A 55655-nucleotide genomic window follows, 5' to 3' on the forward strand; every position below is an offset into this window, starting at 1 on the left:
CGCTCGGCGTGGGCCCGCGCCCCGCGGTGCCCGCCTCCGTCGGCGCGCCGTCGCGCGTGGGCGACGGCGCCGGTCGCGCGCCCGCCGCGGCCGGCGCCGCCGTGCCAGGCGCAGGGCGCGCAGGCACCTGCGCCGTGCGTGTTGCCTCGCTCTCCCGTTGCGCAGCATCCGGGCCGGCCGCGGGAGCGGCGACTTCACGCGCACGCACGGCCGGCGGCGCTGCGCGCAGTTCGGGCGACACCTCCACGCGCACCGGCACTTCCGGCGTCGGCAAAGGACGTGCCGGCTCGCTCACCTCGCGACGGGTCACGGCGGGCGCGGCCGGCTCGAGTTCGGGCGTGGGCAGCGGCGCCGTGGGCAGATCGCGCTGCACCGGCGTGACCGGCGCGACCACCTCCGCCTGCGCGATCTCCGGCACCGGCACGCGCAGCTCGGGGGCCGGCGTCGGCAACCGGGGCTCGCGCGCTGGCGTGGGCGGCGGCAGCACGAAGTCCTGGTCGGGCTCGGCCACCTCGGTCACCTGCAAGGGCTGCGGCGCGCGCGCGGGCGTCGGCTCGGCGATCTCGCGCTGCGCGACTTCCGGTACCGGAACCTGGAGCTGCGGTGCGGCCGGCAGCGGCAACGCGATCGCGGGAGGCTCCACCGTCGGCGCCCCGGACTCGACCGCGCTCGACCGGCGCGGCTCCCGTTCCACCCGCGGCGTCACCGGCGCGGCCCCGGCAGCCTCCGGCGCACCGCCGGTCGTGTCGCGCGCGCCGACGCCGACGTATTCGACCTGCACCGTCGAATCGCCCTCGGGCGGCACCGGCGGGATTGCAAAGCGCACATATGACAGCCACAGCAGCAGCACCGCGAACACCAGGTGCAGCAGCACGGTGAAGATGCCCGCGACCCAGCGTTGCCCGCGCTCCTCCGGCGGCGGCGGATGCCACTGCTGGCGCCACAGCGTGGCGAAGGCCTGCCAACGGGTCAGCGTGGCGGCACGGTGCGGCGGAATCCGCAGCGGCCGGCGCAGGAAGTCGGCGATGAACGCTTCGGGCGGCGCCCCGATGACGTCGCCGGCATGCGCCGGCATGGCGTCCAGCCATGCCTGCCAGCCGGGCGGCAGCTGGCCGGGGACTTCCGGACGGATGGACTTGAGCGTGCGCCGCCGGCGCAGGACTTCGATCAGGTCGGCGGCGGTGAACACGCGCGCCGCGGTCCGTTATGCGGCGTCACGCGGGATGTACGGGGACGCGCCGCTGGCGTGGTCGGTCGCGTCGCGGACCGCGGTCACCCCCGGCACGCGTTCGAGCAGGGTGCGCTCGATGCCCTGCTTGAGCGTGACGTCGGCCATGCCGCAGCCATGGCAGCCACCACCGAAACGCAGCACCACCACGCCCTCGGCGGTCACTTCCTGCACCGCGACGTGGCCGCGGTGCATCGCCAGCTGCGGATTGATCTCGTGCTCGACCACCCAGCGCACGCGCTCGACGAGGGAGGCCGCTTCACCCGGCGCCTCGCCCTTGATCTTCGGCGCGCGGATCTGCAGCTGGCCGCCGGTGGGCTGCTGCACGTAATCGATCTCCGCCGCGTCGAGGAACGGCACGCTGGGCGCATCCACCCACAGGGTGAAGCCCTCGCAGTCGATCGCCCACTCGTCACCGTGCAGGTCGCCCGGTTCGGCGAACTCCAGGCGCACGTCGGCGCGCGCGGTGCCCGGATGCAGCGCGGACAGGCGCACGCCGAGGCCCGGCAGCGCCTCGCGTTCGATCAGGCGGCGGAAGTGGGCCTGGGCAGCTTCGGAGATCTGGATCATGCGGGCTATTCTACCGGGCGCAGCCGGGCCGATTCCCTGTACCGCGCCTTGACGCCCGCCTGAGACCCGATCCGATAGCTTCCGTTCCGCGCCGCCCCCACGGAGTTGCCATGGCCGCCGACCTCGTCCCGCTCGTCCAAGCCCACTGCCTGCCGCGCCGCGGCAGCGAACACCGCCTCAGCGAAGCCCGCATCCGCGAGCTGCTGCCGGAGGTTCCCGGCTGGGAACTGGCCGAGAACGGCCATGCGCTGGTCAAGACCTTCCCGTTCAAGGACTACTACCGGACGATGGCGTTCGTGAACGCGCTGGCGTGGATGGCGCACCGCGAGGACCACCACCCCGACCTCGGCGTGCACTACGACCGCTGCGTGGTGCGCTACTCCACCCACGACGTCGGCGGCCTGTCCGAGAACGACTTCATCTGCGCGGCCAAGGCGGACGCGCTTGCACAGGGAGCCACCGTATGAACGCCATGCCCCGTCTCGTGCCCGCGCTGCTCGTCCTGGCCCTGGCGGCCTGCGGCAAGGACGCCCCGCCCGCGCCGCCGGCTCCGCCGCCGCCTCCGCCGACTCCGCCGGTCGCGCTCGACACGCCGCCGCCGGAGTACCCCGAGGAGATCGCCTGCGACGGCATCGGCGGCGAAGCGGTGCTGCTGGTGACCATCGGCCCCGACGGCACGATCGTGGCCAGCAAGCTCGAACGCAGCAGCGGCCATGCCACGCTCGACGCCCTCGCCCAGGAGTCGGTCAAGCGCTGGCGCTTCCGCCCCGCCACCGCGGGCGGCAAGCCGGTCAAGACCCAGCTGCGCGTGCCGATGCGCTTCACCCCGCCGGATCCGCCGCCGCCGCAGTGCCTGATGCTCGAGGATCCGCTGCGCCGCGGCCAGGCCGGCGCCGACTGACGCACCGCCGGGCGTTCAGCCGAGCCGGTCGAGCACCTCGGCCAGCTCCGCCGGCAGCGGCGCATCGAGCAGGTACGGCGCGCGCCCGCCGTCGAGCGCGAACTCGAGCGTGGACGCGTGCAGGAACATGCGCCTGAGCCCGGCCTGCTCACGCAGGCGACGGTTGGCTTCGGGGTCGCCGTACTTCTCGTCGCCCGCCACCGGATGCCCGATGTGCGCCGCATGCACGCGGATCTGGTGGGTGCGGCCGGTCTCGATCCGCACCTCGCAATAGGAATGCCCGCCGCGGCGTTCGATCACCCGGAAGTGGCTCAGCGACGGCTTGCCGGCGGCCTGCACCTGCACGTGCCGCTCGCCGCCCTGGCGCAGGCCCACGTGCAGCGGCGCGTCCACGCTCATCACCCCATCCGGCATGCGCCCGACCAGCAGCGCCAGGTAGCGCTTGGCGATCCCGCCCTCCTCGCGCATCAGCGCCTGCAGCTCGGTCAGCGCCGAGCGCTTCTTGGCGACCACCAGCAGCCCGGAGGTGTCGCGGTCGAGCCGATGCACCAGCTCCAGCGTCTGCCCCGGGCGCAGCGCGCGCAGCGCCTCGATCGCCCCGAACGACACGCCGCTGCCGCCGTGGCTGGCCACGCCGGCCGGCTTGCCGAGCGCGAGCAGGCGCGCGTCCTCGTACACGATCGCCGCCTCGATCGCTGCCAGCAGCCCTTTCGGCGGCGGTCCGCGCTCACCTTCCTCGGCCAGGCGCAGCGGCGGGATCCGGACCTCGTCCCCGCCCTCGAGCCGGCGATCGGCCTTGGCCCGGCCGCCGTTGACCCGGACCTGGCCGGAGCGGACCAGCTTGTACACCAGCGACTTCGGCGCGCCCTTGAGCTGGCCGAGGAGGAAGTTGTCGAGGCGCTGCCCGGCGCGATCCTCGGGCACCCGCACGATCCGGGCGCCGGCACCGGGGCGCTCGGCTGAGACTGAACGGGGCATCGTCGGGCCTGATCTGCTACACTCGGCTGGCGAGATAAGGGTTTGATTCCGCAGGGAGATTGTTCCGGGCCGAAAGCCCGCCTCCCGCGAACCCGACGCAGCGCGCGACCACCGCCCCCGGGGCGGCCATGTTAGCGGCTCGACGGCAGGCCCGGCCATCGCGGTGGCTCACACCATCTGATGAACACGACCCGCGCGTCGCGCCGCAAGCGCGACGCCGGCCCGCAACAGAACGACAAGCGCTCCCGCGGCCCGCCGTGGTGCGTAGCGCTGGAAGACTTGACGTCGCCCCGGACGCGCCTGCGCGCCGGAGCGGCCGGCGGTATCCAGAGGCAAGACGCCCAGGCGTTGCCGCGCGCCTGCTTTCGGGCAGGGAGAGCGCGCGAGGAACGCAGACAATGAAGCGCATGCTGATCAACGCCACGCAAGCGGAAGAACTGCGCGTGGCGATCGTGGACGGCCAGACGCTGTACGACATCGACATCGAGCAGCCGTCGAAGGAACAGAAGAAGTCCAACATCTACAAGGGCCGCATCACCCGGCTCGAGCCCTCGCTCGAGGCGGCGTTCGTGGACTACGGCGCCGAGCGCCACGGCTTCCTGCCGCTGAAGGAGATCTCCCGCGACTACTTCCAGGCCGGGGTGGACCCGCACAAGGCGTCCATCCGCGAGCTGCTGAAGGAAGGCCAGGAAGTGGTCGTGCAGGTGGACAAGGAGGAGCGCGGCAACAAGGGCGCCGCGCTGACCACCTTCATCTCCCTGGCCGGTCGCTACATGGTGCTGATGCCCAACTCGCCCACCGCCGGCGGCGTCTCGCGCCGGATCGAGGGCGACGACCGCGCCGCGCTGAAGGAGGCGCTGGACAAGCTGAACATCCCCGACGACATGGGGGTGATCATCCGCACCGCCGGCGTCGGCCGCGACGCCGAGGAACTGCAGTGGGATCTCGACTACCTGCTGCAGGTGTGGAAGGCGATCGCCGAGGCCGCGCTGAGCAAGCCGGCCCCGTTCCTGATCTACCAGGAGTCGCGCCTGATCATCCGCGCCCTGCGCGACTACATGCGCGCCGACATCGGCGAGATCCTGGTGGACACCGAGGAGATGTACCAGGAGGCGCGCGAGTTCATCGAGCAGGTGATGCCGCACAACCTGCGCAAGCTCAAGCTGTACAAGGACTCCACCCCGCTGTTCAACCGCTTCCAGATCGAATCCCAGATCGAGAACGCCTACGAGCGGATGGTACGCCTGCCCTCCGGCGGCGCGCTGGTGATCGACCAGACCGAGGCGCTGACCGCGATCGACGTCAACTCCGCCCGCGCCACCCGCGGCGGCGACATCGAGGAGACCGCGTTCCAGACCAACCTCGAGGCGGCCGAGGAGGTCGCCCGCCAGCTGCGCCTGCGCGACCTCGGCGGCCTGGTGGTGATCGACTTCATCGACATGTCGTCGAACAAGCACCAGCGCGAGGTCGAGAACCGGCTGCAGAACGCGCTGAAGTACGACCGCGCGCGGGTGCAGATCGGCCGCATCTCGCGCTTCGGCCTGCTGGAGATGAGCCGCCAGCGCCTGCGCCCGAGCCTGGGCGAGGCCAGCCAGATCGTGTGCCCGCGCTGCGAGGGCCACGGCCGCATGCGCTCGGTGGAGTCGCTGTCGCTGTCCATCCTGCGCGTGGCCGAGGAGCACGCGATGAAGGAGAACACCGGCCAGGTGCTGGTGCAGGCGCCGCCGCAGATCGCCAACTACCTGCTCAACGAGAAGCGGCGCGCGCTGGTGGAGATCGAGCAGCGCCACGACGCGCCGATCGTGATCGTCGCCGACGACCAGCTCGAGACCCCGCACTACGAGGTCACCCGCATCCGCGAGAACGAGCTCGGCGAGGAGACCAGCAAGCCCAGCTACCAGCGCACCACCCCGCGCAAGCTGCCGACCATCGCCCTGACCAAGGCCAACCTCAACATCCCGGCCGCGCCGGCGGTGACCAACGTCAAGCCGGCGCAGCCGGCGCCGATCCGCGAGCCACGCGAGGACGCCGCACCGCCGGCCATGCCGGCGCCCGTGCCCATGACGGCCTCGGTGCCGGCACCGGCCACGCCGACCCATTCGGTGGGCCTGGTCGAGCGCATCCTGCGTTTCTTCCGCGGCGCGCAGCCGGCGCCCGCATCCGTGGAGCCCGTCCGGGAAGAGCGTCGCCCCGAGCGCGGCGGCCGTGGCGAGCGTCGCGAGGGCCGCGAACAGCGTGGCCGTCCGCAGCAGGCCCGCGAGCAGCAGCGCCGCGAGGAACGTCGCGGCGGCGCGCAGGCGCAGCAACCGGCCCGGTCGCAGCAGCAGCCTGCGCGCAACGAACAGACGCCCGTCACCCAGCCGCAGAAGCAGACGCCCAAGCCTCAGAAGCAGACTCCGCAGCCGGCCAAGGGCGAGCCGCAGCGCGCCGCGCAAACGGCAGCGCAGGCCGCCGCCGCACCCGCGCAACCCAAGCTGGTGTCCGCAGCGCAGGTCGAGCCGCGTCCGGCGTCGACACCGGCTCCCGAGTCCGCCCCGCCGAGCGACTCCGGCGATGTCGCCACCGCAGCCGCCGTAGCGGCGGCCGTCGTCGCCCCCGGCACGCCCGCGGCCACCACGCCCGAGGCGACCGAAACCGCGGGTGCCAGCACCCAGGAAGGCGGCCGCCGCCGGCGTGGACGTCGCGGCGGCCGTCGCCGCCGTCGCGGTGGTGCCGAAGCCGCGGCCGGCGCCGATGCGCTGGCGCACGAGGCCGATGCCGGCGAGGGCGACGAGCCGGCCGCCCCGCACGGCGCCCAGCCCGAGTTCGACTTCGAGGATGAAGCGCAAGCGGCACCGGCGCGGCCGGCCGCCGAACCGGCCCTCGTCGCGCCTGCGGTGGCCGCACCCGTCACCGTCGCACCCTCTGTCAGCGCTCCCGTCGAACCGGCCCGGGAACAGCCGCCCGTGACACCGCCTCCGCCCCCCGCGGACACGCAGACGCCCGCGTCCGTCGAGCCGGCACCCGCCCCGTCCGCACCCGCCGTCGCGCCCCAGCTTGCTCCGGAGCGGCCTGCCGCAGCCGATACGGCGGCGCCGGTCAGCGCCGAAGCGGCTCCCGCCCCCGCAGCGCCGACCGCTGCAAGCGCCATGGTCACGGCACCCAGGCTGGCCCCCACGGCGTCGAACGCGCCCGCGGAACGGTTGGTGGATGCTCTCGCCTCGGCGCTGTCCGAGCCGGCGGCGCATCCGGCCGGCCTGGAGCCGCTGCGCGAGCCGACCCGGCTGCAACCGCCGCCGTCGCTGGCGACTCCGGCGCCGTTGCGCGAAGTCGCCGCCGGCACGCGCGCGGCGCCTGCCCCTGCGGCGGCCGCGCCGGCGCCGATCCCCGTCGCGACAGCGGCCGACCTGTTCGCGCCGCCCGCCGCAGACACGCCCGCCGCAGACACCGCCAAAGCGGCCGCCGACGCCGGGACGGACGGGGCCGCCGCCCCGCTCCCCGCGGAGCGGCCCGCCAAGCCCGCCGGCGGCGACGCCGGCGAAGGCGAGCCGGCCCGGCCTCACGGCGCCTGAGTCCGGATCGCTGCCGCTCCGGCCGACGTCCCCGGACGATGCCCCCCGGCCGGCATGCTCCGCGCATGCCGGCCATCACCCCGGCGGGGGCAGGCTCACAGGGCGCACGCCCGCTCGGTCAGCCCGTGCTGGCCGAGCAGGCGCGCGAGCGCGATGCAGTCGCTGATGCCGAGCTTCTCGAACAGGCGCGTCTTGTGCGTGTTGACCGTCTTGGCGCTGAGGTTGAGCCGGCGCGCGATCACCGACTGGCGCAGGCCCTGGTTGAGCAGCAGCGCGATCTCGAGCTCGCGCGGCGACAGCGCGTCGAACGGCGACGCCTCGCCGCGGATGCCGGACAGGGCCAGGTGGCGCGCGACCCCGCTGGCGAGATAGCGCCGGCCCAGCGCCACGTCCCGCACCGCCCGCAACAGCTCGGCGGCATCGCCGCCCTTGCCGACGTAGCCGCTCGCCCCGGCTTCGAGCAGGCGCCGCGGCAACGGCCCCTCCTCCAGCACCGACACCGCGATCACCCGGGTGCCGTGGTTGCCGCGCACGATGCGCTCGGTCAACTCCAGCCCGCTCACGCCGGGCAGGTGCAGGTCGCACAGCACGATGTCGGGCTTCAGGCGCCGGATCTGCGGCAGGGCCTCCTCGCCGTTCTCGGCCTCACCGACCACCGCAATGTCGGTCTGCGCCGACAGGATCATGTGCATGCCGGCCCGCACCAGGGCGTGGTCGTCCACCAGGAAGACGCGAATCGTCACGAAAACACCTCCGTATGTTTCGTGATGCACAGCCTACAAAGGCGTGCGGCGGCAGCACAACCTCCCGCCGCCGCACCACCGTGTCAGAAAAATCTGACAACCCGGATCACTTGGCCTGGCAGCCCTCGAGCATCAGCTGCTGTCCCGGCCGGATCAGGTAGCGCGGGCCGTCCAGTCCGTTCGCGCGCGCCAGCTCCATCGGCGCGCACTGGAACTTGCGGCTGATCGAGAACAGGGTTTCGCCGCGCTGCACCTGGTACTGCTGCGGCGCCGCGGGCGTGGCGGCCGGGGGCGCGGCAGCGTCCGGCACGCGGGTGACCTCGCCCACGCGCACGATCGCCGCGTTCGGGTCGCTGCGCACCAGTTGCGCGGCCAGTTCCGCGCGCGGGCCGCTGATGCAGTAACGGTTGTACAGGCCGACGATCTTCGCAGTCGCATTCAGCGGCGTGCCGGCGGGGATCCAGGCGTCGGCCTCGAAACGCGGGTTGAGGTTGCGCAGCACGCGCATGTAGCCCTCGCGCTCGCCGCGGTTGCCGAGGCAAATGGTCAGCTCGTAGATCGAGGCGGTGCGCGCCAGGCGCAGCGTCGCCGGGCGTGCGTCCACCTTGGGGAAGCTCAGGCCGTATTCGCGCGGATGCAGGTACAGCCAGGCCGCGGCGATCACCATCGGCACGTAGTCGCGGGTCTCGGCCGGGAACTGCTCGTACACGTCGGCATCCCAGAAGCCGCGCCCGCCGCTGGCGGTGTGCACGCGCAGGGCGCGGCCCTCGCCGCCGTTGTAGGCGGCCAGCGCCATCTCGATGTTGCGGTTGAGCTCGGCCATGCGCTCGTTGAGGTAGCGCGCGGCGGCCTGGGCCGAGGCGTAGGGGTCGTAGCGGGTGTCGAAACCGTTGCCGTCCGGCCCCAGGCCGAAGCGGCGGCCGGTGGCGTACATGAACTGCAGCGGCCCGGCGGCGCCCGCGCGCGAGGTGGAATGCACGCGCCCGTTCGACTCCTTGGCGAGGATGCCGAACAGCAACGCCTCGGGCAGGCCGGAACGCTCGAAATGCGGCCACATCAGGTGGCGCATGTACTGGTAGTTCTCGTAGCTGGTGATCAGCGCGCCGCGCATGTCGGTGAGCCAGCGGCGGATCGCGGCCTGCACCGCCGGGTTGTACTGCACCATCTCGTCGAAGCGGTGGCCGGGCGCGAGCAGGTGCGCGGCGCGCGCGGCCTCCGGCACGTCGGCGGCGATCGGCGAGATCGCGCCTTCCCCGTCCTCCGCTTCCTCCTCCTCGGCGTCTTCCGCCGCGGCCGCGTCGGCGTTGGCCTTCAGCAGGCGCTTCCACCCGGCGAGCATGTTCGCGACGTGGCAGCCGCGCTGCTTCAGGCAGGCGGCGACCACGTCCTCCATGTCCTCGAGCGCCGCGTCGGCCTCGGCGGTGCCCGCCGGATCGGCGTTGCCGATCTTCACCAGCGCGTCCTGGTAGCGCTTCTCGGCGGCCGCCATGCGCTGCTCGAGCGCCTCGATCGCGGCCTTGTCGCGGCGCGACTGGGCGTGTGCGTCGAGCGCGGCAAGCAGGGCCAGGGCGAGCGTGCAACGGCCCGCGAGCGCGGCGATCGTGTTCATGCAGGTTGCGATGCGGCGGGGGAAGCCGCAGGGTAGCGCCGCACGCGCGAGCCCGGCAAGGCGCGCTCGCCGGGATGCGCAGGCTGTGTCTAGAATCGGCCCGTCCCCGTCAACGTCCGCAGCGGAGCGCGCACAGTCCGGTAGTGCGCAGTCGGTGGCCGCACTCCGGGGCGCTGCCGTGCCTGACACAGGAAGGCTTCGCCACGGACCGCCACGGATGATCACGGATCAAGCTTCTTCGACAACGACACGGGAACCGCCAGTCATGTCTTCGAAAATGCCCGCCTTCGCTGCTTTCCTGCTGCTTGCGCTCGCCGCCTGCCAGCGCGAAGCGCCGCCGGCGCAGGAGGCCGGGGCCGATCCGGCCTCCGCCACGGCAACACCGGCCCCGGAGGCCGAGACCGGCGCCACGGCCGCGCTGCCCGCCCCGGCCGATGCAGCCGCGCCGGCCGACGATCCGCTCGCCGGCACCGACGCGATCGCGGTCGAGGACCACGGCAACGCGGCCAGCGCCGGCTTCGACAGCAAGGGCTTCGCCGGGATCTTCCGCGGCACCCTGCCCTGCGCCGACTGCCCGGGCATCGAAACCCGGCTCCAGCTCGAGGCCGACGGCAGCTACACGCTGGAGGAGACCTATCTCGAGCGCGGCGGCCCGTACGCCAGCAACGGCACCTGGACCGCCGAGGAGAACGGCAAGCGCCTGCGCCTGGATCCGAACGGCAAGGACCAGGACGACCGCCTGTACGCGATCCTGTCCCAGGACCGCCTGCGCCTGCTCGACACCGCCGGCGGCCCGATCGAGAGCGGCCTGCCCTACGAGCTGGCGCGTGCCGCACAATAACGCGCCCGTCCTCCGGCCGGGACCGCGCCGCAACGCCGGTCCCGGCCGCCCGATGCACCTGTCCGCACCATGGGCCGCTGGCGACCCCCTCCCGAGAAAAGCACCGCGCTGATCACGCGCGAAGGCCACGAACGCCTCAAGGCCGAGCTGGACGAACTCTGGCGGGTGCGCCGGCCCGAGGTGGTCAAGGCGCTCGCCGCCGCGGCCGCCGAGGGCGACCGCTCGGAGAACGCCGAGTACGCCTACCGCAAGAAGCAGCTCGGCGAGATCGACCGCCGGGTGCGCTACCTGACCAAGCGCCTGCAGGTGCTGCGCGTGGTGGACGCCGCGCCCGCCGACCGCGAGGCGGTGTTCTTCGGCGCCACGGTCGAGATCGAGAACCTCGCCAACGGCGAGCTGAGCTGCTACCGGATCGTCGGGCCCGACGAGACCGACGCCCGCCGCGGCTGGATCAGCATTGACTCCCCGCTCGCCCGCGCGATGCTCAAGAAGCGTGTGGACGACGAGTTCGAGGCGATGCTGCCGGCCGGGTTGACCCGGTTCGCGATCGTGGAGGTCCGCTACGGCGCCTGACGGGCCGCCTGCGCGCGTTGCGCCTGTCCGGAGGTCGCCTGCGACGCCACCGGCGCGTCCGGCAGGCCCAGGCGGCGACGGAAGTCGGCGTAGCGGGGATCGGCGCGCAAGGGCGCGTAGACGGAATCCACGTCCACCACCAGCAAGTAGGCGTCGCGTTGTTCCAGCGCCTGCTCGATGGCGGCGAAGGCCGCGTCGAGATCGTTGGCCGCGACATGGGTTTCGATGCAGTACGCAGGAGGCATCGCCCCGGCCCGGCACTGCTCGATGGACTGGGCCCGCTGAAAGCGCAGCAGCCCCTCCCCGCCCTGCGTGTCGAAGATGCGTCTGACCTCGCGCGCACGCTCGGCGTCGCCGCGCAGCAGCGCGGCGCGCTCCCATTCCCGCGCCCACTCCCGGTCCATGCGCTTGCGGGCGTAGGCGGTCCGCAGGAAGCTCGACGCGGGCCAGAACAGCGGGTCGAGCTCCAGCGTGTGCCGGCAGGCCGCGATCGCCTCGTCCAGGCGGTCCACGAACACGTAGTGGCGGCACAGCCCGCCCTGCACGAACGGCGAAAGCGGGGCCAGCGCCGCCGCCTGCCGGATTTCCGCCAGCGCCTCGCGGCGGCGCCCCGTCGCCAGCAGCAACAGGCTGTAGCGCTGGTGTGCCAAGGCATTGCCTGGATCCAGCGCGAGCGCCCGGCGCAACCGCTGCTCGGCCGCCGTCCAGTCCCAGTCGTAGGTCGCGTGGATCTGCCCCAGCGTGCTGTGCGCATCGGACAGGCCGTCGTCAATCTCGAGCGCGCGCATCACCGCCTTGCGGGCCAGCGGAACGACCCGGTGATGCGGCTCCCCGCCGAAGTTCGCCATGGCCAGATAGGCATCCGCGAGGCCCACGTAGGCCGGGGCGAATTCCGGATCGAGCGCAATCGCGCGCTGGTAATGGCCGATGGCCGTCGCCAGCGATTCGTCGGTGAGCTTGTTCCAGAAGTGACGACCATGCAGGTAGGCATCGTAGGCGGCGGGATCCACCGGTTTCGGCGGGGGCGGGGCACGCGAGGGGGCGACCTCGGCCACGACCTCGCGGGCGATCCGGCCGGCGATGCGTTGTTGCAGGCCGAGGATATCGCGCAGGTCTCCTTCGTAGGACTCGGCCCAGAGGTGGGTGTCGCGTGCGTCCACGAGCTGGGCGGTGATGCGGACCCGGTTCCCCTGGCGGAGCACGCTGCCTTCCACGAGCACGTCCGCATCGAGCTCCCGGGCGATCTTCGCCAGCGGCCGGTCCGGCGACCGGTAGCCGAGCATCGTGGTCCGTGACAGCACCCGCAGCCCGTCCTGCCGGGCGAGCTCGGTGATGAGCGCGTCGGTCATGCCGTCGGCGAAGTACTGCTGTGACGGGTCGTTGGACAGGTTCGCCAGCGGCAGCACGGCGATCGTGCGCGGCACCGCGGATGCGCGCGGACGCCGGTCGGGGCCCAGCCCCACCAGCGCGGCCATGGCCACCGCGACCATGCCGGCCAGGGCCAGCCACGCGACACGACGGCGCCAGCGTGGAGACGCACGCTCACCCCCCGCATCGGCCGTCCCGATCATCGCCGATGCGCCCCCCATGGGCTCGGCGATCCGCACGACCGGCACCAGCAGCCGGTACCCGCGGCGCGGCAGCGTCTCGACATAGCGCGGCGTCTCGCTGTCGTCGCCCAGCGCCGCGCGCAGTTTGCGCATGGCCGTGTTCAGGCCGACGTCGGTGTCTATGAAAGTCCTGTTCGGCCAGAGGCAAGCCTTCATGGCCTCGCGCGTGACCACCTCGCCCGCATGGGTCAGCAGCAGCTCCAGCACCTGGCAGGGATGGTCCTGCAGGTGCACGCGCTCACCCGATCGCCACAACTCGCCGCTGGCGGGATCGAAGTCGAAATCACCAAAACGGAGCAGCTCGCGCGACGCCATGGGCACTCGCCTGCCCGGGAAGGGGCCGGAACAGCGACGGGACAGCCACAGGACAGACAACGTCCATGGCACGGCGGACGGGCCAGCCACACAGTGGGCCACCGTCCGCCGTCAGCCGGCCGCAGGGGAAGTCGCTGGACGGCGTCCTTCGCGCCCGGCAGGCCGGACGGGATCGGATCCAGACCCACCAGCTACAGAGGACACCCGCCATGATCACCCGCCTGGCCATCATCGGCACCTGGTTCGCGGCGCTTCTCTCCGCGCCGGCCCTGGCCCAGTGCCCGTCCCCGCTCCCGCCGTTCCTGTCCTTCGGCATTGCCGACGAAGCACTGCACGAACACATCGTGATACCGCCCGCGAGACCCGGGGACGAGACCTGGCAGGCCAAGCTCCGCACCCAGGGAGGCACCGACATCTACGTCCAGAACGTCTGCCTCAATCCCGGTTTCAGCTCCGGCTGGCACCTCCACCCCGGCTTCCTGGTGTTGACCGTGGCGGAAGGGACGGTCCGGTCGAGTGGTACGACGAGGACTGCGTTCGGCACGTCTATCAGCAGGGCGACGTGTTCACCGAGAGCGCCAGCGCCCACAACGTGGTCAACTCCGGTACCGTACCGGCCCGCCTGACCGCGTTGTGGTTCATCCGCATGGGTGCGCCGCGCCGGACCAACGTCGCACCTCCGGCCTGCGCCACGCAGTGACGACCATGTCGGCTGCGGCGGGACGCAACGACGCGATCCCGCCCGCGGGCCTCACGGCTTCGCCTCGCGCAGCTCGATCACCAGCGCCTTGACCCGGGTGCCGCCGATGTTCTCGGCGGAATGGGTTTCGGCCGGCATCCACACGGTCTGGCCGACGGTGAACTCGGCGTCGCCCGGCTGGCCGCCGGCCGGGGTGATGCGCAGCTTGCCGGGTTCGAGCACGTAGACCAGGTGCGGCGGGTGCGAGTGGCTGGCGATCTTCTCGCCGGGCTCGAAGGTCACCTCGCACAAGCGCACCTGTGCGTTCTCGAACTTGCACTCGTAGATGTCCGGGGCGACCACGGCCGGATCCTGGGCGAGTGCGGGCAGGGCCAGCGGCAGCAGGCCGCCTGCGGCCAGCAGCCGCGCGACGATGGCGTTCATGGACGGTCTCCTCCCGGGGCGGAAGGCCCGGGTTGCACTCGGCCGAACGCCCGGGGCCGGCGCCTGCGGACAGCGCCAGCCCGCGGGGGGATGCAGTGTCCGACGAACGGCCTCAGGCCGGCAGCACGACCTCGCCGTAGAGGTCGTGCTCGTCGCTGCCCAGGATCTCCACGTCCACGAACCGGCCCGGCTCGAGGCCGGCCGCGGCACCGTTCTGGATCTGCACCAGGCCGTCGATCTCCGGCGCGTCGGCCATCGAGCGGGCCAGCGCGAGTTCGCCGTCCAGCGCGTCCACCAGGCAGCGCTGCACGGTGCCGACCTTGGCTTCGAGCTTCGCCGCCGAGATCTCCGCCTGGCGCTCCATGAAGCGGGCCAGGCGCTCCTGCCTGACCTCCTCCGGCACCGGGTCGGGCAGCGCGTTCGCGGCCGCGCCTTCGACCGGGGAATAGGCGAAGGCGCCGACGCGGTCGAGCTGCGCCTGGTCGAGAAATGCGAGCAGTTCCTCGAACTCGGCCTCGGTTTCGCCGGGGAAGCCGACGATGAAGGTGCTGCGGATCGTCAGCTCCGGGCAGATCGCGCGCCAGCGCTGGATGCGCTCGAGCGTCTTCTCCACCGCGCCCGGGCGCTTCATCAGCTTGAGGATGCGCGGGCTGGCGTGCTGGAACGGGATGTCGAGGTACGGCAGCAGCCTGCCTTCGGCCATCAGCGGGATCACCTCGTCCACGTGCGGATACGGATAGACGTAGTGCAGGCGCGTCCACACGCCGAGTTCGGCCAGCCCTTCGCACAGCGCCTTCATCCGGGTCTGCCAGGCGCGGCCGCGCCATTCGCGCTCGGCATACCCGAGGTCCACACCGTAGGCGCTGGTGTCCTGGGAGATGACCAGCAGCTCCCTGACGCCGCCCATCACCAGCTTCTCGGCCTCGCGCAGCACCTCGTCCACCGGGCGCGAGACCAGGTCGCCGCGCATCGAGGGAATGATGCAGAAGCTGCAGCGGTGATTGCAGCCTTCGGAGATCTTCAGGTAGGCGTAGTGCCTGGGCGTCAGTTTCAGTCCGTAGTCCGGCACCAGGTCGAGGAACGGGTCGTGCTTCGGCGGCAGCGCGGCGTGCACCGCGTTCATCACGCTGGCGTAGTCCTGCGGGCCGGTGATCGCCAGCACGTCCGGATGCGTCTCGCGGATCAGCTCGGCGCGCTTGCCCAGGCAGCCGGTGACGATGACCTTGCCGTTCTCGGCCAGCGCCTCGCCGATGGCGTCGAGCGATTCCTCCACCGCGGCATCTATGAAGCCGCAGGTGTTGACCACGACGACGTCGGCGTCGTCGTAGGTCTGGACGATGTCGTAGCCCTCGACCTTGAGCTGGGTGAGGATGCGCTCGGAATCCACCAGCGCCTTGGGGCAGCCGAGGCTGACGAATCCGACTTTGGGGTTGGCCAGGGACATGGATTCCGGGATCGCCGCCGGCAGGTCGCGGCGGGCGCGGAATTATAGGCGGCCGCTGCGGGGCGGCCCTGAACGCCGGCCGCCGGGCGGCCGCTGACGGCCCGTCCCGGTCGGGCGTAGGATGGGCCGCGGAGGTGCCGCCATGGGCGAATGGATCCCGTCATTGACCACGGCGTTGGGCCCGGTGCGGGCCTGGCGGGCGCGGCCGGAGCGGCCGTCCCGCGGCGGCGTGATCGTGGTGCAGGAGATCTTCGGGGTCAACCCGCACATCCGCGCGGTCGCCGAACGCTTCGCCGAGGCCGGCTTCACCGCGCTGGCGCCGGCCATGTTCGACGTGCTGCGGCCCGACGTCGAACTCCGCTACGACGACGGCGGCATCATCCGCGGCCGCGAGCTGGTGTCCGAGCTCGGCTTCGACGGCGCGCTGTCCATCGTCTCGGCCGCCGCGCACTGGCTGCGCGAGGCCGGGCACAACGTCGGCGTGGTCGGCTTCTGCTGGGGCGGCACGGTCGCGTTCCTGAGCTGCACCCGGCTGTCGCTGCCGGCGGTGGACTACTACGGCGCGCGCAGCGTGCCGTTCCTCGGCGAACCGGCGCGCGCGCCGCTGATGTGCCATTTCGGCGAGCTCGACGCCAGCATCCCCCCGGCCGACGTCACCCTGCACCGGCAGAAGCAGCCGCAGGCCCGGATCTTCGTTTACCCCGGCGCGGACCACGCCTTCAACCGCGACGTGGACCCGCGCGTGTACCACCCGCAGGCCGCCGCGCTCGCGTGGCAGCGGACGGTGGATTTCCTCGCGGAGCACCTGCGATGAACCGGCACCACCACGACCACTGGCAGCTGCACCCGCAGCTCGCCGACGACACCCACCCGGTGGCGCACTGGCCGTTGAGCGAGTTGCGGCTGATGGACGACGCCAACCACCCCTGGCTGATCCTGGTGCCGCGCGTGCCCGACGCGGTGGAGCTGGTGGACCTGGGGCCGCCGCAGCAGGCCGAGCTGATGCGCGAGATGGACCGGGCGAGCCGACTGCTGCAGAAAGCGTTCAAGCCGGACAAGCTCAACGTGGCCGCGCTCGGCAACCTGGTGCCGCAGCTGCACGTGCATCTGATCGCCCGCTACCACCACGACATCGCCTGGCCGAAGCCGGTCTGGGGCACCGCGACCGCGCGCCCGTACGCGCCGGAGGCGCTGGTGCAGCGCATCGAGCTGTTGCGGGCCGCGCTCGGGGCGTGAACGCGACCGAGGCCGACCTCCAGCCGCTGGCCGACGACGCCTGGCTGCTCCGCTTCGGCGACGCGATCGCACCGGCCACCCTCGCCCGCGTCCATGCGCTGTGCGCGCGGGTGCGTGCAGCGTCGCCGCCGTGGCTGCGCGACCTGGTCCCCGCCTACGCCAGCGTGGGCGTGTTCTTCGATCCCGCCGTGGCCGATGCCGAGGCCGTGCGCGACTGGCTGCGGCAACAGTGCGCGGCACTGGACGAGGATTCCGTCGCCGCCACACCGACGCGCACGGTGGAAATTCCGGTGGCGTACGGCGGCGAGTTCGGCCCCGACCTGGAGGCGGCCGCGCAGGCGCTCGGGATCCCGGCCGACGCGCTCGCCGCGCGCCATGCCGCCGGCGATTACACGGTGGCAATGATCGGTTTCGCGCCGGGCTTTCCCTACCTGGCCGGGCTGGATCCCGCGCTCGCCCTGCCGCGCCTGGCCACGCCGCGCACGCGCGTGCCGGCCGGCAGCGTCGCCATCGGTGGCGCGCAGACCGGGATCTATCCGCGCGAGAGCCCCGGCGGCTGGCGCCTGCTCGGACGTACGCCGCTGCGCCTGTTCGATCCGCAGCGCACGCCGCCGGCCCTGCTCGCGCCCGGCGACCGGGTGCGCTTCCGCGCGATCGGCGCGGACGAATTCGCCCGCCTCGCGGCCCGCGAATCATGAGCCTGCACGTGCTCGCCCCCGGCCTGCTGACCACGGTCCAGGACCGTGGCCGCGAAGGCTGGCGCCACCTGGGCGTGGCGCGCGCGGGCGCGCTCGATCCGTTCGCCGCCGCGCTCGCCAACCGTCTGGTCGGCAATCCGGAGGACGCCGCGGTGCTCGAGATCACCCTGCTCGGCCCGACCCTGCAATGGGCGCAGCCGCTGCGCATCGCGCTGTGCGGCGCGCCGTGGCCGATGCGGTTCGAGGCCGCCTCCGGCGCGGACTGCACACTGCCCACGGGCCGGCCGCTGGCGCTGCCAGCCGGAACCTTGCGGCTCGGTGCGGCACGCGAGGGCGCACGCGCCTGGCTGGCGGTGGCCGGCGGGCTGGACGTGCCGGTGGTGCTGGGCAGCCGCAGCACCGACCTGCGTGGCGGCTTCGGCGGCCTCGACGGTCGGCCCCTGCGCCGCGGCGACGTGCTCGGCCTGCTGGCGCCGCCGGACATCGCCTGCACCGCACCGCGCCATCCGGCCTGGTGGGTGGATCCGCTGGCCGGCGCGCCGCGCACGGCGCCGCTGCGCTACGTGCCCACCTCGCATCCCGCCGCCGCGCGGCTGGCCGGCCAGGATTGGCGCGTGCAGGCGAGCAGCGACCGCCAGGGCCTGCGCCTGGCGGGCGCGGCGCTCCCGGGCGCGAGCGGCAGCGCGATCTCGGAGGCGGTCGCGCCGGGCACCATCCAGTTGCCGCCCGACGGCCAGCCGATCGTGCTGCTGGCCGACGCGCAGACGGTCGGCGGCTATCCGCGGCTCGGCCACGTGATCGCCGCCGACCTGCCGCGCCTGGCGCAGCTGCGTCCGGGCGACGCGCTGCGCCTGAGCCCGTGCGATGCCGCGACCGCCCGCGCGCTGGCTTGCGCCGCGCGCGTACGGATGGCCAGAATCGGGCTCGCCGTCGCCAGCCGTCTCGCCTCGGCCTGATCCCGTCCACGCCTGCCTGGGAATCCCGATGAAATCCAACCTCACCGGCGCACTCGTCCTGATCGCGATCGGCACCCTGTTCCTGTTGCGCAACCTCGACCTGATCGACATGGACCTGGGCGACCTGATCTCCACCTGGTGGCCGGCGATCCTGATCGTGGTCGGCGTGGGCATGCTGTTGAAGCGCGACGCCGATTCCAAGCAGCCCTAGCCGCGCGGTCGCCGCCGTGCCGCACAGCCTCGACTTCAACTGCGATCTGGGCGAAGGCTGCGGCGACGACGCGGCGATCATGCCCTGGATCAGCTCGGCCAACATCGCCTGCGGCGGCCACGCCGGCGATGAGGGGAGCATGCGCGCGACGCTGCGCCTGTGCCGTGCGCACGGCGTCGCCGCCGGCGCGCATCCGGGCTATGCCGATCCGGCGCATTTCGGCCGCCGCGCCCTCGCCCTGCCGCCCGGGGAGATCGCGGCCCTGGTCCGCGACCAGCTCGCCCGGCTGGCGGCCATCGCCGCCGAGGAAGGCGTGCGCCTGACCCACGTCAAGCCGCACGGCGCGCTCTACAACGTGGCCGCCGACGATCCCGCGGTGGCCGAAGCGATCGCCGCGGCCGTGGCCGGGTTCGATCCCGCCCTCGTCCTGGTCGGACTGTCGGGCTCGCAGCTCCCGGCGGCGGGCGCCGCGGCGGGCCTGCGCGTGGCGCACGAGGTCTTCGCCGAGCGCGGCTACGACCGCCACGGCCGCCTGCTGCCGCGCGGTGCGCCGGGCGCGGTGCTGGACTCGCTCGACGCCGCCCTCGCCCAGGTGCGCGAATTCGTGCGCCACGGCCGCGTCATCGCCGCCGACGGCACGCCGGTGCCGCTGCACGCGGACACCCTCTGCCTGCACGGCGACCGCCCCGACGCGCCCGCCTTCGCGCGGGCGCTGCACACGGCGCTGGTCGCCGAGGGCCTGCGCATCCGGCCGCTGGCCGCCGCCTGAGGACTCCATCCGATGAACTACTGGCCCCTGCTCGGCGTCGCCTGGGTGATCGCCGGTTTCGCGCTGCGCTTCAATCCGGTGCTGGTGGTGGTCAGCGCCGGCCTGGTCAGCGGGCTGGCGGCGGGCAAGTCGCTGCCGGAGCTGCTCGGCCTGCTCGGCGAGAGCTTCGTGTCCAACCGCGCGCTGCTGCTGTTCGTGATGACCCTGCCGACCATCGGCCTGCTCGAACGCGCCGGCCTGCGCGAACACGCGCTGGGCTGGATCGCGCGCCTGCGCGGCATCACCCTGCCGCGGCTGCTCACCGGCTATCTGGCGGTGCGCCAGGGATTGAGCATGGTGGGCCTGATCGACATCGCCGGCCATGCCCAGACCGTGCGCCCGCTGCTGGCGCCGATGGCCGAGGCCGCCGCGACCAAGACCCATGGCGCACTGCCACGCGCCGAAGTGCAGCGCGTGCACGCACTGTCGGCCGCCACCGACAACGTCGGCCGCTTCTTCGGCGAGGACGTGTTCCTGGCCTTCGGCGGCGTGCTGCTGATCCAGGGCTTCTTCGCCGGGCACGGCATCGCCATGGAACCGCTCGAGATCGCGCTGTGGTCGCTGCCGACCGCGATCGCGGCGTTCCTGATCCACGCGCTGCGGATCGCGCTGTTCCAGCGCGGCCTCGGCGCCGCGGCACGCAAGGAGACGGCGCATGCTGCGGATTGAGGTCTTCTACTGGCTGCTGGCCGCGTTCCTGCTGCTGACCGGGCTGCGCAACCTGCGCGAGCGGCGCTACGTCCACGCCGCGTTCTGGAGCCTGCTGGCGGTGCTGGTGGGCGGCGGCGACGCGGTGCTCGCCGCGGGCAAGGCCGGGCACGCGCTGCCCGGGCAGCTGGCCGGCGCCGGCGTGATCGGCCTGGCCCTGCTCGCCGGCCGGATGCGGCGCGAGCACCTGCCCGAGGCGCCCGAGGCCGAGCGCCGCGCCTCGGCCGCGCGCCTGGGCCACCGGCTGTTCGCGCCGGCGCTGCTGATCCCGCTGCTCACCATCCTGGCCGTGCTGCTCGCGCCGCGGCTGACGATCGGCGGCGCGCCATTGCTCGGCGAAGGCAGTCCGACCCTGATCGGGCTGGCGCTGGCCTGCGTGGTCACCACGTTCGCCGCGCTCGCGGTCACCCGCGCCCGCCCGGCCCTGGCCGTGGCCGAGGGGCGGCGGCTGCTCGACACCATGGGCTGGGCCGCGCTGCTGCCGCTGACCCTGGCCGCGCTCGGCGGCGTGTTCGCCGCCAGCGGCGTGGGCGATGCGGTGGCGGCGATCGTCGCCGCGGTGATCCCCGCCGACGACCGCCTCGCCTGCCTGCTCGCCTACGGCCTGGGCATGGTCGTGTTCACCATGATCATGGGCAACGCCTTCGCCGCGTTCCCGGTCATGACCGCGGGCATCGGCCTGCCGCTGCTGGTGCAGCAGCACGGCGCCGATCCGGCCGCGCTCGGCGCGATCGGCATGGTCACCGGTTACTGCGGCACGCTGATGACGCCGATGGCCGCCAACTACAATCTGGTGCCGGCCGCACTGCTGGAACTGGACGATCCGCACGCGGTGATCCGGATCCAGATCCCCACCGCGCTGGCGCTGCTCGCCGCCAACCTGGTGCTGATGCATCTGCTGGTGTTCCGCGGCTGATCCCGGCCCGCGGCCGGGCCGGCACGCCATCCCCTCCCCAGGAGCCTCCCATGCGTCGAACGCTGCTCGCCCTCGTCCTTGCCGCCGCCACCTTCGCCGCCCACGCCGCCCTGTTCGGGAAGAAGCCCGAGGACGCCGCCGCCGAGGCCGCGCGCGCCGGCATGACCGCGGTGACGATCTGGGTGGACGTGAATTGGGGCTTGCGCACCCAGGGCGCGGCGAACGCGCTCAACCGCGCCCACCAGGCCTTCGCCGCCCACGGCTACCGCGTGCTCGACGTGGAGCCCTACATCGAGAACAACGACCTGGTGGGGTTCTTCGTCACCTACCAGAAGCCCTGAAGCCGCGCCTCAGGTGCGCGGCAGGGTCACGCCGGTCTGCCCCTGGTACTTGCCGCCGCGATCCTTGTACGAGGTCTGGCAGACCTCGTCGGACTGGAAGAACAGCATCTGCGCCACGCCCTCGCCGGCGTAGATCTTGGCCGGCAGCGGCGTGGTGTTGGAGAACTCCAGGGTCACGTGGCCTTCCCACTCCGGTTCGAGCGGGGTGACGTTGACGATGATGCCGCAGCGCGCGTAGGTGCTCTTGCCCAGGCACACCACCAGCACGTCGCGCGGGATGCGGAAGTACTCCATCGTGCGCGCCAGCGCGAACGAGTTCGGCGGGATGATGCACACGTCGGCCTCGACGTCCACGAAGCTGCCGTTGTCGAAGTTCTTCGGGTCGACGATGGTGGAATTGATGTTGGTGAAGACCTTGAACTCGCGCGCGCAGCGCACGTCGTAGCCGTAGCTGGAGGTGCCGTAGCTGACGATGCGGTGGCCGTCGGCGGCGGTCTTGACCTGGCCGGGCTCGAACGGCTCGATCATGCCGTGCTGCTCGGCCATGCGGCGGATCCAGAGGTCGGACTTGATGCTCATCTGCGCGTTCCTGCGGCCCTGGCGGCCGTGAAGCGCGCCATTGTACGGGGTCGCGGGAACGGCGAAGGCCCGGCGCGGGGCCGGGCCTTCGCGGGTGCCGCCGGGGACGGGATCAGAACCCGCTGGCGTTCAGGCGGCCGTTGCTGACCACCTTGCCGTTGCACGCGGCGGTCGGCACCGCCGCGCCCAGGATCGCGGCCTTGACGTCGGCCGCGGTGGCGCCCGGATGCGAGGACTTGTACAGCGCCGCCGCGCCGGTCACGTGCGGGGTGGCCATCGAGGTGCCGCTGTAGCTGGCATAGCCCGACACCACCTTCTTTCCCCTGCCGCTGGCCGGGACGGTGGACCAGATGCCCGAACCGGGGGCGCAGATGTCCACCGTGTTGCGGCCGTAGCTGGAGAACGAACTCATCGCGCCGCTGCTGGTGATCGAGGCCACGGCGATGATGTTGGCGTTCGGATACTCGGCCGGGTAGCAGCTCGAGCTGCTGTCGCAGTCGTAGGAGGAGTTGCCGGCCGCGGCGATGAACAGGATGTTGGCCGCATTCGCCCGCTCGATCGCATCCTGCAGCGCCTGCGAGAAGCCGCCGCCGCCCCAGGAGTTGTTGGTCGCCACCAGGTTCAGGCCGTGCCGGGTCTTGAGGTCGGTCATGTAATCCACGGCTTTGACCGCGTTGGCGGTGGTGCCGCCGTTGCGGCCCAGGAACTTGGCGTTGATCAGCTTCACCGACCAGCACACGCCAGCCACGCCCTTGCCGTTGCCGCCGACCGCGCCGATGGTGCCGGCCACGTGCGTGCCGTGGTCGTCCACCGTGCCGTCGAACACGGTGTTGTTGTTGCCGTCGAAGTCCCAGCCGTACACGTCGTCCACGTAGCCGTTGCCGTCATCGTCCACGCCGTTGCCGGCGATCTCGCCGGGGTTGGTGCCGGCATTCGCGGCCAGGTCCTCGTGGGTGTACATGTAGCCTTCGTCGATGACCCCGACCCACACCGATCCGCAGGCAGTGTGGCCGCCGTTCCAGGCCTCGCCGGCCTGCGAGCCGAACGGGTTGGCGGGGCTGGTGGCGTCGCCGTACATGCCCCACAGCGAGCCGTTGGTGTAGTAGGTGTCGTTGGCGGCATCGGCGTGGGTATAGAGCCAGTTCGGCTCGGCGTATTCGACCGCGGCGTTGCCGCTCAGGCCGCGCACCGCGTCGGCCACTGCCAGCCCGGGCGGCAGGCGCAGCAGCGCCAGTTCGCCACGTCCTGGTCCGCCGGCACGCACGGTGTCCGCCTTCTCCGCACCGAGCCCGCGACGCACGGCTTCCTGTGCGGCGGCGTCGCTGCCATCACTGAATTTCACCAGCAGCTCCCCCGGCGCATGCGGCACCCCGGCTTGCAGCCCCCTGGCCACGAGATCCGGGCGCCCCCCGGCCAGGGCGGAAGCGGAGCAGCCGAGCGCGACCAGGACGGCGCCAGCCAGGACGGAACGATGCGAGAACGTCTTCACGGTGCGGTACCCCCCATGGAAAAGAGCGGCCTGGAATGGCCGCCCGGGCAGCGTAGGCGCTTGCATAACGTGACGCATTTCGCATTGCAACATGAATGCGCGTCACGGATTCCGGCCTGCCATCCTCTAAACGACGAAGGCCCGGCCTTACGGCCGGGCCTTCGGGGCAACCGCCCTGCGGGCGAGGATCAGAACCCGCTGGCGTTCAGGCGGCCGTTGCTGACCACCTTGCCGTTGCACGCGGCGGTCGGCACCGCCGCGCCCAGGATCGCGGCCTTGACGTCGGCCGCGGTGGCGCCCGGACGGGAGGCCTTGTACAGCGCCGCCGCGCCGGTCACGTGCGGGGTGGCCATCGAGGTGCCGTTGTAGCTGGCGTAGGCCGAAACCAACTGGCCCTTCACGCTCTTCGGCACCGTCGAGTAGATGCCCGAGCCCGGCGCGCAGATGTCCACCGTGGTGGCGCCATAGCTCGAGAACGAGCTCATCGCGCCGCTGCTGGTGATCGAGGCCACACCGATGATGTTGGCGTTCGGGTACTCGGCCGGGTAGCAGGCCGAGCCGCTGTCGCAGTTGAAGGCGTCGTTGCCGGCCGCGGCGATGAACAGGATGTTGGCCGCATTGGCGCGCTCGATCGCGTCCTGCAGCGCCTGCGAGAAGCCGCCGCCGCCCCACGAGTTGTTGGTGGCGACGATGTTCAGGCCGTGCCGGGTCTTGAGGTCGGTGATGTAGTCCACGGCCTTGATCGCGTTGGCGGTAGAGCCGCCACGGCGGCCGAGGAACTTGGCGCTGATCATCTTGATCCCGCTCCAGCACACGCCGGCCACACCCTTGCCGTTGCCGCCCACACCGCCGATGGTGCCAGCCACGTGCGTGCCGTGGTCGTCGTTGGCGCCGCCGGAATTGATGTTGTTGCTGTTGCCGTCGAAGTCCCAGCCGCGGTAGTCGTCCACGTAGCCGTTGCCGTCGTTGTCCACGCCGTCGATCGGGTCGTACGGGTTGGTCCAGATGTTGGCGGTCAGGTCCTCATGCTGCCAGTAGATGCCCTCGTCGATCACGCCGACGATGACGTTGCCGCAGTCGGTGCGGCCGGCACCCCAGGCCTCGGCGGCCTGCGAGCCGTACTGGTTGGCCGGCGAGGACGCGTCGCCGTACATGCCCCACAGCGAGCCGTTGGTGTAGTAGGTGTCGTTCGACGTGGCGCTGTGCTGGTAGATCCAGTTCGGCTCGGCGTACTCGACCGCGGCGTTGCCGTTCAGCGCCTGCACCGCCGCCGCGACGTCGCCGCCGGCCGGCAGGCGCAGCAGCGCCAGCTCGCCCCGCTTCGCGTTCCCCGCGCGAACCGTCTCGAGCTTCTGCGCACCCAGGCCGCGGCGCACGGACTCCTGCGTGGCGGCGTCGGTGCCGTCACGGAACTTCACCAGCAGTTGGCCCGCCTCATGCGGGCGGCCGGCCTTGAGGCCGGCGATGATGAGATCCGGCCGGCCGCCGGCGAGGGCGGCGGACGACAGGCCGAGCGAAACCAGGACGGCGCTCGCGAGCGCCGCGCGACGAATGGAACGATGCACGTGATTCCCCCGAATTGATGTGCAAGACAACGGCGGAAGGATTCCCGCCGCTGGAGGCCGACTGTAACGGGGCGTGGCGCAGCGAAACATGCTGCGCTGCCGCAAAAGCGCACATGAACGTCACAGTTCTGCAATGACGCCGGTCCTTCCGCTCCGTGACCGACGGCACGGGCCGCGCCGGCAGGCCGGGGCTACAGCAGTTGCGCGCCGAGGGTCACCAGCGCCCGCGGCCGCAGCGCCAACTGCGCGGCCACCCGGCGGGCCGTGTCCCGGTAGGCCCGGGCCGCGGGGGAATCCGGGTCCGACACCACCACCGGCACCCCGGCGTCGCCCTGCTCGCGGATCCGCAGCTCCAGCGGCAGCGAGCCGAGCAGCGGCACCCCGTACCGGGCGGCGATCCGCTCACCGCCGCCGTGGCCGAAGATGTGCTCGGCATGGCCGCAGCGCGAGCACACGTGCACCGCCATGTTCTCGACCAGGCCCAGCACCGGCACCTGCACCTTGTCGAACATGCGCAGGGCCTTGCGCGCGTCCAGGGTGGCCACGTCCTGCGGGGTGGTCACCACCAGCGCCCCGGCCACCGGGATCTTCTGCGCCAGGGTGAGCTGGATGTCGCCGGTGCCGGGCGGCAGGTCCACCACCAGGTAGTCCAGCTCGCCCCACAGGGTCTGCTCCAGCAGCTGGGTCAGGGCCGAGGTCGCCATCGGCCCGCGCCAGATCATCGGCGTGTCCTCCTCGACCAGCAGGCCGATGGACATCGCCTCGATCCCGTGCGCCCGCATCGGCTCGATGGACTTCCCATCCGGGCTGTCCGGACGCCCGTGCAGGCCGAGCATGGTCGGGATGCTGGGGCCGTACACGTCGGCGTCGAGCACGCCCACCTTGGCCCCGTCCGCCGCCAGCGCCAGGGCCAGGTTGACCGCGGTGGTGGACTTGCCCACCCCGCCCTTGCCCGAGCCGATCGCGATCACGTTGCGCACCCGCGGCAGGGGCGCGAGCGCGCCCTGCGGCGCGTGCGCGTCTATCCGCTGGTGGATTTCCAGGCTGGCCAGGGCCAGCCCTTCCGCCGCCACCGCCTCGCGCACCGCCTGCTCCAGCGCCCCGCGCACCCCGCCGACCGGCACGCCGAGCGTGAGGCTGACCGCGGCGCGCCCGTCGCTGGCCGCGGCGCGGATGCGCGCGCCGGTGTCCGCGAGCGGCCGGCCGGTGACGGGATCGGGGATGGCGCCGAGGCGCTGTTCGAGCGGGGACATGCGGATTCCTGCGGGCAAAACCGCATTTTACCGGCCGCCCCCGCCCGAACCTCAGCCCAGCGCGCGCTCGATGTCGGCGGCCAGGCTCTCCGGCGTGTCGGTGGGCGCATAGCGGCGCAGCACGCGGCCGTCGCGGCCGACCAGGAACTTGGTGAAGTTCCACTTGATCGCGCCGATGCCGAGCAGCCCGGACTTCTCCTCCTTGAGCCACTGCCACAGCGGATGCGCGCCGGCACCGTTGACCTCGATCTTGGAAAACAGCGGGAAGCTCACGTCGTAGTTGAGCGAGCAGAAGCTGCGGATCTCGGTCTCGTTACCGGGCTCCTGGTGGCCGAACTGGTCGCATGGGAAGCCCAGCACCACCAGGCCGCGGTCGCGGTAGTCGCGCCAGAGTTGCTCCAGCCCCGCGTACTGCGGGGTGAAGCCGCATTTCGAGGCGACGTTGACGATCAGCAGCACCTTGCCGCGCCATTCGTCCAGCGTGCGCGGGCGGCCTTCGATGTCGGTGGCGGTGAAGTCGAAGGCGGTGGTCATGGCCGTGCTCACCTGCCCGTGCTCGTGACCGGGACCGGCGCGGCGAACGGCTTGACGCCGAGGGCCTCGTGGATCGCCGCCGGGGAATAGGCCGCCTCGCCCTGGATCACCAGCGCCACCTTGCGGATGTCGCCGATGTCCGCGGTCGGGTCGCCGTCCACCAGCACCAGGTCGGCACGCTTGCCCGGGGCGATCACGCCGCGGTCGGGCGTGCCGGCGATGCGGGCGGCGTCGCGGGTGGCGGTCTGCAGCACCTGGGCCGGGCTCAGCCCCGCCTCCACGTACAGCTCGAGCTCGCGGTGCAGGGTGAAGCCGGCGATCGCGTCGGTGCCCGGCACGATCGGGATCCCGGCGCGGTACATGCGGCCCACGAACTCGACCATCTTCCGGTAGCTGCGCTCGTAGCGCTCGGCGGTGGCGTCGTCGGGAATGTCCATTTCGGCCGCGCGCAGGCCGCGCTGGAGGGTGACGGGGAGATGGCCGGCCACCGCCGCATATGCCGGCGAGAGCTGACCCGGGCGCTGGCGGATGAAGTCGAACGTGGCCAGGGTCGGGTCCACGGCCACGCCCCGCGCTTTCAGCAGCGCGATGAAGTCCTGCACTTCCCTCGAATCGAAGTCGAGGTCGGCCACGCCGCGCGCGGGCAGGTAGAAGCGCTCCAGCGTGCGGGTGTCGGTGTCGTCCTTGACCAGGAAGTTCAGCAGCACCTGGTTGATGTGCTGGATCTCGTCGAAACCCATCTCCACCACGTCGCGCGCGCGCAGGTACACCGGCACGTGGCCGCTGACGCGCAGGCCCCTGGCGTGCGCGTAGGCAACGGTCTCGCGCAGGATCTCCTTCGGGAACGAGTTGTAGATCTTGACCTGGCGGTAGCCGTGCGCGGCGTACCAGTCCACCGCCTGCTTCGCCTCGTCCAGGGTCTTGATCACGAAGCCGTTGCGCGCCGACATCGGGCTCTCGCCCTCGATGAAGCCGGCCGGGACCACCTCCGGGCCGAGCAGCCGTCCGGCCGCCTGCTCGCGCATCAGCTCCTGCAGGGTGGCGTTGTCGTTGCCGAGGTCGCGCACGGTGGTGACGCCGGCGGCGAGGTGCAGCCCGCCGTCCCAGCGCCCGGTGTGCACGTGCATGTCGAACAGGCCCGGCAGCAGCACCCGGCCGGCGGCGTCGATCACGTGGTCGGCCCGCGCGCGTTCCTGGCCGGCGCCGGCGATCGAAACGATGCGGCCGCCACGGATCAGCACATCGGAGGCCGGGCCGAGCACGGCCCGCTCGCTGTCGAACACGCGCGCGTTGCGGATCAGGGTGGTGCCGGGCAGCGGGATGGTCAGCCGCTGCTTCAGGGCCACGACCTCCTCGCCCTCGGCCTGCTTCTGCCGCGCTTCCAGCGCCGCGGCATTGGCTTCCCATCCCTCCTCGATCAACTGCACGAAGCCGGGGAAGATGAATGCGAACAGGCGCGGCGCCGGCTCGTCGGTGACCCAGACGAACACGGGCGCGAGGCCGATGCCGGTCAGCGCCAGCAGCCGCACTGTGCGGCGCTCCCCGCCGCGACGCACCTCCGCCTCGGCGGCCTTGCGCAGGGTCATGGCGCCGCCCGGGATCAGCGGCAGGCGGCCGTCACTGCGGCGGGACAGCGCGGAGACCGCCACCGAATACGCGTACGGCGAGCCGGCCAGCGGCAGGTACATGGCGCCATCCGTGTGCGCGGCCTCGCCCTCGTCCGAGGTGGACTTCCAACGCGCCTTGCCGGCCTCGCGCACGAACGTCTCCTCGATCGGCGCGCCGAAGGTGGCCGTGCCCTGCAGGCGGTAGCTGGCGAAGGTGCCGTCGTCCGCGAGCACGAAGCGCTCCTTGAGCTCGGGGCCGCGGCCGTTGTCCTTGAACACGTAGTCCACCGACACACTGCCGTCGTCGGCGAAGTCCACCACCTGATGCCCGGCGCGCTTGCCGCCGTCCACCAGGGCCACGTAGCGCAGGGCGTCGCCCGCCCGGGCCGGGCCTGCCAGGCAGACGGCCAGGAACAGGTTCAGCAACAGGCCGATGCCACGTCGCATACGGAGACCTCGTGCGGGATGACGGACACCGACGATAGAACGCGCCACCGCGGCGGGCAACGGCCACGGCGCGCCCCCTGCCTTTCGTCATGGGCCCGCGACGGGGGCTTGCGCTACCCTCGCCTGCTCCCACCCGCCGAGGAACACCGCCCCATGAAGCACCCGCTCGCCTGCGCCCTCGCATTGGCCATCGCCACCTCCGTGGCCGGTGCCGCCAGCGCGTGGGCGGCCCCCGCCGACCCCGCCGTCATGTCCATGGATCCCGCCCAGGCCAACCCCTTCTACACCGAAAGCCCGCTGCCGCTGCAGTACCCGCAGTTCGACCGGATCCGCGACGAGCACTTCGCGCCGGCCTTCGACCGCGGCATGGCCGAGCAGTTGAAGGAGATCGAGGCGATCGCGAACAACCGCCGCAGGCCGACCTTCGACAACACCATCGTCGCGATGGAGAAGTCGGGCCAGCTGCTCGACCGCGCCACCACGGTGTTCTTCAACCTGGTCGGCACCGACACCAACCCCGCCCGGCAGCAGCTGCAGCGCGACTACGCGCCCAGGTTCTCCGCCCACCGCGACGCGATCCTGCTCAATCCGAAGCTGTTCGCGCGGATCGAGGCCCTGTACCTCAAGCGCGACAAGCTGGGCCTGGACGCCGAGGGCGTGCGCCTGGTCGAGAAGTACTACGAGGACTTCGTCCGCGCCGGCGCCAAGCTGAGCGAGGCGGACAAGGCCCGGCTCAAGGCGATCAACGCCGAGCTGGCCGAGCTCGGCACCAAGTTCAACCAGAACGTCCTGGCCGAGGTCAACGACTCGGCGATCGTGGTGGACAGCCGCGAACAGCTCGCCGGCCTGAGCGAGGAGCAGATCACCGCCGCGGCCGAGGCGGCCAAGGCGCGCAACCTCGCGGGCAAGTACGTGCTCGCGCTGCAGAACACCACCGGCCAGCCGCCGCTGACCTACCTGCACGACCGCGCCCTGCGCGAGCGCCTGTTCAAGGCCTCGATCGCGCGCGGCAGCCGCGGCAACCAGTGGGACAACACCGCGATCGTCTCGCGGGTGGTCAAACTGCGTGCCGAACGCGCGAACATGCTGGGCTACCCCACCTACGCCCACTACGGCCTGGAGGACCAGACCGCGAAGACGCCCGAAGCAGTCAACGACATGCTCTCCCGGCTCGCGCCGGCCGCGGTGGCCAACGCGAAGAAGGAGGCCGCCGACCTGCAGGCGATGATCGACGCCGAACAGAAGGCCAAGGGCCAGCCCAGCTTCAGGCTGGAGCCGTGGGACTGGGCCTACTACACCGAGAAGGTGCGCAAGGCCCGCTACGACTTCGACGAGGGCCAGCTCAAGCCGTACTTCGAGATGCGCAACGTGCTCGAGAACGGCGTGTTCTTCGCCGCCAACAAGCTGTACGGCCTGACCTTCAAGGCGCGCACCGACCTGCCGAAATACCACCCGGACACGTGGATCTACGACGTGTTCAACGAGGACGGCACGCAGCTGGCGATCTTCATCTTCGACCCGTACGCACGTCCGTCCAAGCGCGGCGGCGCGTGGATGAACTCGTACGTGTCGCAGTCGGCGCTGATGGGCACCAAGCCGGTGGTGGCCAACCATCTCAACATCCCCAAGCCGTCCGAGGGCCAGCCCACCCTGCTGACCTGGGACGAGGTCACCACCACCTTCCACGAGTTCGGCCATGCCCTGCACGGCATGTTCTCGAACGTGAAGTACCCGTACTTCAGCGGCACCAGCGTGCCGCGCGACTTCGTCGAGTACCCCTCGCAGGTCAACGAGATGTGGGCGGACTGGCCCGAGGTCCTGGCCAACTACGCCAAGCACCACGTCACCGGCGAGCCGATGCCGAAGGCGCTGCTGGACAAGGTGCTGGCGACGCAGAAGTTCAACCAGGGCTTCGCCACCACCGAGTACCTGGCCGCGGCGATGCTCGACCAACGCTGGCACCAGCTCGCGCCCGAGCAGGTGCCCGACGCCGCCGGGGTGATGGCGTTCGAGGCCGAGGCGCTCAAGCGCGACGGCGTGGACTTCTACGCCGTGCCGCCGCGTTACCGCACGCCGTACTTCAGCCATATCATGGGCGGCTACGCCGCGGGCTACTACGCCTACATCTGGTCGGAGGTGCTCGACGCCGACAGCGTGGAGTGGCTGAAGCAGAACGGCGGCCTGACCCGCGCCAACGGCGACCACTTCCGTGCCACCCTGCTCTCGCGCGGCGGCAGCAAGGACGCGCTGGAGCTGTTCCGCGACTTCGCCGGCCGCGAGCCGCGGATCGAGCCGTTGCTCAAGCGCCGCGGCCTGGATGCGGCGGTGCCGGAAGCCGACGACAGCGCGGCGCCGGAGGCCGACCCCGACGAGCCGAAGAAGCAGTAAGCGCCGGAGCCACCGGACACGGAAGACGACGCCGCCCGGAGCGATCCGGGCGGCGTTTTTCGTTGCCCCGTCGCCGACGCCGCGCGGCGGGAGCGATCAGGGCGCGACGGTCGCGCCGGCCTCCGCTGCCGCGCCCGGTTCGCGCAACAGTGCCTTGCGCACCAGGCGCGCGTCCCCGGGCGACAGCGGCGCCAGCGGCCGCACCTCGCCCGCGACCAGCGCCGCGAGCGCGATGCCGTCGCGCCAGGCGATGCGCGCGCCGGGCTGCCGCGGCACCTTCTCGCCGGGCAGCACGAGGCCGGCGAGGTTGAGCGGATCGAATGCGGACAGGCACAGGATCCCGCCGTCGTCCGGCCGCCTGCGCGCCTGGCGCAGCGCGCCCACCGCCTCCGGCAGCGCGAACTGCTCGCCGGACAGGCCGGCGACGAACCGCCCGCCGCGGATCTCCCCGCGCGCCTCCAGCCGGTGGTACACCCGCAGCAGTTCGCGCCAGGGCGGCAGCCACGCGGCCTCGCGCTCGAGCAGGCGCCAGAACACCACGCCGTAGCGGCGCAGCAGCGTGCGCGCGATGTGTTCGACGGCCTCGGGATCGGGCTTTCCCGCCCCGCCTGCGGCCGGCGCGGGCGGCGCGCGCCGCGTCAGGGTCCACCGCCCCGCGTCCGCGATCCCGAACAGCGGCGCGCGCCGGCCGCGGCGATTGAACGCATGCGGCCGCTTCGACTGCGGGACCAGCAGTGCGCGCAGGCCGGCGAAGCTGTCGCAGCTGGCCCGGCCGCGCGCCACCAGCTCGGCCAGCGCGTCCTCCAGCTCGGTCTGCAGCAGGTGCGTGCCGGCGGCGATCTCGTCGAAGAACGAGGCGCCGTGCGCCTGCAGCCAATCGGCGACCTTGCGTGCGCGCGAGGACAAGGGCGGCTCGTCCTCGCGGCCGGTGCCGGCGAACTGCGCCCAGGCGGCCAGCTGCCGGCGCGGCAGCAGCACGATCGGCGTGGTACGCACCGGCGCGGCCGCGCCACGCGCACCGCCGGCCTCCGACGCCGCGCCGCGCAGGCGCGCCCAGGCGATGCGGCCGGCGGTGCACAGGTCGTCGAGCCAGGCGATGGCATAGTCGGCCACCCGTGCCGGCAGCAGCTCGCTCTCCCAGACCGCCGCCGGCGCTTCAAAGCCCTCCAGCTGCGCGAGCACGCCGGCGAGCGCCTCCGGGCCGCTGACGCGGCTGGTGTGCGACACCCGCTGCCAATCGGCCAGGAAGCGCATGAAGTGGCGCGGCTCGACCGGCTCGATCTCGCGCCGCAGGCGGCCGAGGGTGGTGCGGTGGATGCGCGCGAGCAGGTGGCGTTCGCACCACTCCTCGGCGCCGGTCTCGTGCGCCGCGGCGGTGAAGTGGCCGCGCATGGCGTAGCCCTCGCCCTCCAGCCGCAGCAGCGCGATCGCGACCTCGGATTCCGGCGCCGCCAGCGCCTGCGCGAGCGCGGCGACGGTGGTCGGCCCCACCCCGGTCAGCCGCGCGCGCAGCAGTTCGGTCAGCGCGTCCTCGCGCGCCCAGGCCCGCGCATACTCGGCGGGCGCGACGATCGCGGGCACGCAGCGCGCACCCGGATGCACGGCCCGCGCCTGCGGCAGGCGTTCGGCCGCGCACCACAGCCCCCGCCCGTCGTCCATCGCCAGCCGCGTCGCGCGGTGGTCCCTGGCCAACCGCTGCAGCCAGTCGTCCCAGCCGTGGGCTTCGCCCTCCTCGTGCGTGACCCAACCCAGGCCCATCAGCGCCTCGTGCATCTCGTCCGTGCCGCGCACCTCGGGCCAGGCCTGGGCGCGCACTTCCTCGATCGCGGCCGGATCGAGCCGGCCGAGGTCGCCGGCCTGGTCGCGGTCGGCGTGGCGGCGGGTCATCACCGCCTGGGTGCGGCGCTCCTCCAGCGGCGCATCGTCCAGGAACGCGTACGGCCGCGCGCTCAGCGCCTCGGCCGCGAACGGCGACGGCGCGGCCACATCGCACGCCTGCACCTCGATCCCGCCGCGTTCGATCCCGCGCAGCAGCGCCAGCCAGCCCGCGGCGTCCATGGCCTCGTACAGGCAGTCGTGCAGGGTCTGCGCGACCAGCGGGTGGTCCGGGATCTCGCGTTCGCCGACGATGTTCTCCAGGCACGCGACCTGGTCCGGGAACACCGTCGCCAGCAGGTCCTCGGCCCGCATCCGCTGCAGCTGCGGCGCCACCTTCGCCCCGCCGGCAAAGCGCGGCAGCGCCAGCGCGGTGGTCGCGTTCCAGCGCCAGCGCACACCGAACAGCGGCGCGTCGAGCAGCGCCTGCACCAGGATGTCGAGCGCCGAGGCCGAATGCAGGTAGCCGGCGACCTCGATCAGCGGGAACGAATGGCTCGTGGACAGCGACAGCACGATCGCGTCCTCGGTCGCCGCCGCCTGCAGCTCGAAGTTGAACTTGCGACAGAAGCGCTTGCGCAGCGCCAGGCCCCAGGCGCGGTTGATGCGGCTGCCGTAGGGCGAATGGAGCACGAGCTGGGTGCCGCCGGATTCGTCGAAGAAGCGTTCGAGCACGATCCGCCCGCGCGCGGGCATCGCGCCGAGCGCGGCGCGCTGGCGGTGCAGGAAATCGGCGAGCTGGACGGCGGCGTTGGCGTCCAGGCCGAGTTCGCCGGCCAGCCACGCGACCGCGGCCTCGCGCTCGCGCGAGGCGACCTCCTCGCGCAGGCGCGACACGCCGATCGAGAGCTCGTCGCTGCGCCCCGGCGCCTCGCCGAGCCAGAACGGGATGTTCGGCGGCGCGCCCTCGGCGTCCTCGACCCGCACCCGGCCCGGCTCGATGCGGCGGATGCGGTAGCTGGCGTTGCCGAGCTGGAACACGTCGCCGGCCAGGCTTTCGACCGCGAAATCCTCGTTGACGTTGCCGATCACCGTGCCCTGCGGTTCCAGCACCACGGCGTAGTCGGCCGTGTCCGGGATCGTGCCGCCGGAGGTCACCGCGGTCATGCGCGCGCCGCGGCGGCCGCGCAGGCGCCGGTGCACCGCGTCGCGGTGCAGGTGGCCGGCGCGCGGGCCGCGCCGGGTGGCAAAGCCCTCGGCCAGCATCCGCACCACCGCGTCGAAATCCTCGCGCGCGAGCCGCGCATACGGCCAGGCACGGCGGTACCCGTCGTACAGCGCGTCCTCGTCCCACTCCCGGCACGCCACCTCGGCCACGATCTGCTGCGCGAGCACGTCCAGCGGCGCCTGCGGCATCACCAGCGCGTCGAGCTCGCCGCGGCGCACGCAGTCGAGCAGCGCCGCGCATTCGACCAGTTCCTCGCGCGTGGTCGGGAACAGCCGCCCTTTCGGCACGCCGCCGACGCAGTGTCCGGAACGCCCCACCCGCTGCAGGAACGCCGAGATCGAGCGCGGCGAACCGATCTGGCACACCAGGTCCACCTCGCCGATGTCGATGCCGAGCTCGAGCGAGGCGGTGGCCACCAGCACCTTCAGCTGCCCGGCCTTGAGCCGCTGCTCGGCGTCCAGCCGCAGCTCCTTGGCCAGGCTGCCGTGGTGCGCGGCGACGTGCTCGCGGCCGAGCCGTTCGGCCAGGTGCCGCGCGGCGCGCTCGGCCATGCGCCGGGTGTTGACGAACACCAGCGTGGTGCGGTGCTGCGCGACCAGCTCGGCGATGCGCGCGTACACCAGCTCCCACTGCTCGTTCGACATCACCGCCTGCAGCGGCACGGGCGGGACGTCGAGGGCGAGGTCGCGCGCACGGGTGTAGCCGATGTCCACGATCTCGCAGTCCGGCGTGGCGTCCGCCGCCACGTGCCCGGCCCCGACCAGGAACCGCGCCACCTCCTCCACCGGCTTCTGCGTCGCCGACAGGCCGATCCGCGTCAGCCGCCGCCCGCACAGCGCCTCCAGCCGTTCCAGCGAGAGCGCCAGGTGGCTGCCGCGCTTGCTCGCCACCATCGCGTGGATCTCGTCCACGATCACCGTGCGTGCGCTCGCCAGCATCGCCCGCCCGGAGTCGGAGCCGAGCAGCACGTACAGCGACTCGGGCGTGGTGACCAGGATGTGCGGCGGCTTGCGCCGCAAGGCCGCGCGCTCGCCCTGCGGGGTGTCGCCGGTGCGCACCGCGGTGCGGATCTCCACGTCCGGCAGGCCCATCCGCGCCAGCTCGGCGCGAATGCCCTCCAGCGGCGCCTCCAGGTTCAGGTGGATGTCGTTGGACAGCGCCTTCAGCGGCGAGACGTACACCACCTGGGTGGCGTCGGGCAGGCCGTGCTCCAGCCCCTCGCGCACCAGCGCGTCAATGGCCGAGAGGAACGCGGTGAGGGTCTTGCCCGAGCCGGTGGGTGCGGCCACCAGGGTGTGGCGCCCGGAGCGGATCGCCGGCCAGGCCCGCACCTGGGCCTCGGTCGGCGCCGGGAAGGTGCGCGCGAACCAGGCGGCGACGGCGGGGTGGAACGCGGCCAGCGGCATCGGCGGATTATCCCGCCGGCCGTCGCCGCCCGGGTGAACGCCCGCGCCGAAGTGGAACCGGATCTGGCCCTGCATCGGGCCAGCCTCCTACTCCCGCGTCGCACCGCGCGAGACGCTCACCGCGGCGCGAGGTAGCCCCCCGGCACCCCGCGCGGCGAGAGCACCACCTGCCAGAGCTGGATCCGCCGGGCGCGGAAGCTGGCCATCGCCCCGGCCAGGTAGAACCGCCACATGCGCCGGAAGCGCTCGTCGTAGCGCGGCGGCAGCCGCTGCCAGGCGGCCTCGACGTTGGCCCGCCAGGCCTGCAGGGTGCGGTCGTAGTCGGCGCCGAAGTTGTGCCAGTCCTCGATCACGAACCGCCCCTCCACCGCTGCCGCGATCTGCGCCGCCGAGGGCAGCATCGAGTTGGGGAAGATGTAGCGCGCGATCCACGGGTCGGTGTGGGCGCACGAGCGGTTGCCGCCGATGGTGTGCAGCAGGAACAAGCCATCGTCCGGGCCATCCCCGGCCAGGCAGCGGCGGGCGACCTCGAAATAGACCGGGTAGTTCTTCACCCCGACGTGCTCGAACATGCCGATCGAGAACACCCGGTCGAAGCGCCCTTCGAGCGCGCGGTAGTCCTGCAGGCGGATTTCGACCGGCAGACCGGCGCACAGCCGGCGCGCGTACTCGGCCTGTTCGCGCGAGACGGTGATGCCCACCCCGGAGACGCCGTAGCGCTCGGCCGCGAACTTCAGCGCCTCGCCCCAGCCGCAACCGATGTCGAGCACGTGCATGCCAGGCTGCAGGCCGAGCTTGCGGCAGACCAGGTCGAGCTTGGCTTCCTGCGCCGCGTCCAGGGTGTCCGCGTGGCGCCAGTAGCCGCAGCTGTACACCAGCCGCCGGCCGAGCATGGCTTCATACAGGTCGTTGCCGAGGTCGTAGTGGCGCTGGCCGATGGTGAAGGCGCGGCGCCGGCTCTGCAGGTTCTGCAAGCGCGCACGCACGCCGTCCACCAGGTCGGCCAGGCCGCGCGCACGCTCGTCCAGCCGCGCGTCCAGCAGGCGGAACAGGAAGCCGTCGAGCGAGCCGGCGTCCCACCAGCCGTCCATGTACGACTCGCCCAGGCCGAGCGAGCCCTGCAGCAGCACGCGCGCGTAGAAGCGCGCGTCGTGCACCGCGATGTCCCACGGCCGGTCGCCGCCGATGCGGACGTCGGCCGCCTCGAGCAGGCGCTCGACGCGCCCACGCAATCCCTGCCCCATGACCTTGCCCCCCGCTCCCGTCCCGTCTCAACGCTCGGCCGCCGGCGCGCCGGCCTCGAACCATCCCCGGTAGGCCGGCGCCAGGTGCGGCCAGAGTACCGCGGCCGGCACCTCCGCCGTCTGCACCGCGTCCGCATACCCCTCCACACGCAGGGGCGGAAACACGAAACGCAACGCGAGGATGCGTTCTCCCGGGCCGAACACCGGTTCGAAGTGGGCGAAGGCCTGCGGCGTGGGCCGGACCAGCGTCTCGATCTCGGTACGCGCGGTCTTCAGCAAGGCCTCTCGCTGCTCCGGCGGCACCTTGTCGTAGGCCAGGCGCCGGGCGAAGGCCGCCACCAGCTCCAACCGAACCAGGCGCGCGATCGCCTCCCAGCCGGCCGCCCCGGGCACCAGTTCCGCCACGGTCAACATCCGCCCCTCGCCCGGCAGCCAGACGAAGCGCGCGATCAGCGGCTCGCTCGCCTCCCCGCCCACGTAGCGGCTGCCGTCGGCCGCCACCACCACGAACCGGGGCGAGGCATGCCGCACGCGAAAGACCAGGGTCAGGTCATAGGGCCCCTGCTGCTGCGGCGGCTTGCGCGCCACCGCCGCCAGCAGCCGTGCGCGTTCGGCCTCGGCATGGCGCCGCAGCGCCTCGGCCAGGCCGGGCGGCAGCGTCACCGATGGCGGGAAGGTGATGCCGAGCAGGTACTGCGGCGTGTGCTCGGCCAGGTCCCGCAGCGGCGACACGGTCGCCTGCGGAGGCGGATCTTGCGGCGTGGCGCCGGCCGCGGGCGGCGGCTTCCCCCCCTCCCCTCGGCAGCCGGCGAGCGCGACGACGATCACGACGGGCAGCGAAATCCAGCGCATGGCATGCAGGCATCCGATCCAGCCATGCCCACATTATCGGCGCGGGCGTGAGCGCCGCCTCCACGCGCGGGGCCCGCGCCAAAGAAAAACCCGGCCGAAGCCGGGTTTTCCGTGGTCCGCGGGGCCGGACGCCTTACAGCGCCTGCACCTCGTCGGCCTGCATGCCCTTCTGGCCCTGCACGACCTTGAACGACACCCGCTGGCCTTCCTGCAGCGACTTGAAGCCGCTGCCCGTGATCGAGCGGAAATGCACGAACAGGTCCGGGCCGGACTCCGGGGTGATGAAGCCGAAGCCCTTGGCGTCGTTGAACCACTTGACGGTACCGGTCTGACGATCCGACATGTCTTTACTCCTTGATGAGGATGATGAAGGGACACGGCCCGCGACGTGCGAGGCCGAGACTGTCCAGCAAGGGGTAATGACGCGTAACGATGTAGCGGATCGCCGGGACGGGGCACGCCCCGAAAACGTTGGATCTACCGCATCGGGCCACGATGTACCGTGATCCCGCCTGAAACAGTGGGCGCACTGTACAGGGATCCGCCGCGAAAAGCGAATCCGGGGCTGAACCTCAGCTATCCCCTTCCCCACGGGGAGCCCCGCTCCCCGCCTCTCCCTCCGCTTGCGGGGGGAGGGGGGGCGTCCGCCCGCAGCCCCTCGTACTCCGGGTGGCGCCGCATCCAGGCATCCGCGTATGAACAGCGCGGCACCACCCGCCAGCCCTGCGCCCGGGCGTGGTCGAGCGCGGCCCGGACCAGCGCCGCCGCGATCCCGCGGCCGCCGATCGGCGCCGGAACCACGGTATGGGTGATGGTCATGGTGCTGCCGTCGAGCAGGTAGTCCACGAACCCCTCGTGGCCCTCGACCAGGAGGCTGAACCGCCCCCGCGCCGGATCGTGGCCGATCGCGCGCGCCCACTCCTCCGCGACCATCATCGGCTCACCCGAGCCCGGGGTTCAGCAGCCGCGCCAGGAGCGCGCCCGCCACCCGCGGCTCCATCATCAGCGTGAACAGCACGCCGTAGCCCGCGCCCCACAGGTGCGCGCTGTGGTTGACGTTGTCCTGGCCGTGGCGGTCCATCCAGATCGAGTAGCCGATGTAGAGCACCGCGTACACGATCGCCGGCACCGGCACGAAGAACACGAAGATCAGCGACCACGGCTGCACCAGGATGAAGGCGAACAGCACCGCCGAGACCGCGCCCGAGGCGCCCAGGCTGCGGTAGCGGGGATCGTGCCGGTGGCGCAGGTAGGTGGGCAGGATCGCGACCAGCAGCGCCGAGAGGTAGAACAGCGCGAAGCCGGCCTGGCCGATGTAGGGCACGAACCAGCGTTCGACCATCCGCCCGAAGAAGTACAGCGTGATCATGTTGAACAGCAGGTGCGCCCAGTCGGCGTGGACGAAGCCGTGGGTGAGCAGGCGGTCCCACTGCTTCCAGCGGTCTATCGCGGGCGGCCACAGGATCAGCCGGTCGAGCAGGCGCGGGCGCTCCCACGCCAGCCATGACACGAGCACGGTCACGCCGATGATCAGCCAGGTCGTCATCACGGGCAGTCCGCGTCAGGCCGCACGGTAGTGGTCCTGCATCGGGTAGTGCCGCGCGTACCAGGCGAACGCGGCCGCGGCCAGGAACGCGAAGCCGGCGAAGAAGAACATCAGGAACGCCGTCTCGCTCAGGCCGGTGCTGGCGATCTGCGCGGTCACCGCGTCGTTGCGCACCGCCGCGTTGGTCATCAGCACCCACAGGTTGCCGACCGTCACCGACAGCATCCAGAAGCTCATGATCGTGCCCTTCATGGACATCGGCGCCTGGCTGTAGGCGAACTCCAGGCCGGTGGCCGAGACCAGCACCTCGCCGAAGGTCAGCAGCGCGTACGGCAACACCTGCCACACGATCGAGACCGGCTCGCCGCCGTCGATGGCCAGCTGCAGCAGGCCGGCCGCCACCCAGGCCAGGCCCGAGAAGGCGATGCCCGTGCCCATCCGCCGCAGCGGGGTCACCTGCATGCCCATGCGCCGCAGCGCCGGGTACAGCACCAGGTTGTTGAACGGGATGATCAGCATCACCAGCAGCGGGTTCAGCGCCTGCATCTGCGCCGACTGGAACCAGTCCGGCTTGGCCATCAGCTCGCCCTGCAGCACCCAGGTCGAGGCCTTCTGGTCGAACAGCGACCAGAACGGGGTCACGAACGCGAACACGATCAGGATCCGCAGCACCGCGCGCACGCCGTCCACCGCCTGGTCCGGGTGCGCGCCGCGCGCGCGCTCGAGCTGCATCGAGGTGCCCAGGCCGCCGAAGGCGATCACGATGACCAGCGCCGTGATCGCGACGATCACGAAGCCCAGGTCCTTCGGCCACCACGCGAATCCGAGCACCAGGTTCAGCGCCCACGCCGCGAGCATGGCCACGCCCACCACCAGCGAGCCGTAAGCCAGCCAGGTGCCGAGTCCCGGCCCCTGCCGGCCACCACGCAGCGCAGTGGCCACCACGCGCATGAACGAATGCGGATCCGGCGGCGTCGGCGGCAGGTGCACGTACTTCTTGCGTCCAGCCCAGAAGATCACCAGGGCGATGAACATCAGCAGGCCGGGGATGCCGAACGCCACCGCCGGCCCGAAGTTGCGCAGGAACACCGGCATCAGCAGCGAGGCGAAGAAGCTGCCGAAGTTGATCGTCCAGTAGAACGCGTCGTAGACGACCTTGGCCTTGTGCTCGTTGGACTTGTCGAACTGGTCGCCGACGAAGGCCGAGACCAGCGGCTTGATGCCGCCCGAGCCGAGCGCGATCAGGAACAGGCCGGTGTAGAAGCCGGGGCGGTTGTCCTCGAACAGCGCCAGGCAGGCGTGGCCGATGACGTACACCACCGACAGCCAGAAGATGGTGTTGTACTTGCCGAAGAAGCGGTCGGAGATCCAGCCGCCCAGCAGCGGGAAGAAGTACACGCCGATCACGAAGGTGTGGAACACGTCCTTCGCGATGCCCTGGCGCTCGGCCTCGGGCGCATAGGCGAGCAGCACGCTGGTGACCAGGAACGGCACCAGGATGTTGCGCATGCCGTAGAAGCTGAAGCGCTCGCAGGCCTCGTTGCCGATGATGTACGGGATCTGGCGCGGCAGGCGCGCGGCGGGGGTGGCGGCGACGGGGGCCGCGGAACTGGCGATTTCGCTCATTCGGGACCGGCTCGGATGGCGGAAAGGCCCAAAGCCTACCCTATCGCCCGCTCACGACCGCACTCACCCCCACTCGGTCAGCCCTTCCCGCTCGTACAGCATCCTGAACGTCGGCCGCGCCTTCATCCGCGCCGCCAGCGCCTGCAGGGACGGCCAGTCCGTCGCCGGCCGCGGCATGTTGCGCGACCAGCGCAGCAGCATGGTGAGGTAGAAGTCGGCGGCCGACGGGGCATCGCCCAGCAGGTACGGGCCGTGCACGGCCAGGTGGTCGTCCAGGCGCTGCCAGGCGGCCTCGATCCGCGGCCGCACCAGCTCCCGCGCCAGTTCCGCGTGCTCCGCGCCGGCGACCTCGTGCGGATACCACCAGATCCGGAACAGCGGCTGCACCGCGTTGGCGAGGTGGAACATCCACTGGTGGTAGTCGGCGCGGCGCGGGTCGTCGTGCGCGGGCGCCAGGCCCTTCTCGGCGTGGCGGTCGGCCAGCGTCATCAGCAGCGCCGCAGCCTCGAAGTGCGGCCTGCCGTCCGCCACCAGCGTCGGCACCACGCCGCTGGGGTTGAGCGCGAGGTAGTCGGGCGCCTTCTGCTGTCCCGCCTTGAGGTCCACCAGGCGCAGTTCGTACGGAACGTCCAGCTCGAGCAGCAGCCAGTGCACCGCCATGCTGGCGGCGCCGGGCGCGTAGTACAGCGTGTACATGCAGTGGCCTCCGGCGGGAGCGGCGCCATGATCGCATGCGCTCGCGCGGCGAGCGCCTCGTTGCCGACGATTCCCGCCAACCGCGTGACCGCCGCCACGTCTGCCGCGGCATACGGCTCGGCTACCATCGCCGCCTTCCTCCCCACGAGCCCCCGCCGATGCGCCTGCTGCTCGCCGCCGCCCTGCTCGCCCTGGCGACGCCCGCCCTGCCCGCCGAGCCCGCGCTCACCACCATCGCCGAGCGTTCCGGCTTCGTCCGCACCGGCCGCTACGACGAGGTGCCGGCGCTTGCCGCGGCCTTCGCCCGCGCCTACCCGGACGCGGTGCGCCACCAGGTGTTCGGCACCACGCCGGAAGGCCGGCCGATGCAGGCGCTCGTGGTCACCCGCACCGGCGCGTTCGATCCGGCCGAAGCCAGGCGTCGCGGCCTGCCGGTGCTGCTGCTGCAGGGCGGCATCCACGCCGGCGAGATCGAAGGCAAGGACGCCGGCTTCCTTGCCCTGCGCCAGATGCTCGAAGGCGAGGCGGCCCGGGGCGTGCTGGAGCAGCTCGTCATCGTGTTCGTGCCGGTGTTCAACGTGGACGGGCACGAGCGCTTCGCGGCCTGGAACCGGCCCAACCAGCGCGGGCCGGAGGAGATGGGCTGGCGCACCACCGCGCAGAACCTCAACCTCAACCGCGACTACGCCAAGGCCGACAGTCCGGAGATGCAGGCGATGCTCGGCCTGCTCGCGGCCTGGGATCCGATCGCGATGGCCGACCTGCACGCCACCGACGGCGCGCAGTTCGAGCACGACGTCTCGATCCAGGTCGAGCCGCTGCACGCCGGCGACGAGGCCCTGCGCGCGGCCGGCCGCGCGATGCGCGACACGGTGATGGCCGCGCTCGAGCGGCAGGGCTCGCTGCCGCTGCCGTTCTATCCCTCGTTCGTCGAGGGCGACAACCCGGCCTCGGGGTTTGCCGACGGAGTGGCGCCGCCACGCTTCTCCACCGGCTACTTCCACCTGCGCAACCGTTTCTCGATGCTGGTGGAGACGCATTCGTGGCGGCCGTACCCGCACCGGGTGCGGGTCACCCGCAACGTGATCGTGGCCCTGGCCGAACTGACCGCCCGCCACGGCCGCGACTGGCTGCGCCTGGCGCAGGCGGCCGATGCGCGTGCGGCGCAGCTCGCCGGCCAGCCGGTGCCGCTGTCCTGGCGCGCGACCGACAAGGCGCGGACCATCGCCTTCCGCGGCTACGCCTACACCCGCACCCCGTCGGAGGTCTCCGGGGCGCTGATGACCCGCTACGACGAAGGCACGCCGCAGGTCTGGCACATCCCGCTGCGCGACGAGATCGTGCCGGAGCTGACCGTGACCGCGCCGGGCGCGGGCTATCTGGTTCCGGCGGCGCACGCGGCCTGGGTCGGCGAGCGGCTGCGCCTGCACGGCATCGAGTTCCGTCGCCTGGACGCGCCGCTCGCGGCGGCGCCGGTCGAGGCCTTCCGCGCCGGCAAGGCCACGTTCTCCGGCGCCTCGTTCGAAGGCCGGCAGACGCTGCGCCTGGAGGGCGCGTGGCACCCGGAGACGCACGATCTTCCGGCCGGCAGCCTGTTCGTGCCGATCGCGCAGCCCAAGGCGCGGCTGGTGATGGCGCTGCTCGAGCCGCAGGCGCCCGATGCGTTCGTCGCATGGGGCATGTTCAACGCCCACTTCGAGCGCAAGGAATACATGGAGGACTACGTCGCCGAGGCCGTGGCGCGCGAGATGCTGGCCCGCGACCCGGCGCTGAAGGCCGAGTTCGAGCGCCGGCTGCGCGAGGACGCGGGCTTCGCCAAGGATCCGGCCGCGCGGCTGGAGTTCTTCGCCCGCCGCCATCCGTCCTGGGACGCGCGCTACAACCTGTATCCGGTGCTGCGCACCGACCGGGCGCCGTGAGCCGGGATCCGGCCCGATCGCGGACGCAGGCACACTGAAGGACCCTCGACCTTGTCCCTGCGCCACGGCATCCGCGACAACCGCGTCCAGTTCGCGCACCAGTTGCTGCAGGTGCTGCTGGTCGGGCTCACGCTGGGCATGACCCGCACCGTGGTGCCGGCGCTGGCCGAGGCCGAGTTCCACGTGCCGCGCGATTCGTTCGTGCTGCTGGCCGCGTTCGTGGTCGCCTTCGGCGTGGTCAAGGGCGCGATGAACTTCGTCGCCGGGCGGCTCTCGGAGACGGTGGGGCGCAAGCGCGTGCTGCTGCTGGGCTGGCTGCTGGCGCTGCCGATCCCGGTGCTGGTCTGGTGGGCGCCGGCCTGGCACTGGATCGTGGTCGCCACGCTGCTGCTCGGCGTCAACCAGGGCCTGACCTGGTCCATGACCCAGACCGCCAAGCTCGACCTGACCCGCGCCGACGAACGCGGGCTCACGCTCGGGCTCAACGAGTTCGCCGGCTACACCGGCGTGGCACTCGCCGGCGTGGCCACCGCCTACCTGGCCGAGACGTTCGGCGCGCGCACGGGCCTGCTGTGGTTCGGGCTCGGGGTGATCGTGCTGGCGTTGTGGCTGACCCACGCCTGGGTGGAAGACACCCTGCCCTGGGCACGCGCGGCGGGCGAAGCCGGCGCCACGGCCGGCGCCGCGGGCGCGCCCTCGGCCCGGGACGTGTTCGCGCGCATGTCCTGGCGCGACCGGCGCCTGGCCGCGCTCAGCCAGGCCGGCCTGGTGGAGAAGTTCGTGGACGCGCTGGTGTGGGTGCTGTATCCGCTGTTCCTGTACCAGCGCGGCGTGCCGCTGCCGGAGATCGGCTGGATCGTCGGCGTGTACGGCTTCACCTGGGGCGGCGCGCAGCTGTTCACGGGGCGCCTGTCCGACCGCATCGGCCGGCAATGGCCGAACGTGGCCGGGATGTGGATCTGCGGCGCGGGCGTGGCGATGTTGCCGCTGGGCGAAGGCAGCGCGTGGTGGTCGCTCTCGGCGGCGGTTTCGGGCCTGGGCATGGCCCTGCTCTACCCGAACCTCTCGGCCGCGGTCGCCGACCTCGCCGCGCCGGCCTGGCGCGGATCGGCGATCGGCATCTACCGCTTCTGGCGCGACCTCGGTTACGCGATCGGCGGCCTGGGCCTGGGCCTGGTCGCGCAGCGCGGCGGCGGCGTGGAAGCGGCGTTCTGGTTCGTCGCCGGTGCGATGTTCGTCTCCGGCGCGCTGCTGTGGTGGTGGGGCGAGGAGAGCCATCCGCGGCTGCGCCACGCCGGCCCGGCCGGACCTGGCGGCCAGCCTCCGCCTTGAGCGCGCCGGCCGCAGGCGTCACGCCCGCTCCGCAGCCGCCGCCAACGGCCAGCGACCGATCACCACATAGCCCTCGTCGCTGCCGTGGCGGCTGTCCACCAGCACGAACTCGCGCACCGGCCACACGATCGGCGCGATCGGCGTGAGCGGCAGCCGCTCGCGGGCGTCGCGCAGCACGGTCACGTGCGGCACGTGGGCGCCGGGCCGCCGCAGCTTCACCCCCTGCGCGGCCAGGGCCTCGTCGAGGCGCAGCCACAGGGCCAGCAGCGGTGCGGGCGGCACGCGACACCCCAGCCACCAGGGAATGGAGCGGTTGCCGAAACTGCCGGCCGCGTCGAGGGCGAACTCGAAGGCCGGCACGGCCACCGCGTCGGCCGCCTGCCTGGCCCGCGCCAGTAGATCGTCGGGCACGCCCGGGAAATCGCCCAGGAACGACAGGGTGAGGTGGTAGCGCCGCGGATCGGCGCGCCGCCCGCGCGCAGCCTGCACGGCGAGCAGTGCGTCGGCTTCCGCCGCGATCCGCGCCCGCACCGCCTCCTCCGGCCACAGCGCGAAGAACAGGCGGTGGAAGCCGCCCCGGCCGGAACGGGGGGCGGCCCCGGGCCCGCCCGGCCCTGCGTCTGCCATCGCCTGCCCCATTTCGATGACCACCCTTTTCCTGTCCCGCGGATGGAGTATCGTGCGGCCGTCACGGCCAGGAAATCCGCCATGCGCCGACACCTTCGCAACCCGTGGGTCTGGATCGCCGCCGTGCTGCTGCTGTTGCTGTGGCTGCTGTGGCCGCGGCCGGTGTCCTCCCCGCCCGTGCCCGCGACACCGCGCGCCACGGGCCAGACGCAGCCACACGACCCGTCGCCGGCATCCACGCTCGCCGAAGCCGCGCACATCCGCAACCAGAGGTCCACCGCATGACCGAATCCGGCTTCGACCCGGGCTTGGGCGATCCCAGCCGCGCCGGGGTCTATTTCGTCACCCAGGACGACCTCCACAGCCTCGGCGTGGCCGCGCGCGACGCGGGGTTCGTCGTGCGCCGCGTGGACCTGTCCGGCTGCACCGACAAGGCCACGCTGCTGCTGCGCATCGGCAGCGCGCTCGACTTCCCCGCCGGCCGCGGCCACAACTGGGACGGGCTCGGCGAGGACCTGCGCGACCTGTCCTGGCTGCCCGCGCCCGGCTACTGCCTGCTGGTGGGCGACGCCGGCGACCTGCGCGCGGGCAACCGGCGCGAGTTCGACATCCTGGTGGATGTGTTCGACGAAGCCTCGATCGAATGGGCCCGGCACGGCACGCCGTTCTGGGCCTTCCTGGCCCTGCCCGACGACGCCTTCGCCGAGATGGACGCGATCGGCGCGCGCGGCTGAGGCCCCGCCCGCGGCGGGCGATCGCCGCGGGCGTTCCGTTCCCTCCGTCACTTCAGGCGCAACTCCCGCAGCAACTCGCTGCCCAGGATCTCGCGCATCGAACCGCGGTCGGCATAGGCCTTCGCCGACTGAGCCCGCGTCTGGCCCGTGACCTGCCGCTCCAGCGGCTCCATCTTGTCCTCCAGGCCGTCCAGCATGGCCATGTTCGGATACACCACCACCAGGTACAGGTTGGGATCCGAGGGCGTGCGCGGCGAGACCGAATACACCCCGTAGTCGAGCACGATGCCGGCCTTCTTCTGCGCCTCCAGCAGCGGCTTGTAGCGGCCTTGCAGGTAGTGCATGTAGTTGTCGAACTGGCCGTCCTTGATCCGTACCGAGGTGACTTCCACCACCGGGCCTTCGCTGTAGGCACGCTCCTGCGCCAGCACCCCGGCCGCGACCAGCAGCCAGGCCGCCAGAACCACCCAGAACCGTTTCATGGTCTTCTCCGATCGCCGGCCGTGGGCCGGCGTTGCGTGGACTCCCCCATGCGCTTCAACGCACCGCTGGCAGCCGTGCAGCCACCGTTCGGCGGAACGGGGCTGGGGGATTTCCCCCGCTGGTGTCCGGGGCTTTCCCGGATGGTTCGGCGGCCACTCCCGGCCGACAGTGCCCCGTCCCTTCCCGGAGCACCGCCATGGCCCGTCCCGCCCGCACCCTCCTCGGCCTCGCCGTCGCCGCCGGCCTGTCCGGCCTGGCCGCCCCGGCGGCCGACGCCGCCGCGCTGATCTCCCCGGACCTGCAGCAGCGCCTGCAGGTCGCGCCCACGCACGAGGTCATCGTCACCTACACCGATCCGCGCGTGGTGCAGCGGCTGGCCCTGCTCACCTCCGCGCTGCGGCCGCTCGAGGAGTTGCCGATGGCCGGCGCGCTGCTGACCACCGCGCAGGTGCGCGAGGTCGCGTCCTGGGACGGCGTGGAGAGCCTCTACTTCAACGCCCCGCTGCGCTACTACAACCACGAGGCGGCCGAGATCACCGGCGGCCACCTGGTCCACGACGGCATCGGCCTGAAGGGCCGCGGCATCACCGTGGCGGTGATTGATTCGGGCATTGACGCCAACCACCCCGACCTGCAGTTCGGCAGCAAGACCATCCAGAACGTGAAGATCGTGGCCGACCTCGGCCTGCTCGGCGTCGGCGCCAACGTCGAGAACCTGCCCGACACCGACACCAGCAGCGGCCACGGCACGCACGTGGCCGGCACCGTCGCCGGCACCGGCGCGGTCTCCGCCGCCGACCCGCGCCGCCCCAACTACTACGACGGCATCGCGCCGGAGGCGAGCCTGGTCGGCCTGAGCGTGGGCGAGGGCATCAACATCCTGTTCGCGCTCGAAGCCTTCGACTACGCGCTCGCCAACCAGCAGCGCTACGGCATTGACATCATCACCAACTCCTGGGGCGCCTCCGGCGGCGGCTTCGACCCCGGCAACCCGATCAACCAGGCCAGCTACGAGGCCTACAAGCGCGGCATGGTGGTCACCTTCGCCGCCGGCAACGACGGCCCCGCCGAGGACACGCTCAACCCGTACGCGATCGCGCCGTGGGTGATCAACGTCGGCTCCGGCACCAAGAGCGGCGACCTGTCGAGCTTCTCCAGCCGCGGCGTGGCCGGCGACTTCTACAAGCACGTGGACGTGGTGGCGCCGGGCTCGAACATCGTCTCCACCCGCGCCGTGGCCACCCCGCTGCCGGCGCTGGGCCCGGTGCTGAACCCGAGCAACCCCACCTACACCGCCTACTACGCCAGCATGAGCGGCACCAGCATGGCCACGCCGTTCGTGGCCGGCACCGCGGCGCTGCTGCTGGAGGCCAACCCCGAACTCTCGCCCGACCAGATCGAGCAGATCCTGGTGCAGACCGCCACGCCGATGCCGGCCTACGGCTACCACGTGGTCGGCGGCGGCTACATCAACGTGTTCAAGGCGGTCGAACTGGCCTCGCGCACGCAGGGCAACCGCGCCGCGTTCCTGCGCGGCGAGACCGCCTGGTCGAGCCAGGGGCAGTGGAACACGGTCGGCGACGGCAACGGCCTGCTCGCCTACGCCGGCAACTGGCAGACCGCCAGCTCGTCCACCGCCAGCGACGGCAGCTACCGCAAGTCCAGCGTCACCAAGAAGTCGGTGCCGCGCCTGCACCTGGCCTTCCACGGCGAGGCGATGCAGCTGCTGTACCCGCGCGACGCCAGGGGCGGCCTGGCCGACGTGTACGTGGACGGGGTGTTCCGCGGCCGGATCAGCTTCTACAACGGCACCGCGGACACCGCCCGCTTCGCCCTCAACAACCTCAGCGACGGCCTGCACAAGGTCGAACTGCGCGGCGTGACCGGCAACGTCTATTTCGACGGCGCCCTGCTCGACGGGCAGATGTTCCCGGTCGGCACGCAACTGGTGGAGGAGACCGAGACCTTCACCGGCACCCTGGGACCGTCGGCGGAGAACCTGGAGGTGGACGAGTTCCCGTTCGAGGTCGGCCAGGACACGGTGTCCATCAAGGCCCGCCTGTCGTGGAGCGGCGGCGTGGACGTGGACTTCTGCCTGGTCAACCCCGCCGGCGAGGAAGTCGCCTGCGGCGCCACCCTGGCCAACCCCGAGACGCTGGAATACGCGGTCACCGAGCCGGGCACGTACCGCTACCGGGTCAAGGGCTACGCCACGCTGCTGGCCAGCTACACCCTCACCAGCACCGAGACCCGGGCGGTGGTGAGCACGCAGTAGCCCGGTTCAGGAGCTGCACGAGAGCATCGAACAGCCCGGCCGCGTCCGCGCCCACTCCGGACGCCGCCGCGCGTAAGCCTCGCGGCCGGGCTGTTCCTGGTAAGGGCGGCGCATCACCTCGAGCAGGACGTGGATCCCGGACGGATCGCCCTGCTCGGCGCGGTCAATGGCCTCCTGCAACAGCCAGTTGCGCGGCACGTAGCAGGGATTGGCCGCCTCCATCCGCGCTCGCCGCGCGGCCGGCGCCAACGGATCCCCCGCCAGCCGCGCGGCGTAGCGCGCCAGCCACGCCAGCAGCGCCGGCTCGGCCTCCCGGCGCCGGGCCTCGTCGTACCAGGCCGCCTCGAACGGCGCCGGCGACGGCGCCAACGGATCGCACCGGCCGAGCGCGCGGAAGAACAGGGTCATGTCCAGCGCGCCCGCGTGCAGCAGGCCGTACAGCTCGCGCATCAGCGCCACGTCCTCGTCGCGGCACTCGGCCAGGCCGAGCTTGCGCGCGATGTTGTCGCGGTCGGCGGCCACGAACGCGTCCACGTAGCGCTGCAGCCCGGCCTGCAACGGCGCCGGGTCGGCGAACAGCGGCGAGAGCGCCTGCGCGAACCGCGCCAGGTTCCACTGCGCCACCTGCGGCTGCCAGCCGAAGCGGTAGCGGCGGCCATGCGCGTCGGTGGTGTTGGGCGTCCAGTCCGGGTCGAAGTCCTCGACCCAGCCGAACGGGCCGTAGTCGAGGGTCAGCCCCAGCACCGACATGTTGTCGGTGTTCATCACCCCGTGCACGAACCCCACCCGCATCCAGTGCGCCACCATGGTCGCGGTGCGCTCGCACACCTCGGCGAACCAGTCCGCGTACAGCCGCTCGCCCTCGCCCTGCAGCCAGGGGAAGTCGCGGCGGATGCAGAAGTCGGCCAGCCGGCGCAGCAGCGCCAGGTCGCCGCGCGCATACGGCAGCTCGAAGCTGCCGAAGCGCAGGAACGAGGGCGCCACCCGGCACACGATCGCGCCCGGCTCCGGCGCCGGGTGGCCGTCGTAGAACATGTCGCGCACCACCTCCTCGCCGGTGGCGACCAGGCACAGCGCGCGCGTGGTCGGCACGCCCAGGTGGTGCATCGCCTCGCTGCACACGAACTCGCGGACCGAGGAACGCAACACCGCGCGCCCGTCGGCGAAGCGCGAGTACGGCGTGGCGCCGGCGCCCTTGAGCTGCAGCTCCCAGCGCTCGCCCTGCGCGTCCACCACCTCGCCCAGGGTGATCGCGCGCCCGTCGCCGAGCTGCCCGGCCCAGGCCCCGAACTGGTGCCCGCCGTAGTTGGCGGCGAACGGCGCCATCCCCGGCAACAGCGCGTTGCCGGCGAACACCTGCACGAACCCGGGCGCGGCCACGTCGGCCTCGTCCAGCCCCAGTCGCTCGGCCATCTCGCGCGAATGCGCCAGCAACCGCGGCGCCGGCATCGGCGTGGGCGTCACCGCCGACCACAGCGCGCCGTGCACCTGGCGCACATGCGGTCCGCTGTCCGGATCTCCCGGCAGCTCGCGGACGAATCGGTTGTCGAACTGCCACTGCATCGCGGCCTCGCGCCGGCCGGGGCGCCGTCAAAACAGCGGCGGCCAGCCGAAGTATGGCGCCAGCAGCCAGTACCCGCCGCCCAGGACCACGCCCCACAGCAGCAACCGCAGCAAAAAGCCCACCACCTTGAACGCCAGGTACAGGCCGAGCACCACCAGGGCGATGGCGAGCCAGTTCATCCGCGACTCCTCCAGAGGTTGCGCCTGCATTCTGACTCAGCGCCGCGCATTCAGCACCCGCCGCAGGTTCGCCCGCGCCTGCGCGTCGAGCCGCTCGTGGAAGAACCCGCTGAGGAAGATCCGCTCCCGCGCCAGCAGTCCCTTCAGGAACCGGCGCCGGTGCAGCCGGAACAGCCAGCCCGGCACGTGCCCGCGGTACTCGGCCGCGATCGCGCGGTCGTAGGCGTCGAACGCCGCCGGCTCGGCGCCCAGGATCGCCATGTCGCAATCCAGGAACAGCGCCGCCTCCGCGTCCACGTCCTGCGGCGCGAGCTGGCCGTGGCGCGCGGTGAGCCCGATCAGCGCCGCCACGCGCCCGGCATCGAGCCCCGCCTCCGGCAGCCAGCGGGCGATGTGCTCGCACGCCAGCGCCGCCGAGCGCGCCTCGTTGTCGCGCCGCCCCGGCGCGTACACCGCGTCGTGGTAGAGCACGGCCAGATACGTCTCACGCGGCTGCCGCCAGCCCGGCCCCGCCGCCACCTCGGCCCAGTGCCCGAGCACCGCCTGCACGTGGCCGAAATGGTGGTACGCGCGCGGCGGCACCGCGTACGCCGCCTCCAGAGCGGCGCGCTGCGCCTCAGGCAGTTCGAGCGGCGCCGGCACGGCCATGGCGCCAGTGTGCCATCGCGCTCAGTGCACCACCGACAGCGGCGCCTGCGCCCGCCGCGCCGCGGGGTCGGACGGCGGTTCGTTGCCGTACACCCGCACGCAATTGCGGCCGTCGTGCTTGGCCCGGTACAGCATCAGGTCCGCGTGCGAGAGCAGCCGCGACAGGTCGTGGCCGGACTGCACCGTGGAGCTGACCCCGAAGCTCGCGGTGATGGCGAAGACGTGCCCCGTCTCGCGCGTGTCTATGCGCGCGATCCGCACCCGGCAGTCCTCCGCCAGGCGCGCCGCCGCCGACAGGTCCAGCCCGTGCAGCAGGATCGCGAACTCCTCGCCGCCGAGCCGGCCGAAGTGGTCCATGCGCCGGCACAGCTCCTGGCAGGTGTCGGCTACCGCCCGCAGCACCCAGTCGCCGGTGATGTGCCCGTAGCCGTCGTTGATGGACTTGAAGTGGTCCAGGTCGAACATGATCAGCGCCGCCGGCTCCCCCGCCTGCGCGCACTTCGCCAGCGCCTGCTCCGCCTGGCGGGTGAAGTGGTGCCGGTTGAACACCCCGGTCAGCGCATCGGTCTCCGCCATCCGCCGCAGCAACCCCTGCCGGCGCTTGACCTGGATGGCCCAGTACGTCACCGCCGCCAGCAGGAACACCAGCAGCACCACCGCCAGCCGCGTCTTCTGCGCCTGCTCGCGCTCCAGGCGTTGCTGGAGCTGGAGGAGCTGGTTTTGCTGCTCCAAAGCCTCGATCTGCTGAGCCCTGCCCTGAGCCTCCAAGCGAACCATCTCATACGCCAGCTCGCGGGCTCTGAGGTCAGCCAAATGGGCCTTGTCGGCATCGGCATACCGCCGAAAAGCATTGAGCGCCGCCTTCATGTCCTTCTCGTGCAGCGCAACCTCATAGAAAACTCGCCATGCCTTGACCAGAGCGGAAGAACTCGGAACCTCAGCCGCATGTTCCAGCACCTTCTGTGCATGCTTTTTCGCCGCATTGAAAGAGCCGGCATCGAGAGCCAGCTCAGCCGCCATGGCCCGCATGTCTGCCAACAAGCGCCAGTAACCAATGGCCTCCGCTTCTGGAATATGTTGCTCAATGAAACCCTTGGCCTCGTCCAGGCGCCCTTCCTTTACCCACTTCTTCGCGAGCAGGACCCGGATGAACATCGCCGCCATCCGCTCGTTGATGGCCAAGCATTGATCGATTCGGCGAATGATGGGGGCATCTGATTCCGGCAGCTTCGCCAAGTGATACTCGGCATCCAGCAGGGCGATTGCACCGACGCACTCACCGCGCGGAAGGGGATTGTCGGCCAAAAGCTCACGTGCATACTTCAAACCAAGACGATACTGCCCCATCTCATTATAGAAGAAGGCAACAGCATACAATCCGTCATGCTTGATCGCCTTGTCTGAAACTCTGTTGCGCAACGGCAGGATTTCATGCAACTGCCGGAAACCATCGGTAAACCTCCGGTCAAGGCCATAGGCATTGATGAGCAATGCACCCGCCCGGTAGCGAAGATCCGCTGAAGGCTTGTCTTCCATCAGCCGCTTCAACCGCTCAATGCTTCCTCGCAGATCATCGCGATAGACCAGCGACCGATAAGCATCGAGGTACCGCCAATGCTGCACCTGGCGCGGCTCAGCCTCCTTCAGGAGGGTAGCGACCTCGTCAAGACGGTTCGAGAACTCTCGCCCATCCACGCTCCGCAAACGATCGGCATCCCGCAACAGGGCATCCACGCGAGACACAGCATGAACATGGAAGGCGCATGCCAGACCCACGATCAACAGCCAGCGATGCATGCGCCTCATGTTCACCACCTGCGCGACCTATTCGCTCTCATCCTCACCGGGCGCGTCATCCTCGCGGCCAGGCGAAGGCTGATCTTCGTCGCCATCAGGCGTGGCAACAAACCATGCCATCGCGGCACGCGCCCCCAAAAGACGCGCCAACTCTTCGGCATCCCCGGCCAGCAACAATCGCTTCACCAATTCGGCGTCCTCAATCCCGTTGATTCCATTGACAAGCGAATCCACGGACGCCGAGCGATCCCGGCCTGCATTCTCCAGAGCAACAAGCAAACCCTGCATACCCCCTCCCCTGTACTGATTGGCAACCAACCCCATCACTCAGCTTTCGCAGACACGCTCACCTTCAAGAAAGCTGATCGCATTCGACGTTCATCCGCTCCTGTTTCGTTGCAGCAGAACCCTCCACCTCGAACTCCAACGCCGCCAGCCGCTCCAGCATCGCCTCGTTGCGCTGCATCGGCCGCGCCGGCGGGATCACCAGGGTGGTCTGCATGCGCAGGTCGGCGTCCACGATCGCCGACAGGGGCATGCGGTCCATGCGCGGCTGGCAGATCGGCAGGGTCGCGGCCTCGTAGGCGATGACCTCGTGCTGCGGCGGGTAGTCCTCGCTCAGCAGCTCGAGCAGCAGGCGGCGGTGGGCGGCGCCGGTGGAGAAGCGCGCGGTGGAGCGGTCGCCGGCGATGCCGATCTGCCACAGGACCAGGTACGCCGACGGGTCAATGCGCCGGCGGTAGAACATGAACTGGCTGGCCTCGTAGTGCTGGCAGCCGTAGGTGCCGGGGTCCATGCCGAGGTCGGCGTACAGGCAGTCCTCGGCGGAGATGCCGGGCTCCATGTGCGCCTGGAAGCCCTCGGCGCGGGCGCGCTCGATCGCCCGGTGCGGCACCAGCGCGAACACGCCGGGGTGGCCGTAGAAGACCCCGCACACGCGGCGACCGGCGCGCACCTCGGCGAGCATGGCCTCGACCATCTCGCGGTAGGTGCGGGTGCGCGGCTTGCCCTCGCGGTAGTAGGGCTGCAGGCTGCGCATGTCGGGGCGCATCTGCTGCAGCCACAGCTCGACGATGGGATCGGAGACCAGGCCGAACACGACCTCGGCCTGCTCGATCTCGCTGCGCGAGCGCGGCGCGAGGTGGGCCCCGAGCATCATGCCCAGGCCGACGCAGACCAGACTCCCTGTCGCTTCCATCGGATCGGCCGCTCCCCAGCGGTCGGAATGGGCGGACTGTAGCGGCGCGGGGGGCGGCTGTCACCCCGGACGGGACAGTTCCCAGCACCGTTCGTCGTCAATGTCCGACGGGATCGGCCGGAACCCCAGCCGGGCCAGCACCCGCCCCATCGGCGTGTTGCCAGCGGCGTGCCGGGCCCACAGCCGGGCCAGCGGCCACGGCGCGGCCGGATCGAACGCCCGCGCCGCGAACGCCGCGATCACCTCCGCCGCCACGCCCCGCCCCTGCCAGGCCGGCAGCAGCATCACTCCGATCTCGGCCGAGTCCTCCCGGTCGGCGTCGCGGAACAGCCCGCACAGGCCCACCGCCTCGCCGCTGCCCCGCGCGCGGATCGCCCAGCGCTGCCAGCGCGGCGGCGACTCGCGATTGCGCGCGCACGCCTTCTCGAAGCTGCGCCGCGCCGCTTCCCCGGTCATCGGCGCGGCGACGTGCGCCATCACCGCGGGATCGGTGTAGAGGGCGACGTACAGGGCCGCGTCGTCCGCGGCGAGCGGGCGCAGGTGCAGGCGGGCGGTGTCGAACGGAATCATCACGGCAGCGTATTCCATACCCCTGCGGATGCGGCTATAAAGGCCACGCCCGGCTCGTCCGGGACCGCTTCGCCACATTCCCCGGGAGGAACCATGCGCATCAAGATCCTGGCCGCGCTCTGCGCGCTGCCGCTGCTGGCCGCCACCGCCACACTCGCAGCACAGTCCTCGCCGCTGGGGCGCTGGAAGACGCTCGACGACAAGACCGGCAAGCCGATGACCGTCACCGAGGTGTACCAGGCCAGGAACGGCACGCTGGCGGCGCGGATCGTGGAGAACCTGGGCCTGCCGCCGACCTGCGAGCAGTGCAGCGGCGAGTACAAGGGCAAGCCCTTCGTCGGCATCGTCACCCTGTGGAACCTCAAGCCCAAGGACGGCGGCTGGGGCGACGGCAACGGCTACAAGCCGTCCGAGGACACCCACTTCAAGGTCAAGAGCGTCAAGCTGGTGGACGGCGGCCGCAAGCTCGAGGTCATCGGCTGCAAGGCGATCTTCTGCCGCACCGCGACCTGGGTGCGCGCCGACTGAGCGCCGCAGCTCGCGCCGACCACGACGGCCCGGCCCATGCCGGGCCGTTGCGTTTCCGGCCCCGGAATTCCCGGGGCGGCGTGAGCGGCATGCGATAATCGCCGGCCCTTCGCCGCCTGCACGCCATGAGCCGCAACGTCGCCGTCACCTGCGCCCTGCCCTACGC

The 55655-nt window shown here is 71.9% G+C and carries 53 protein-coding genes and 1 pseudogene (1 of these 54 running past the window's edge); 23 read left to right on the top strand and 31 right to left on the bottom strand.

The window, feature by feature from the left end:
• Both FPV26_RS12585 and FPV26_RS00010 read right to left on the bottom strand, forming a co-directional pair.
• Positions 1–1189: pseudogene (locus tag FPV26_RS12585) on the bottom strand (hypothetical protein); the annotation flags it as partial.
• 15 nt (positions 1190–1204) lie between these two features.
• Positions 1205–1798 (bottom strand): NfuA family Fe-S biogenesis protein, encoded by a 594-nt coding sequence (locus tag FPV26_RS00010; protein ID WP_147651177.1) that lies wholly within the window; start codon positions 1796–1798, stop codon positions 1205–1207.
• 110 nt (positions 1799–1908) lie between these two features.
• Between FPV26_RS00010 and FPV26_RS00015 the strand changes: the two genes are divergently transcribed.
• Together FPV26_RS00015 and FPV26_RS00020 are read left to right on the top strand one after the other, a co-directional pair.
• The gene (locus FPV26_RS00015) at positions 1909–2265 is read left to right on the top strand and encodes a 4a-hydroxytetrahydrobiopterin dehydratase (protein WP_147651179.1); all 357 of its coding nucleotides are present in this window, start codon (positions 1909–1911) and stop codon (positions 2263–2265) included.
• Positions 2262–2699, top strand: coding sequence for an energy transducer TonB (locus FPV26_RS00020; RefSeq protein ID WP_246109157.1), 438 nt, complete (start codon positions 2262–2264; stop codon positions 2697–2699). Before FPV26_RS00015 ends, FPV26_RS00020 begins: the two co-directional genes overlap by 4 nt.
• A gap of 15 nt (positions 2700–2714) precedes the next feature.
• On the opposite strand, the gene FPV26_RS00025 is transcribed toward FPV26_RS00020, so the two are convergent.
• Positions 2715–3677 carry an RluA family pseudouridine synthase gene (locus FPV26_RS00025; RefSeq protein WP_147651181.1) on the bottom strand — a complete coding sequence of 321 codons (963 nt, stop codon included), beginning with the start codon at positions 3675–3677 and terminating at the stop codon, positions 2715–2717.
• Between the two features lie 407 nt (positions 3678–4084).
• Here FPV26_RS00025 and FPV26_RS00030 point away from each other — a divergent pair, with 407 nt between their 5' ends.
• Entirely contained in the window at positions 4085–7228 is a 3144-nt protein-coding gene (locus FPV26_RS00030; RefSeq protein ID WP_147651744.1) for an Rne/Rng family ribonuclease, read from the top strand.
• A 95-nt stretch (positions 7229–7323) separates the two neighbouring features.
• Here FPV26_RS00030 and FPV26_RS00035 read toward each other — a convergent pair whose 3' ends face one another.
• Entirely contained in the window at positions 7324–7971 is a 648-nt protein-coding gene (locus tag FPV26_RS00035) for a response regulator (RefSeq protein ID WP_147651184.1), read from the bottom strand.
• A 106-nt stretch (positions 7972–8077) separates the two neighbouring features.
• On the bottom strand, positions 8078–9580 hold the full coding sequence (locus tag FPV26_RS00040) for a transglycosylase SLT domain-containing protein (protein ID WP_147651186.1): 1503 nt from the start codon (positions 9578–9580) through the stop codon (positions 8078–8080).
• A gap of 265 nt (positions 9581–9845) precedes the next feature.
• Between FPV26_RS00040 and FPV26_RS00045 the strand changes: the two genes are divergently transcribed.
• Positions 9846–10421 carry a copper resistance protein NlpE gene (locus tag FPV26_RS00045; RefSeq protein ID WP_220429049.1) on the top strand — a complete coding sequence of 192 codons (576 nt, stop codon included), beginning with the start codon at positions 9846–9848 and terminating at the stop codon, positions 10419–10421.
• 69 nt (positions 10422–10490) lie between these two features.
• Positions 10491–10994 carry a transcription elongation factor GreB gene (greB, locus tag FPV26_RS00050; protein ID WP_147651188.1) on the top strand — a complete coding sequence of 168 codons (504 nt, stop codon included), beginning with the start codon at positions 10491–10493 and terminating at the stop codon, positions 10992–10994.
• Here the strand turns inward: greB and FPV26_RS00055 are convergent.
• Positions 10982–12919: a winged helix-turn-helix domain-containing tetratricopeptide repeat protein gene (locus FPV26_RS00055; protein WP_147651190.1), complete on the bottom strand. Its 1938-nt coding sequence runs from the start codon at positions 12917–12919 to the stop codon at positions 10982–10984. The two genes, greB and FPV26_RS00055, sit on opposite strands and share 13 nt — an antisense overlap.
• A gap of 209 nt (positions 12920–13128) precedes the next feature.
• Between FPV26_RS00055 and FPV26_RS00060 the strand changes: the two genes are divergently transcribed.
• Complete coding sequence (locus FPV26_RS00060; RefSeq protein ID WP_147651192.1) at positions 13129–13545, top strand: hypothetical protein; 417 nt, start codon at positions 13129–13131, stop codon at positions 13543–13545.
• Positions 13546–13670: 125 nt separating this feature from the next.
• On the opposite strand, the gene FPV26_RS00065 is transcribed toward FPV26_RS00060, so the two are convergent.
• Together FPV26_RS00065 and rimO are read right to left on the bottom strand one after the other, a co-directional pair.
• The gene (locus FPV26_RS00065) at positions 13671–14042 is read right to left on the bottom strand and encodes a cupin domain-containing protein (protein ID WP_147651194.1); all 372 of its coding nucleotides are present in this window, start codon (positions 14040–14042) and stop codon (positions 13671–13673) included.
• Between the two features lie 112 nt (positions 14043–14154).
• On the bottom strand, positions 14155–15486 hold the full coding sequence (rimO, locus tag FPV26_RS00070) for a 30S ribosomal protein S12 methylthiotransferase RimO (protein ID WP_147651196.1): 1332 nt from the start codon (positions 15484–15486) through the stop codon (positions 14155–14157).
• 142 nt (positions 15487–15628) lie between these two features.
• Here rimO and FPV26_RS00075 point away from each other — a divergent pair, with 142 nt between their 5' ends.
• From FPV26_RS00075 to FPV26_RS00115, 9 genes are read left to right on the top strand one after another with little or no spacing between them, the layout of a single operon-like run.
• On the top strand, positions 15629–16300 hold the full coding sequence (locus FPV26_RS00075; protein ID WP_147651198.1) for a dienelactone hydrolase family protein: 672 nt from the start codon (positions 15629–15631) through the stop codon (positions 16298–16300).
• A complete protein-coding gene (locus FPV26_RS00080; protein WP_147651200.1) occupies positions 16297–16722 on the top strand; it encodes an HIT family protein in 426 nt (141 codons plus the stop codon). Before FPV26_RS00075 ends, FPV26_RS00080 begins: the two co-directional genes overlap by 4 nt.
• Positions 16719–17420 carry a 5-oxoprolinase subunit PxpB gene (pxpB, locus tag FPV26_RS00085; RefSeq protein ID WP_147651202.1) on the top strand — a complete coding sequence of 234 codons (702 nt, stop codon included), beginning with the start codon at positions 16719–16721 and terminating at the stop codon, positions 17418–17420. The genes FPV26_RS00080 and pxpB overlap by 4 nt, the downstream gene beginning before the upstream one ends.
• Positions 17417–18376 carry a 5-oxoprolinase subunit C family protein gene (locus FPV26_RS00090; RefSeq protein ID WP_147651204.1) on the top strand — a complete coding sequence of 320 codons (960 nt, stop codon included), beginning with the start codon at positions 17417–17419 and terminating at the stop codon, positions 18374–18376. The genes pxpB and FPV26_RS00090 overlap by 4 nt, the downstream gene beginning before the upstream one ends.
• A gap of 28 nt (positions 18377–18404) precedes the next feature.
• The gene (locus tag FPV26_RS00095) at positions 18405–18587 is read left to right on the top strand and encodes a LiaI-LiaF-like domain-containing protein (protein WP_147651207.1); all 183 of its coding nucleotides are present in this window, start codon (positions 18405–18407) and stop codon (positions 18585–18587) included.
• Positions 18588–18603: 16 nt separating this feature from the next.
• Positions 18604–19356 carry a 5-oxoprolinase subunit PxpA gene (locus FPV26_RS00100; RefSeq protein ID WP_147651209.1) on the top strand — a complete coding sequence of 251 codons (753 nt, stop codon included), beginning with the start codon at positions 18604–18606 and terminating at the stop codon, positions 19354–19356.
• Between the two features lie 12 nt (positions 19357–19368).
• Positions 19369–20064 (top strand): DUF969 domain-containing protein, encoded by a 696-nt coding sequence (locus tag FPV26_RS00105; RefSeq protein ID WP_147651211.1) that lies wholly within the window; start codon positions 19369–19371, stop codon positions 20062–20064.
• A complete protein-coding gene (locus FPV26_RS00110; protein ID WP_147651213.1) occupies positions 20051–21019 on the top strand; it encodes a 5-oxoproline transporter, DUF979 family subunit in 969 nt (322 codons plus the stop codon). Before FPV26_RS00105 ends, FPV26_RS00110 begins: the two co-directional genes overlap by 14 nt.
• Before the next feature lie 50 nt (positions 21020–21069).
• Positions 21070–21360 carry a hypothetical protein gene (locus FPV26_RS00115; protein ID WP_147651215.1) on the top strand — a complete coding sequence of 97 codons (291 nt, stop codon included), beginning with the start codon at positions 21070–21072 and terminating at the stop codon, positions 21358–21360.
• A 9-nt stretch (positions 21361–21369) separates the two neighbouring features.
• On the opposite strand, the gene dcd is transcribed toward FPV26_RS00115, so the two are convergent.
• The 6 genes from dcd to FPV26_RS00145 all read right to left on the bottom strand — a co-directional run bounded on the left by dcd (position 21370) and on the right by FPV26_RS00145 (position 28834).
• Positions 21370–21939: a dCTP deaminase gene (gene dcd, locus FPV26_RS00120; protein WP_147651217.1), complete on the bottom strand. Its 570-nt coding sequence runs from the start codon at positions 21937–21939 to the stop codon at positions 21370–21372.
• Between the two features lie 112 nt (positions 21940–22051).
• The gene (locus tag FPV26_RS00125) at positions 22052–23428 is read right to left on the bottom strand and encodes a S8 family peptidase (RefSeq protein WP_425473020.1); all 1377 of its coding nucleotides are present in this window, start codon (positions 23426–23428) and stop codon (positions 22052–22054) included.
• 188 nt (positions 23429–23616) lie between these two features.
• Complete coding sequence (locus FPV26_RS00130; RefSeq protein ID WP_246109159.1) at positions 23617–24993, bottom strand: S8 family peptidase; 1377 nt, start codon at positions 24991–24993, stop codon at positions 23617–23619.
• A 191-nt stretch (positions 24994–25184) separates the two neighbouring features.
• A complete protein-coding gene (gene apbC / locus FPV26_RS00135; protein WP_147651748.1) occupies positions 25185–26036 on the bottom strand; it encodes an iron-sulfur cluster carrier protein ApbC in 852 nt (283 codons plus the stop codon).
• A 261-nt stretch (positions 26037–26297) separates the two neighbouring features.
• Positions 26298–26780 (bottom strand): glutathione peroxidase, encoded by a 483-nt coding sequence (locus FPV26_RS00140; RefSeq protein WP_147651224.1) that lies wholly within the window; start codon positions 26778–26780, stop codon positions 26298–26300.
• An 8-nt stretch (positions 26781–26788) separates the two neighbouring features.
• Positions 26789–28834 carry an amidohydrolase family protein gene (locus FPV26_RS00145; RefSeq protein ID WP_147651226.1) on the bottom strand — a complete coding sequence of 682 codons (2046 nt, stop codon included), beginning with the start codon at positions 28832–28834 and terminating at the stop codon, positions 26789–26791.
• Between the two features lie 249 nt (positions 28835–29083).
• Between FPV26_RS00145 and FPV26_RS00150 the strand changes: the two genes are divergently transcribed.
• The gene (locus FPV26_RS00150; protein ID WP_425473025.1) at positions 29084–31222 is read left to right on the top strand and encodes a M3 family metallopeptidase; all 2139 of its coding nucleotides are present in this window, start codon (positions 29084–29086) and stop codon (positions 31220–31222) included.
• A 96-nt stretch (positions 31223–31318) separates the two neighbouring features.
• Here FPV26_RS00150 and FPV26_RS00155 read toward each other — a convergent pair whose 3' ends face one another.
• The 8 genes from FPV26_RS00155 to FPV26_RS00190 form a co-directional block, all read right to left on the bottom strand.
• Positions 31319–35671, bottom strand: coding sequence for a DEAD/DEAH box helicase (locus FPV26_RS00155; RefSeq protein ID WP_147651235.1), 4353 nt, complete (start codon positions 35669–35671; stop codon positions 31319–31321).
• A gap of 116 nt (positions 35672–35787) precedes the next feature.
• The gene (gene cfa, locus FPV26_RS00160; protein ID WP_147651237.1) at positions 35788–36915 is read right to left on the bottom strand and encodes a cyclopropane fatty acyl phospholipid synthase; all 1128 of its coding nucleotides are present in this window, start codon (positions 36913–36915) and stop codon (positions 35788–35790) included.
• A 27-nt stretch (positions 36916–36942) separates the two neighbouring features.
• The gene (locus FPV26_RS00165; protein WP_147651242.1) at positions 36943–37767 is read right to left on the bottom strand and encodes a hypothetical protein; all 825 of its coding nucleotides are present in this window, start codon (positions 37765–37767) and stop codon (positions 36943–36945) included.
• Between the two features lie 133 nt (positions 37768–37900).
• Positions 37901–38110, bottom strand: coding sequence for a cold-shock protein (locus FPV26_RS00170; protein ID WP_147651244.1), 210 nt, complete (start codon positions 38108–38110; stop codon positions 37901–37903).
• Between the two features lie 233 nt (positions 38111–38343).
• On the bottom strand, positions 38344–38703 hold the full coding sequence (locus tag FPV26_RS00175) for a GNAT family N-acetyltransferase (protein WP_220429050.1): 360 nt from the start codon (positions 38701–38703) through the stop codon (positions 38344–38346).
• Positions 38704–38707: 4 nt separating this feature from the next.
• Complete coding sequence (locus FPV26_RS00180) at positions 38708–39313, bottom strand: rhomboid family intramembrane serine protease (RefSeq protein WP_147651246.1); 606 nt, start codon at positions 39311–39313, stop codon at positions 38708–38710.
• 15 nt (positions 39314–39328) lie between these two features.
• The gene (locus FPV26_RS00185; RefSeq protein ID WP_147651279.1) at positions 39329–40939 is read right to left on the bottom strand and encodes a POT-type proton-dependent oligopeptide transporter; all 1611 of its coding nucleotides are present in this window, start codon (positions 40937–40939) and stop codon (positions 39329–39331) included.
• 63 nt (positions 40940–41002) lie between these two features.
• Entirely contained in the window at positions 41003–41635 is a 633-nt protein-coding gene (locus FPV26_RS00190) for a glutathione S-transferase family protein (protein ID WP_147651281.1), read from the bottom strand.
• A 158-nt stretch (positions 41636–41793) separates the two neighbouring features.
• On the opposite strand from FPV26_RS00190, the gene FPV26_RS00195 reads away from it, so the two are divergent.
• Both FPV26_RS00195 and FPV26_RS00200 read left to right on the top strand, forming a co-directional pair.
• A complete protein-coding gene (locus FPV26_RS00195; RefSeq protein WP_147651284.1) occupies positions 41794–43554 on the top strand; it encodes a M14 family metallopeptidase in 1761 nt (586 codons plus the stop codon).
• Between the two features lie 51 nt (positions 43555–43605).
• Complete coding sequence (locus FPV26_RS00200) at positions 43606–44886, top strand: MFS transporter (protein ID WP_220429051.1); 1281 nt, start codon at positions 43606–43608, stop codon at positions 44884–44886.
• An 18-nt stretch (positions 44887–44904) separates the two neighbouring features.
• On the opposite strand, the gene thpR is transcribed toward FPV26_RS00200, so the two are convergent.
• On the bottom strand, positions 44905–45513 hold the full coding sequence (thpR, locus tag FPV26_RS00205; protein WP_181952514.1) for an RNA 2',3'-cyclic phosphodiesterase: 609 nt from the start codon (positions 45511–45513) through the stop codon (positions 44905–44907).
• 81 nt (positions 45514–45594) lie between these two features.
• Between thpR and FPV26_RS00210 the strand changes: the two genes are divergently transcribed.
• Both FPV26_RS00210 and FPV26_RS00215 read left to right on the top strand, forming a co-directional pair.
• A complete protein-coding gene (locus FPV26_RS00210; protein ID WP_147651287.1) occupies positions 45595–45798 on the top strand; it encodes a hypothetical protein in 204 nt (67 codons plus the stop codon).
• Entirely contained in the window at positions 45795–46247 is a 453-nt protein-coding gene (locus FPV26_RS00215) for a barstar family protein (protein WP_147651289.1), read from the top strand. The genes FPV26_RS00210 and FPV26_RS00215 overlap by 4 nt, the downstream gene beginning before the upstream one ends.
• Positions 46248–46294: 47 nt before the next feature.
• On the opposite strand, the gene FPV26_RS00220 is transcribed toward FPV26_RS00215, so the two are convergent.
• Positions 46295–46729 (bottom strand): hypothetical protein, encoded by a 435-nt coding sequence (locus tag FPV26_RS00220; RefSeq protein WP_147651295.1) that lies wholly within the window; start codon positions 46727–46729, stop codon positions 46295–46297.
• A gap of 197 nt (positions 46730–46926) precedes the next feature.
• Here FPV26_RS00220 and FPV26_RS00225 point away from each other — a divergent pair, with 197 nt between their 5' ends.
• On the top strand, positions 46927–49005 hold the full coding sequence (locus FPV26_RS00225; RefSeq protein WP_147651296.1) for a S8 family serine peptidase: 2079 nt from the start codon (positions 46927–46929) through the stop codon (positions 49003–49005).
• Positions 49006–49011: 6 nt separating this feature from the next.
• Here the strand turns inward: FPV26_RS00225 and FPV26_RS00230 are convergent, their stop codons facing one another.
• From FPV26_RS00230 to FPV26_RS00260, 7 genes are all read right to left on the bottom strand, one after another.
• Positions 49012–50568 carry a protein adenylyltransferase SelO gene (locus FPV26_RS00230; protein WP_147651299.1) on the bottom strand — a complete coding sequence of 519 codons (1557 nt, stop codon included), beginning with the start codon at positions 50566–50568 and terminating at the stop codon, positions 49012–49014.
• A 27-nt stretch (positions 50569–50595) separates the two neighbouring features.
• Positions 50596–50748 (bottom strand): DUF4175 domain-containing protein, encoded by a 153-nt coding sequence (locus FPV26_RS00235; RefSeq protein WP_147651301.1) that lies wholly within the window; start codon positions 50746–50748, stop codon positions 50596–50598.
• 36 nt (positions 50749–50784) lie between these two features.
• Positions 50785–51396 (bottom strand): HD domain-containing protein, encoded by a 612-nt coding sequence (locus FPV26_RS00240; RefSeq protein WP_147651303.1) that lies wholly within the window; start codon positions 51394–51396, stop codon positions 50785–50787.
• Positions 51397–51417: 21 nt separating this feature from the next.
• On the bottom strand, positions 51418–53193 hold the full coding sequence (locus FPV26_RS00245) for a GGDEF domain-containing protein (protein WP_181952515.1): 1776 nt from the start codon (positions 53191–53193) through the stop codon (positions 51418–51420).
• Positions 53194–53220: 27 nt separating this feature from the next.
• Entirely contained in the window at positions 53221–53481 is a 261-nt protein-coding gene (locus FPV26_RS00250; protein ID WP_181952516.1) for a hypothetical protein, read from the bottom strand.
• A 64-nt stretch (positions 53482–53545) separates the two neighbouring features.
• Positions 53546–54391 carry an SAM-dependent methyltransferase gene (locus FPV26_RS00255; RefSeq protein WP_147651309.1) on the bottom strand — a complete coding sequence of 282 codons (846 nt, stop codon included), beginning with the start codon at positions 54389–54391 and terminating at the stop codon, positions 53546–53548.
• 60 nt (positions 54392–54451) lie between these two features.
• Positions 54452–54961: a GNAT family N-acetyltransferase gene (locus FPV26_RS00260; RefSeq protein ID WP_181952517.1), complete on the bottom strand. Its 510-nt coding sequence runs from the start codon at positions 54959–54961 to the stop codon at positions 54452–54454.
• 93 nt (positions 54962–55054) lie between these two features.
• Here FPV26_RS00260 and FPV26_RS00265 point away from each other — a divergent pair, with 93 nt between their 5' ends.
• Positions 55055–55489: a DUF2147 domain-containing protein gene (locus FPV26_RS00265; protein ID WP_147651313.1), complete on the top strand. Its 435-nt coding sequence runs from the start codon at positions 55055–55057 to the stop codon at positions 55487–55489.
• A 125-nt stretch (positions 55490–55614) separates the two neighbouring features.
• Positions 55615–55655, top strand: partial view of a methionine--tRNA ligase gene (gene metG, locus FPV26_RS00270; protein WP_147651315.1) — the start only. Its footprint extends 2017 nt past the window's final position; only the first 41 of its 2058 coding nucleotides appear in the window; its start codon is at positions 55615–55617; its stop codon lies off the right edge, out of view.

The organism is Vulcaniibacterium gelatinicum, from assembly GCF_008033445.1.
Classification (GTDB): domain Bacteria; phylum Pseudomonadota; class Gammaproteobacteria; order Xanthomonadales; family Xanthomonadaceae; genus Vulcaniibacterium_B; species Vulcaniibacterium_B gelatinicum.

Excerpts from the sequence above, each read along its gene's own strand:
- FPV26_RS00210 (WP_147651287.1), top strand. The coding sequence starts at position 45,595 with ATGCGCCGACACCTTCGCAACCCGTGGGTCTGGATCGCCGCCGTGCTG.
- FPV26_RS00215 (WP_147651289.1), top strand. The coding sequence starts at position 45,795 with ATGACCGAATCCGGCTTCGACCCGGGCTTGGGCGATCCCAGCCGCGCC.
- FPV26_RS00260 (WP_181952517.1), bottom strand. The coding sequence starts at position 54,961 with ATGATTCCGTTCGACACCGCCCGCCTGCACCTGCGCCCGCTCGCCGCG.
- FPV26_RS00230 (WP_147651299.1), bottom strand. The coding sequence starts at position 50,568 with ATGCAGTGGCAGTTCGACAACCGATTCGTCCGCGAGCTGCCGGGAGAT.
- FPV26_RS00245 (WP_181952515.1), bottom strand. The coding sequence starts at position 53,193 with ATGCATCGCTGGCTGTTGATCGTGGGTCTGGCATGCGCCTTCCATGTT.
- FPV26_RS00155 (WP_147651235.1), bottom strand. The coding sequence starts at position 35,671 with ATGCCGCTGGCCGCGTTCCACCCCGCCGTCGCCGCCTGGTTCGCGCGC.
- FPV26_RS00140 (WP_147651224.1), bottom strand. The coding sequence starts at position 26,780 with ATGACCACCGCCTTCGACTTCACCGCCACCGACATCGAAGGCCGCCCG.
- FPV26_RS00240 (WP_147651303.1), bottom strand. The coding sequence starts at position 51,396 with ATGGCCGTGCCGGCGCCGCTCGAACTGCCTGAGGCGCAGCGCGCCGCT.
- FPV26_RS00175 (WP_220429050.1), bottom strand. The coding sequence starts at position 38,703 with ATGATGGTCGCGGAGGAGTGGGCGCGCGCGATCGGCCACGATCCGGCG.
- FPV26_RS00265 (WP_147651313.1), top strand. The coding sequence starts at position 55,055 with ATGCGCATCAAGATCCTGGCCGCGCTCTGCGCGCTGCCGCTGCTGGCC.
- FPV26_RS00180 (WP_147651246.1), bottom strand. The coding sequence starts at position 39,313 with ATGACGACCTGGCTGATCATCGGCGTGACCGTGCTCGTGTCATGGCTG.
- FPV26_RS00250 (WP_181952516.1), bottom strand. The coding sequence starts at position 53,481 with ATGCAGGGTTTGCTTGTTGCTCTGGAGAATGCAGGCCGGGATCGCTCG.
- dcd (WP_147651217.1), bottom strand. The coding sequence starts at position 21,939 with ATGAGCATCAAGTCCGACCTCTGGATCCGCCGCATGGCCGAGCAGCAC.
- FPV26_RS00060 (WP_147651192.1), top strand. The coding sequence starts at position 13,129 with ATGATCACCCGCCTGGCCATCATCGGCACCTGGTTCGCGGCGCTTCTC.
- FPV26_RS00075 (WP_147651198.1), top strand. The coding sequence starts at position 15,629 with ATGGGCGAATGGATCCCGTCATTGACCACGGCGTTGGGCCCGGTGCGG.
- FPV26_RS00190 (WP_147651281.1), bottom strand. The coding sequence starts at position 41,635 with ATGTACACGCTGTACTACGCGCCCGGCGCCGCCAGCATGGCGGTGCAC.
- FPV26_RS00145 (WP_147651226.1), bottom strand. The coding sequence starts at position 28,834 with ATGCGACGTGGCATCGGCCTGTTGCTGAACCTGTTCCTGGCCGTCTGC.
- FPV26_RS00195 (WP_147651284.1), top strand. The coding sequence starts at position 41,794 with ATGCGCCTGCTGCTCGCCGCCGCCCTGCTCGCCCTGGCGACGCCCGCC.
- FPV26_RS00045 (WP_220429049.1), top strand. The coding sequence starts at position 9,846 with ATGTCTTCGAAAATGCCCGCCTTCGCTGCTTTCCTGCTGCTTGCGCTC.
- greB (WP_147651188.1), top strand. The coding sequence starts at position 10,491 with ATGGGCCGCTGGCGACCCCCTCCCGAGAAAAGCACCGCGCTGATCACG.
- FPV26_RS00010 (WP_147651177.1), bottom strand. The coding sequence starts at position 1,798 with ATGATCCAGATCTCCGAAGCTGCCCAGGCCCACTTCCGCCGCCTGATC.
- FPV26_RS00235 (WP_147651301.1), bottom strand. The coding sequence starts at position 50,748 with ATGAACTGGCTCGCCATCGCCCTGGTGGTGCTCGGCCTGTACCTGGCG.
- FPV26_RS00115 (WP_147651215.1), top strand. The coding sequence starts at position 21,070 with ATGCGTCGAACGCTGCTCGCCCTCGTCCTTGCCGCCGCCACCTTCGCC.
- FPV26_RS00025 (WP_147651181.1), bottom strand. The coding sequence starts at position 3,677 with ATGCCCCGTTCAGTCTCAGCCGAGCGCCCCGGTGCCGGCGCCCGGATC.
- FPV26_RS00020 (WP_246109157.1), top strand. The coding sequence starts at position 2,262 with ATGAACGCCATGCCCCGTCTCGTGCCCGCGCTGCTCGTCCTGGCCCTG.
- FPV26_RS00015 (WP_147651179.1), top strand. The coding sequence starts at position 1,909 with ATGGCCGCCGACCTCGTCCCGCTCGTCCAAGCCCACTGCCTGCCGCGC.
- FPV26_RS00040 (WP_147651186.1), bottom strand. The coding sequence starts at position 9,580 with ATGAACACGATCGCCGCGCTCGCGGGCCGTTGCACGCTCGCCCTGGCC.
- FPV26_RS00185 (WP_147651279.1), bottom strand. The coding sequence starts at position 40,939 with ATGAGCGAAATCGCCAGTTCCGCGGCCCCCGTCGCCGCCACCCCCGCC.
- FPV26_RS00030 (WP_147651744.1), top strand. The coding sequence starts at position 4,085 with ATGCTGATCAACGCCACGCAAGCGGAAGAACTGCGCGTGGCGATCGTG.
- FPV26_RS00095 (WP_147651207.1), top strand. The coding sequence starts at position 18,405 with ATGAAATCCAACCTCACCGGCGCACTCGTCCTGATCGCGATCGGCACC.
- thpR (WP_181952514.1), bottom strand. The coding sequence starts at position 45,513 with ATGGCAGACGCAGGGCCGGGCGGGCCCGGGGCCGCCCCCCGTTCCGGC.
- FPV26_RS00110 (WP_147651213.1), top strand. The coding sequence starts at position 20,051 with ATGCTGCGGATTGAGGTCTTCTACTGGCTGCTGGCCGCGTTCCTGCTG.
- FPV26_RS00255 (WP_147651309.1), bottom strand. The coding sequence starts at position 54,391 with ATGGAAGCGACAGGGAGTCTGGTCTGCGTCGGCCTGGGCATGATGCTC.
- FPV26_RS00105 (WP_147651211.1), top strand. The coding sequence starts at position 19,369 with ATGAACTACTGGCCCCTGCTCGGCGTCGCCTGGGTGATCGCCGGTTTC.
- FPV26_RS00055 (WP_147651190.1), bottom strand. The coding sequence starts at position 12,919 with ATGGCGTCGCGCGAGCTGCTCCGTTTTGGTGATTTCGACTTCGATCCC.
- FPV26_RS00090 (WP_147651204.1), top strand. The coding sequence starts at position 17,417 with ATGAGCCTGCACGTGCTCGCCCCCGGCCTGCTGACCACGGTCCAGGAC.
- rimO (WP_147651196.1), bottom strand. The coding sequence starts at position 15,486 with ATGTCCCTGGCCAACCCCAAAGTCGGATTCGTCAGCCTCGGCTGCCCC.
- FPV26_RS00065 (WP_147651194.1), bottom strand. The coding sequence starts at position 14,042 with ATGAACGCCATCGTCGCGCGGCTGCTGGCCGCAGGCGGCCTGCTGCCG.
- cfa (WP_147651237.1), bottom strand. The coding sequence starts at position 36,915 with ATGGGGCAGGGATTGCGTGGGCGCGTCGAGCGCCTGCTCGAGGCGGCC.
- FPV26_RS00080 (WP_147651200.1), top strand. The coding sequence starts at position 16,297 with ATGAACCGGCACCACCACGACCACTGGCAGCTGCACCCGCAGCTCGCC.
- FPV26_RS00150 (WP_425473025.1), top strand. The coding sequence starts at position 29,084 with ATGTCCATGGATCCCGCCCAGGCCAACCCCTTCTACACCGAAAGCCCG.
- FPV26_RS00220 (WP_147651295.1), bottom strand. The coding sequence starts at position 46,729 with ATGAAACGGTTCTGGGTGGTTCTGGCGGCCTGGCTGCTGGTCGCGGCC.
- FPV26_RS00165 (WP_147651242.1), bottom strand. The coding sequence starts at position 37,767 with ATGCGCTGGATTTCGCTGCCCGTCGTGATCGTCGTCGCGCTCGCCGGC.
- FPV26_RS00225 (WP_147651296.1), top strand. The coding sequence starts at position 46,927 with ATGGCCCGTCCCGCCCGCACCCTCCTCGGCCTCGCCGTCGCCGCCGGC.
- FPV26_RS00170 (WP_147651244.1), bottom strand. The coding sequence starts at position 38,110 with ATGTCGGATCGTCAGACCGGTACCGTCAAGTGGTTCAACGACGCCAAG.